Consider the following 57,671-nt stretch of genomic DNA (forward strand, 5'->3'; position numbering starts at 1 on the left):
TTGAAAGAAAAGCAATTTTGGAATCGTATTTTAGAATTTGCTCAAGAAAGATTGACACGATCTATGTATGATTTCTATGCTACACCTGCTGAACTCATCAAAGTAGAAGAAAATACAGCTACTATATTTCTACCGAGATCAGAGATGGAAATGGTGTGGGAAAAGCAATTAAAAGATATTATCATTGCTGCTGGTTTTGAAATTTATGATTCTGAAATCAAACCTCACTATATTTTCACTAAACCTCAGAGCACAGAATCTCCTCAGGTAAATGATACGAATAGTGTCTCTACTTACGATTACACACCTGCACTACCAACGATTCCCTATTCCGAAACAGGGTTAAAAGAAAAATATACCTTTGATAACTTTATTCAAGGTGATGGAAATGTTTGGGCGGTGTCTGCTGCACTAGCGGTATCTGAAGATTTAGCTCTGACCTATAATCCTCTTTTCATCTATGGAGGACCTGGTCTTGGAAAGACTCACTTACTCAATGCGATTGGAAATGAGATTTTGAAAAATATTCCTGATGCGCGTGTCAAGTACATTCCTGCCGAAAGCTTTATCAATGACTTTCTTGAACACTTGCGACTTGGAGAAATGGAAAAGTTCAAAAAGACTTACCGTAGTCTTGACCTCTTGTTGATCGATGATATCCAATCTCTCAGTGGCAAAAAAGTCGCGACCCAGGAAGAATTTTTCAATACCTTCAATGCTCTTCATGATAAGCAGAAACAGATTGTCCTAACCAGTGATCGAAGTCCTAAACACCTAGAAGGTCTTGAGGAAAGACTTGTCACGCGCTTTAGCTGGGGATTGACGCAAAATATCACTCCTCCTGACTTTGAGACACGTATCGCCATTCTTCAAAGTAAAACAGAGCATTTGGATTACCATTTCCAAAGTGATACTCTGGAATATTTGGCTGGTCAATTTGATTCAAATGTTCGAGAATTGGAAGGAGCAATCAACGATATCACTTTAATTGCCAGAGTGAAGAAGATTAAGGATATTACTATTGATATTGCTGCGGAAGCTATTAGAGCACGTAAGCAAGACGCCCGCCAGATACTTGTTATTCCAATTGAGAAAATCCAAACTGAAGTTGGTAATTTTTATGGAGTGAGTGTCAAAGAAATGAAGGGAACGAGACGAGTTCAAAACATCGTTTTAGCGCGTCAAGTTGCCATGTACCTAGCTAGAGAACTGACAGATAACAGTCTTCCAAAAATCGGAAAAGAATTCGGAGGAAAAGATCACACCACCGTTATTCATGCCCATGCTAAAATCAAATCCTTGATTGACGAAGACGATAATTTACGTTTAGAAATAGAAGCAATCAAAAAGAAAATTAAGTAGCTTGTGGATAACTTTTCCTTTCTTATCTTTTTTATCCACATTTTTTAAACAAGCTTAGAGGCTTAAGTTTACTAAATAGCACTCAGTTTTCCACAGAATTCACACACTCTATTATTACTATTAACTTTCTAATACTAAAAATAAATAAAGGAGAATCCATGATTCATTTTTCAATTAATAAAAATTTATTTCTACAAGCCTTAAATACCACAAAACGAGCAATAAGTTCTAAAAATGCTATTCCAATTTTATCAACAATCAAAATTGACGTTACCAATGAAGGAATTACTTTAATTGGCTCAAACGGTCAAATTTCTATTGAAAATTTCATTTCTCAAAAGAATGAAGATGCTGGTCTCTTGATCACTTCTCTGGGTTCGATTCTTCTAGAAGCTTCTTTCTTTATCAATGTTGTATCTAGTCTTCCAGATGTAACGCTTGATTTTAAAGAGATTGAACAAAAACAAATTGTCTTAACAAGTGGCAAATCAGAAATTACTCTAAAAGGAAAAGATAGCGAACAGTACCCACGAATCCAAGAAATTTCAGCTAGCACACCTTTGGTTCTTGAAACCAAACTACTCAAGAAAATTATCAATGAAACAGCATTTGCTGCAAGTACGCAAGAAAGTCGTCCAATTTTGACTGGTGTCCATTTTGTTTTGAGCCAACACAAGGAACTAAAAACAGTTGCGACAGACTCTCATCGCCTTAGCCAGAAGAAATTGACTCTTGAAAAAAATGGTGATGATTTCGATGTGGTGATTCCTAGCCGCTCTCTACGCGAATTTTCAGCGGTATTTACAGATGATATTGAAACTGTAGAGATTTTCTTTGCAAATAATCAAATCCTCTTTAGAAGCGAAAATATTAGCTTCTACACTCGTCTCCTAGAAGGGAACTATCCTGATACGGATCGTTTGATTCCAACAGACTTTAACACTACAATTACTTTTGATGTGGTTAATTTGCGTCAATCTATGGAGCGTGCACGTCTCTTATCAAGTGCGACTCAAAATGGTACTGTGAAGCTTGAAATTAAAGGTGGAGTTGTTAGCGCCCATGTTCACTCTCCAGAAGTTGGTAAAGTAAACGAAGAAATCGATACGGAACAGGTGACTGGTGATGATTTAACTATTAGTTTCAACCCAACTTACTTGATTGATTCTCTCAAGGCTTTAAATAGCGAAAAGGTAACTATTAGCTTTATCTCAGCTGTTCGTCCATTTACTCTTGTGCCAGCAGATACTGACGAAGACTTCATGCAGCTCATCACACCAGTTCGTACAAATTAAGTTAAAGAGGTTGAGCCTGGCTCGCCTCTTTTATGATATAATCAAAAAAGAAAAGGAGAGTAGTATGTATCAAGTTGGAAATTTTGTTGAGATGAAAAAACCACATGCTTGCACAATTAAATCAACAGGAAAAAAAGCTAATCGTTGGGAAATTACACGCGTAGGGGCAGATATCAAAATCAAATGTAGCAATTGTGACCACCTTGTCATGATGAGTCGCTATGATTTTGAACGAAAAATGAATAAGATTATTGACTAAGAACCCTTAGTTAGAGGGTTAGCAAGTTTTCCCTTTTTGTGTTATAATGTTAGGGATTGAAATGAGAACGGAGAATGAGAAACTATGGCTTTAACAGCAGGTATCGTTGGTTTGCCAAACGTTGGTAAATCAACCCTTTTTAATGCAATTACAAAAGCAGGAGCAGAGGCGGCAAACTACCCATTTGCGACTATTGATCCAAACGTTGGGATGGTGGAAGTTCCAGATGAACGCCTACAAAAACTAACGGAAATGATTACACCTAAAAAGACAGTCCCAACAACCTTTGAATTTACAGATATTGCAGGGATTGTAAAAGGAGCATCAAAAGGAGAAGGGCTAGGAAATAAATTCTTGGCTAACATCCGTGAAGTAGATGCGATTGTTCATGTTGTGCGTGCATTTGATGATGAAAATGTTATGCGTGAGCAAGGACGTGAAGACGCCTTTGTGGATCCACTTGCAGATATTGATACCATTAACTTGGAGTTGATTCTTGCTGACTTAGAATCAGTTAATAAACGCTACGCGCGTGTAGAAAAGATGGCACGTACGCAAAAAGATAAAGAATCAGTTGCAGAATTCAACGTTCTTCAAAAAATCAAACCTGTCCTTGAAGATGGAAAATCAGCACGTACTATTGAATTTACAGATGAAGAACAAAAGGTTGTCAAAGGTCTCTTCCTTTTGACCACTAAACCAGTTCTTTATGTTGCTAATGTGGATGAGGATGTTGTTGGAGACCCAGATTCTATCGAATATGTGAAGAAAATTCGTGAATTTGCAGCGACAGAAAATGCTGAAGTAGTCGTTATTTCCGCGCGTGCTGAGGAAGAAATTTCTGAGTTAGACGATGAGGATAAGCAAGAGTTTCTTGAAGCACTTGGCTTGACAGAATCAGGCGTTGACAAGTTGACTCGTGCAGCCTATCACTTGCTTGGGCTTGGAACTTACTTCACAGCTGGTGAAAAAGAAGTCCGTGCTTGGACCTTTAAGCGAGGGATGAAAGCTCCTCAAGCAGCTGGTATTATCCACTCAGACTTTGAAAAAGGGTTTATTCGTGCAGTAACAATGTCATATGAGGATCTAGTGAAATATGGATCTGAAAAGGCTGTAAAAGAAGCTGGGCGCTTGCGTGAAGAAGGAAAAGAATATATCGTTCAAGATGGCGATATCATGGAATTCCGCTTTAACGTTTAATAATATTTAATAAATAGTGTCAATTAGGTTGGAAAAAAATTCCAACCCTTTTGGCTTTTGAAAGGAAAAATAAATGACCAAATTACTTGTAGGATTGGGAAATCCAGGGGATAAATATTTTGAAACCAAGCACAACGTTGGATTTATGTTGATTGACCAATTGGCCAAAAAACAAAATGTCACCTTTACACATGACAAGATATTTCAAGCTGACCTAGCTTCTTTTTTCTTCAATGGAGAAAAAATTTATCTCGTCAAACCAACAACATTTATGAATGAAAGTGGAAAAGCGGTTCATGCTTTATTGACTTACTATGGTTTGGATATTGAAGATTTACTCGTTATTTACGACGATCTTGACATGGAAGTTGGGAAAATTCGTTTAAGAGCAAAGGGGTCAGCTGGTGGTCATAATGGTATCAAGTCTATTATTCAACATATAGGTACTCAGATATTTAACCGTGTTAAAATAGGTATTGGAAGACCTAAAAAAGGCATGTCCGTTGTTCATCATGTTTTAAGTAAGTTTGATCAGGATGACTATGTGGGTATTTTACAGTCCATTGACAAGGTTGACGATGCTGTAAACTACTATTTACAAGAGAAAAACTTTGAGAAAACAATGCAGAGGTATAACGGCTAAATGGTGACTTTATTAGATTTATTCTCAGAAAATGACCAGATAAAAAAATGGCATCAAAATCTGATAGATAAGAAAAGACAACTAATACTTGGTTTATCAACGTCTACCAAGGCTATTGCAATTGCAAGCAGTCTAGAAAAAGAAAATAAGATTGTGTTACTGACTTCAACTTATGGAGAAGCAGAACGAATTATCAGTGATCTTCTTTCTCTCTTAGGAGAGGAACTTGTCTATCCATTTTTGGTTGATGACTCTCCTATGGTAGAGTTTTTGATGTCTTCACAAGAAAAAATCATTTCGCGGGTTGAGGCCTTGCGTTTTTTGAGTGATCCGTCTAAGAAAGGGATTTTAGTTTGTAATATCGCAGCGAGTCGGTTAATTTTACCCTCTCCGACTAGATTTAAAGAAAGTACTATAAAAATTGCAGTTGGCGAAGAATATGACCAACACGAGCTACTTCACCAGTTAAAGGAAATTGGCTATCGAAAAGTTACTCAAGTACGGACACAAGGTGAGTTTAGTATTCGAGGAGATATTTTAGATATTTTTGAGATGTCTCAGTTAGAACCTTTCCGAATCGAGTTTTTTGGCGATGAAGTAGATGGTATTCGTACTTTTGAAGTCGAAACACAATTATCGAAAGAAAATCAGACAAACCTCACTATCTTTCCAGCTAGCGACATACTTTTGAGAGAAAAAGATTATCAACGAGGACAGTCAGCTTTAGAAAAGCAAATTTCAAAGACTCTATCACCAATTTTAAAATCATATTTGGAAGAGATTTTGTCAAGTTTTCATCAAAAACAAGTACATTCAGATAGTCGAAAGTTTTTGTCCTTATGTTACGATGAAACATGGACTGTATTTGATTATATTGAAAAAGATACACCAGTATTCTTTGATGACTATCAAAAATTGATGAATCAGTATGAATCCTTTGAAAGAGAATTAGCACAATACTTTACAGAAGATTTACAGAATGGTAAATCATTTTCTGGGATGCAGTATTTTGCAGATACAGAGCAAACCTATAAAAAACAAAGTCCAGTTACCTTTTTCTCCAATCTGCAAAAGGGCTTAGGAAATCTTAAGTTTGATCACATTTATCAATTTAATCAATACCCCATGCAAGAGTTTTTCAATCAATTTTCATTTTTAAAAGAAGAAATTGAGCGATACAAAAAAATGAACTACACTATTATTTTGCAGTCTAGCAATTCAATGGGAAGTAAGACGTTGGAAGATGTTTTAGAGGAATATCAGATCAAATTGGATTCCAGATATAAGTCAAGTATCTGTAAAGAATCTGTAAACTTGATTGAGGGTAATCTAAGACATGGTTTTCACTTTGTAGATGAAAAAATTCTCTTGATTACTGAACATGAGATTTTTCAAAAGAAATTAAAACGTCGTTTTAGAAGACAACATGTGTCAAATGCGGAGCGATTGAAAGATTATAATGAACTTGAAAAAGGGGACTACGTTGTTCACCATATCCATGGAATTGGTCAATATCTAGGAATTGAAACAATTGAAATCAAAGGGATTCACCGTGATTATGTCAGTGTTCAATATCAAAATGGGGATCAAATCTCCATCCCAGTAGAGCAGATTCAGTTACTGTCAAAATATGTTTCAAGTGATGGAAAAGCTCCAAAACTTAATAAATTAAATGATGGTCATTTCAAAAAGGCCAAGCAAAAAGTTAAGAACCAGGTAGAGGATATAGCTGACGATTTAATTAAGCTTTATTCTGAGCGTAGTCAGTTGAAGGGATTTGCTTTCTCGGCTGATGATGATGAGCAACATGCTTTTGATGATGCCTTCCCTTATGTTGAAACGGATGATCAACTTCGTAGTATTGAGGAAATTAAGAGGGATATGCAGGATTCTCATCCCATGGATCGACTTCTGGTTGGGGATGTTGGTTTTGGGAAAACTGAGGTTGCAATGCGTGCAGCATTTAAGGCTGTCAATGATCACAAACAGGTGGTTGTTCTAGTTCCGACGACGGTTTTAGCGCAACAGCACTATACGAATTTTAAGGAACGATTCCAAAATTTTGCTGTTAATATTGATGTGTTGAGTCGCTTTAGAAGTAAAAAAGAGCAGGCAGAAACACTTGAAAAACTAAAGAATGGTCAAGTCGATATTTTGATTGGAACGCATCGTGTTTTGTCAAAAGATGTTGTGTTTTCAGATTTGGGATTGATGATTATTGATGAGGAACAACGATTCGGTGTTAAGCATAAGGAAACTTTGAAAGAACTGAAAAAACAAGTAGATGTTCTAACCTTGACAGCAACGCCAATCCCTCGTACTCTCCACATGTCTATGCTGGGAATTCGAGATTTGTCTGTTATTGAAACTCCTCCAACCAATCGCTATCCTGTTCAAACCTATGTATTAGAGAAGAATGATAGTGTCATTCGTGATGCTGTCTTGCGTGAAATGGAGCGTGGAGGTCAAGTTTACTATCTTTACAATAAAGTTGACACGATTGACCAGAAGGTTTCAGAATTACAGGAGTTGATTCCAGAGGCTTCGATTGGGTATGTTCATGGACAAATGAGTGAAATTCAGTTAGAAAATACTCTACTTGACTTTATTGAAGGTCAGTATGATATTTTGGTGACGACTACTATTATTGAGACAGGGGTAGATATTCCAAATGCCAATACCTTATTTATTGAAAATGCAGACCACATGGGCTTGTCAACCTTGTATCAATTAAGAGGAAGAGTCGGTCGTAGCAATCGTATTGCTTATGCCTATCTCATGTATCGTCCAGAAAAATCAATCAGTGAAGTCTCTGAGAAGAGATTAGAAGCGATTAAGGGATTTACAGAATTAGGCTCAGGATTTAAGATTGCGATGCGAGATCTTTCGATTCGGGGAGCAGGAAATCTCCTAGGAAAGTCCCAGTCTGGTTTCATTGATTCTGTTGGTTTTGAATTGTATTCGCAGTTACTAGAGGAAGCTATTGCTAAACGGAACGGCAATGGGAATAAAAGAAGCAAAGGAAATGCTGAGTTGATTTTACAAATTGACGCCTATCTTCCTGACACTTATATTTCTGACCAACGACATAAGATTGAAATTTACAAGAAAATTCGTCAAATTGACAATCGTGTCAACTATGAAGAACTACAAGAAGAATTGATGGATCGCTTTGGAGAATACCCAGACGTAGTGGCCTATCTTTTAGAGATTGGTTTGGTCAAGTCATATTTTGACAAGGTATTTGTAGAACGTGTGGAAAGAAAAGAAAATAAGATTACAGTTCAATTTGAAAAAGTCACTCAACGACTATTCTTGGCTCAAGATTATTTTAAAGCCTTATCCGCAACGAACTTAAAAGCATCCATAGCTGAGAATAAAGGATTAATGGAAGTTATATTTGATGTCCGAAACAAGAAGGATTATGAAATTTTAGAAGGTTTGCTGATTTTTGGAGAAAGTTTATTAGAGATAAAAGAATCAAAGGAAGCAAATCCCATTTAACATTTTTCTTCTATAAAAAGGATAAAAATGGTACAATAATAATTTGAGGTAATAAAAATGAGATTAGACAAATATTTAAAAGTATCACGAATTGTTAAGCGCCGCACAGTCGCAAAAGAAGTAGCAGATAAAGGTAGAATCAAGGTGAACGGAATCTTGGCCAAAAGTTCAACGGATTTGAAAGTTGATGACCAAGTTGAAATTCGCTTTGGAAATAAGTTGTTGCTTGTTAAAGTACTAGATATGAAAGATAGTACAAAAAAAGAAGATGCAGCAGGTATGTATGAAATTCTCAGTGAAACACGGGTAGAAGAAAATGTCTAAAAATATTGTACAGATGAATAATTCTTTTATTCAAAATGAACATCAACGTCGTCGTTACCTGATGAAGGAGAGACAAAAACGAAATCGTTTTATGGGTTGGGTCCTTATTTTGATGATCTTGTTGTTTATTTTACCAACTTATAACTTGGCCCAAAGCTATGATCAGTTACTGCAACGCCGTCAGCAATTGACAGAGTTGAAAGAGCAGTACCAAACTCTTAGTGACGAAAAGGATAAGGAATCTGCTTTTGCTGCAAAGTTGAAAGATGAAGACTATGTAGCAAAATATGCGCGCGCCAAGTACTATTACTCAAAGAAACGAGAAGCAATTTACACAATTCCTGATTTGCTTCCGAGGTAATGTCATGGAAAATTTATTGGAAGTTGTTGAGCAATTTCTAAGTTTATCAGATGAAAAATTAGAGGAATTGGCAACTAAAAACCATTTATTACGATTACAAGAAGAAAGGGAAGAGAAGAATGCGTAAGTTCTTAGTAGTTTTATTGCTACCTGCTTTTATCATAACCTCAAGAGTAGTTAGCACAGAAAAACAGCTTCCTTACTCTTCACAAGAAATTTATTATCTAACTGAGTCTGATTATGGATTCTACTATAAAGAAACTCTGGAATCCCCAATGGTATATGGAGAAACAGCTATCTATGCTAATGAGGATCTTGTCAAGGAGTCTGGTAAATTGACTCCTGGAACCACCTTTAAAATCGTAGAATGGCGTTTGAATAGACAAGGTGTTCCTGTTTTTAAATTAGATAATCACCAGTTTATTCTTGCAGATAAGCGTTTGGTCTATGATCAAAGTCAAGTTCAAACTCAAAATAGACAAGTATGGTTGGAGCCAGGGTTTGTTATCTATAACAGCCCCTATGATGCTAAAGAAATTTCTTCATCTCTCTCTCCCTATCAACTTGTAACGGTGGATAGAACTCTCTTTGCTGAGGGACAAGAATTTCTTCATATTAATCAAGTTGGGTGGGTATCAAAAGAGTTCGTCTCAGAAGAAGACAATCGCATCCAGAAGGTTCAAGAAATCTTATCAAACAACTATCAGAATGAAAATTATTCTATTTATGTTAAACAACTGAGTACAGGTAAAGAGGCTGGGGTGAATGAAGACAGCAAACTCTATGCAGCTAGCATCTTGAAACTAGCCTACCTTTATTACGCTCAAGATAAGATAAATCAAGGGGAATATACGCTAGACAGTAGCTTCAAGTATGTCCCGGAAGTAAATAGTTTCCCTGGGTCCTATAAACCAGAAGGTAGTGGTAGCTTACCTAAAAAAGAAGATAACAAAGAATACAGTCTTCAACAGTTAATTACCAAGGTAACAAAAGAGTCTGATAATGTTGCTCATAATATTTTAGGTTATTATGTGACCAATCAATCTGACGGGGCTTTTAAAGAAAAAATGTACGCAATTATGGGTGAGGATTGGGATGTGAATGATAAATTGACTTCTTCAAAAATGGCTGGAAAAGTCATGGAAGCTATTTATAATCAGAATGGTTTTGTCTTAGAGTCTTTGAGCAAGACTGATTTTGACAACCAACGAATCGCAAAAGGTGTTTCGGTTAAGGTAGCTCATAAAATCGGAGATGCCGACGAGTTTAAACATGACACTGCCATTGTTTATACGGATTCTCCTTTCGTTCTTTCTATTTTTACCAAAAATTCTGATTATGATACTATTGCTAAGATAGCTAAGGATGTCTATGAGGTTCTAAAATGAGGGACCAGGATTTTTTAAATCATTTTCTCCGAAAAGAGTATTTCAAAAAACATTCGAAAGTCGTGTTAGCTTTGTCTGGCGGACTGGATTCAATGTTTTTATTCCAGCTATTGTCTACTTATCAAAATGAGTTGGGAATTGAGTTGATTTTAGCACATGTCAATCACAAGCAGAGAAGTGAGTCTGACTGGGAGGAAAATGAACTAAGGAAGTTAGCTGATGCAGCTGAACTTCCTATTTATATCACAAGCTTTTCAGGAGACTTTTCAGAAGCGCGTGCTCGAGAGTTTCGTTATGATTTTTTTAGGAAAATCATGAAAGAGGTTGGAGCGACTGCCTTGGTTACTGCCCATCATGCAGATGATCAAGTTGAAACGATTTTGATGCGCTTGATTCGAGGAAGTCGGCTACGTCATTTAACAGGAATAAAAGAAAGTCAAGTAGTTGATGATATTGAAATCATCCGTCCCTTGTTGCAATTTCATAAAAAGGATTTTTCACCAATTTTTCATTTCGAAGATCAAACAAACCAGGAAAATACCTATTTTCGTAATCGCGTTCGGAATAGGTATTTACCAGAACTTGAAAAAGAAAATCCTCGTCTTAAATCCGCCATTTTAGATTTAGGAAGGGAAATTTCAGATTACCAAGCAACAATAACGGAACTTTCTAAACAAATTGATGTGGAAGATTTGAATGAGTTATTTTCATACTCTCAACAAACTCAAGGAATCTTGCTACAGAACTATCTTAATCAATTTCCAGACTTAAATCTGACAAAGGCTCAGTTTGCCGAAGTTCGACAGATTTTAGCAACTAAAAGTCAGTATCATCATTCTCTTAAAAATGACTATGAATTGATAAAAGAGTATCAGAATTTTCGAGTTTGCAAAATCAGTCCACAGGCCGATGAAAAGGAAGATGAACTTGTGTTACACTATCAAAATCAAGTTCGATATATGGGCTATTTATTTTCCTTTGGCATTCCTATTGAAGGGGATTTTGTTCAAAAAGTAACGGTTTCACGGGAAACATCTGTATATATTAGATGTCGAAAACCTGGCGATATTATTAGGCTGAATGGTTATCGAAAGAAACTGAGACGCTTATTTATAGATTTAAAAATCCCTATTGAAAAACGAAAAACAACCCCTATTATTGAGCAATTTGGAGAAATTGTCTCAATTTCAGGAATTGCGACCAGTGATTTGAGTAAAAACACGAAAAATGATATAATGAACACTGTAATTTATATAGAAAAAATAGATAGGTAAAAAGATGTTAGAACACGATATTAAAAAAATCCTCGTTTCACATGATGAAATTACAGAAGCGGCTAAAAAGCTAGGTGAACAATTAACCAAAGACTATGAGGGGAAAAATCCAATTCTTATTGGAATTTTGAAAGGATCGATTCCTTTTATGGCTGAATTGGTTAAACATATTGATACGCATATTGAGATGGATTTCATGATGGTATCTAGTTACCATGGTGGAACAGCAAGTAGTGGTGTCATCAATATCAAGCAAGACGTGACTCAAGATATCAAAGGAAGACATGTTTTATTTGTAGAGGATATCATTGATACAGGTCAAACTTTGAAGAGTTTGAGAGATATGTTTATTGCAAGAGAAGCAGCTTCTGTTAAAATCGCGACTTTGTTGGACAAACCAGATGGACGCGTTGTTGAAATTGAAGCGGATTACACTTGCTTTACTATTCCAAATGAGTTTGTAGTAGGTTATGGTTTGGACTATAAAGAAAATTATCGTAACCTTCCTTATGTCGGAGTATTAAAAGAAGAAGTTTATTCAAATTAGAAAGATTTATCTTTAATGAAAAAACAAAATAATGGTTTAGTTAGAAATCCATTTCTATACTTGTTAATTATCTTCTTCCTAGTGACAGGATTCCAGTATTTTTACTCTGGAAATACTGCTGGACGAAGCGAAAAAATTAACTATACAGAACTGGTAAAAGAAATTACAGCAGACAATGTAAAAGAATTAACCTATCAGCCAAATGGCAGCGTCATTGAAGTGTCTGGTGTTTATAAAAATTCTAAGACTAGTAAAGAAGAAACGGGAATTCAATTTTTTCCTCCTACAGCTACAACAGTAGAAAGATTTTCAAGTACTATTCTTCCGTCTGATTCAACAGTTTCAGAATTGCAAAAACTTGCTTCTGAACATCAGGCAGAAGTAACAGTCAAACATGAGAGTTCAAGCGGTATGTGGATCAATATCCTTGTCTCTGTTGTGCCATTTGCTATTCTTTTCTTCTTCCTATTCTCTATGATGGGAAATATGGGAGGAAATAGTGGCCGAAATCCAATGAGTTTTGGACGTAGCAAGGCCAAAGCTGCAAATAAAGAAGATATCAAGGTACGATTCTCAGATGTTGCTGGTGCCGAGGAAGAAAAACAAGAATTAGTAGAAGTTGTTGAATTCCTAAAAGATCCAAAACGATTTACCAAACTTGGTGCACGTATTCCTGCAGGAGTTCTTTTGGAGGGACCTCCGGGAACAGGTAAAACTTTGCTTGCTAAGGCAGTAGCCGGAGAAGCTGGTGTTCCATTCTTTAGTATCTCAGGTTCTGACTTTGTAGAAATGTTTGTCGGAGTTGGAGCTAGTCGTGTTCGTTCTCTTTTTGAAGATGCCAAAAAAGCAGCACCAGCTATCATCTTTATCGATGAAATTGATGCTGTTGGTCGCCAACGTGGTGTCGGCCTCGGTGGAGGAAATGATGAACGTGAACAAACCTTGAACCAACTCTTGATTGAAATGGATGGTTTTGAAGGAAATGAAGGAATCATCGTTATCGCTGCGACGAACCGTTCAGATGTTCTAGATCCAGCTCTTCTCCGCCCAGGACGTTTCGATAGAAAAGTCTTGGTTGGTCGCCCTGATGTTAAAGGTCGTGAAGCAATCTTGAAAGTTCACGCTAAAAATAAACCTTTGGCAGACGATGTTGATTTGAAACTAGTTGCCCAACAAACTCCAGGTTTTGTGGGAGCTGACTTAGAAAATGTTCTAAATGAAGCGGCCCTAGTTGCAGCCCGTCGCAACAAATCAATCATTGATGCTTCAGATATTGATGAGGCAGAGGACAGAGTGATTGCTGGACCATCTAAGAAAGATAAAACAGTATCACAAAGAGAACGTGAATTGGTTGCTTATCATGAGGCTGGACATACCATTGTTGGTTTAGTCTTGTCAAATGCCCGTGTTGTTCATAAAGTTACCATTGTACCACGTGGACGTGCAGGTGGTTACATGATTGCACTTCCGAAAGAGGATCAAATGCTTCTATCTAAAGAAGACATGAAAGAGCAATTGGCAGGTTTGATGGGTGGTCGTGTAGCTGAAGAGATTATTTTTAATGTCCAAACTACAGGAGCTTCCAATGACTTTGAACAAGCTACACAGATGGCGCGTGCGATGGTCACTGAATATGGTATGAGTGAAAAACTTGGCCCAGTTCAATACGAAGGAAATCATGCTATGTTTGGTGCACAAAGTCCTCAAAAATCAATTTCAGAACAAACAGCCTATGAGATTGATGAGGAAGTTCGTTCATTATTGAATGAAGCACGAAACAAAGCTGCTGAAATTATCCAATCAAATCGTGAAACTCATAAGTTGATTGCAGAAGCATTGTTGAAATACGAAACATTAGATAGTACACAGATTAAATCTCTTTACGAAACAGGTAAAATGCCTGAGACCGTAGAAGAGGAATCACATGCACTATCTTATGATGAAGTAAAATCAAAAATGAGTGAAGAAAAATAAATTTAGAGAGGTTCAACCTCTCTTTTTATGTTCTAATGTGATGGCTACCGAGCGGATGCTTTGATAGTTGACCCTCCTCGTACAGGCTTAGATGATAAGCTGTTGGATACCATCCTGACCTATGTTCCAGATAAAATGGTCTATGTTTCTTGCAATGTTTCGACCTTGGCACGAGATTTGGTTAAACTAGTAAAAGTCTATGATCTCCAGTATATCCAGTCGGTCGATATGTTTCCCCACACTGCACGAACAGAAGCAGTGGTTAAGTTAGTGAAGAAAAGAAAAAATTAACTTCACTGAAAAAAGTCCTTGACAAAGGTAAAAAAGTAGGTATAATAGAAAGAGTTGAAAAACTCAGGTCCGTTGGTCAAGGGGTTAAGACACCGCCTTTTCACGGCGGTAACACGGGTTCGAATCCCGTACGGACTATGGTGTATTGCGGTTAAAAAAACTTGAAAAAAGTTTAAAAAATCTGTTGACAGAGACAGGTAGCTGTGATATACTAATATAGTTGTCGCTTGAGAGAGATTGAGTGACAAAGACCTTTGAAAACTGAACAAGACGAACCAATGTGCAGGGCACTATAACTGAAGTTATAGTACTGAACAATGAAAAAACAATAAATCTGTCAGTGACAGAAATGAGTGAGAACTCAAACTTTTAATGAGAGTTTGATCCTGGCTCAGGACGAACGCTGGCGGCGTGCCTAATACATGCAAGTAGAACGCTGAAGCTTGGTGCTTGCACCGAGCGGATGAGTTGCGAACGGGTGAGTAACGCGTAGGTAACCTGCCTGGTAGCGGGGGATAACTATTGGAAACGATAGCTAATACCGCATAAGAGTAGATGTTGCATGACATTTACTTAAAAGGTGCAATTGCATCACTACCAGATGGACCTGCGTTGTATTAGCTAGTTGGTGAGGTAACGGCTCACCAAGGCAACGATACATAGCCGACCTGAGAGGGTGATCGGCCACACTGGGACTGAGACACGGCCCAGACTCCTACGGGAGGCAGCAGTAGGGAATCTTCGGCAATGGACGGAAGTCTGACCGAGCAACGCCGCGTGAGTGAAGAAGGTTTTCGGATCGTAAAGCTCTGTTGTAAGAGAAGAACGAGTGTGAGAGTGGAAAGTTCACACTGTGACGGTATCTTACCAGAAAGGGACGGCTAACTACGTGCCAGCAGCCGCGGTAATACGTAGGTCCCGAGCGTTGTCCGGATTTATTGGGCGTAAAGCGAGCGCAGGCGGTTAGATAAGTCTGAAGTTAAAGGCTGTGGCTTAACCATAGTACGCTTTGGAAACTGTTTAACTTGAGTGCAAGAGGGGAGAGTGGAATTCCATGTGTAGCGGTGAAATGCGTAGATATATGGAGGAACACCGGTGGCGAAAGCGGCTCTCTGGCTTGTAACTGACGCTGAGGCTCGAAAGCGTGGGGAGCAAACAGGATTAGATACCCTGGTAGTCCACGCCGTAAACGATGAGTGCTAGGTGTTAGACCCTTTCCGGGGTTTAGTGCCGCAGCTAACGCATTAAGCACTCCGCCTGGGGAGTACGACCGCAAGGTTGAAACTCAAAGGAATTGACGGGGGCCCGCACAAGCGGTGGAGCATGTGGTTTAATTCGAAGCAACGCGAAGAACCTTACCAGGTCTTGACATCCCTCTGACCGCTCTAGAGATAGAGTTTTCCTTCGGGACAGAGGTGACAGGTGGTGCATGGTTGTCGTCAGCTCGTGTCGTGAGATGTTGGGTTAAGTCCCGCAACGAGCGCAACCCCTATTGTTAGTTGCCATCATTCAGTTGGGCACTCTAGCGAGACTGCCGGTAATAAACCGGAGGAAGGTGGGGATGACGTCAAATCATCATGCCCCTTATGACCTGGGCTACACACGTGCTACAATGGCTGGTACAACGAGTCGCAAGCCGGTGACGGCAAGCTAATCTCTTAAAGCCAGTCTCAGTTCGGATTGTAGGCTGCAACTCGCCTACATGAAGTCGGAATCGCTAGTAATCGCGGATCAGCACGCCGCGGTGAATACGTTCCCGGGCCTTGTACACACCGCCCGTCACACCACGAGAGTTTGTAACACCCGAAGTCGGTGAGGTAACCTTTTAGGAGCCAGCCGCCTAAGGTGGGATAGATGATTGGGGTGAAGTCGTAACAAGGTAGCCGTATCGGAAGGTGCGGCTGGATCACCTCCTTTCTAAGGATAAGGAACTGCACATTGGTCTTGTTTAGTCTTGAGAGGTCTTGTGGGGCCTTAGCTCAGCTGGGAGAGCGCCTGCTTTGCACGCAGGAGGTCAGCGGTTCGATCCCGCTAGGCTCCATTGGTGAGAGATCACCAAGTAATGCACATTGAAAATTGAATATCTATATCAAATAGTAACAAGAAAATAAACCGAAACGCTGTAGTATTAAAAGAGTTTATGACTGAAAGGTCAAAAAATAAGGTTAAGTTAATAAGGGCGCACGGTGGATGCCTTGGCACTAGGAGCCGAAGAAGGACGTGACAAACGACGATATGCCTTGGGTAGCTGTAAGTAAGCGATGATCCAGGGATTTCCGAATGGGGGAACCCAACAGGTACTACCTGTTACCCGCATCTGTTAAGGATGTGAGGAGGAAGACGCAGTGAACTGAAACATCTAAGTAGCTGCAGGAAGAGAAAGCAAAAGCGATTGCCTTAGTAGCGGCGAGCGAAACGGCAGGAGGGCAAACCGAAGAGTTTACTCTTCGGGGTTGTAGGACTGCAATGTGGACTCAAAGATTATAGAAGAATGATTTGGGAAGATCAGCCAAAGAGAGTAATAGCCTCGTATTTAAAATAGTCTTTGTACCTAGCAGTATCCTGAGTACGGCGGGACACGTGAAATCCCGTCGGAATCTGGGAGGACCATCTCCCAACCCTAAATACTCCCTAGTGACCGATAGTGAACCAGTACCGTGAGGGAAAGGTGAAAAGCACCCCGGGAGGGGAGTGAAATAGAACCTGAAACCGTGTGCCTACAACAAGTTCGAGCCCGTTAATGGGTGAGAGCGTGCCTTTTGTAGAATGAACCGGCGAGTTACGATATGATGCGAGGTTAAGTTGAAGAGACGGAGCCGCAGGGAAACCGAGTCTGAATAGGGCGAATTAGTATCATGTCGTAGACCCGAAACCATGTGACCTACCCATGAGCAGGTTGAAGGTGCGGTAAGACGCACTGGAGGACCGAACCAGGGCACGTTGAAAAGTGCTTGGATGACTTGTGGGTAGCGGAGAAATTCCAAACGAACTTGGAGATAGCTGGTTCTCTCCGAAATAGCTTTAGGGCTAGCGTCGACATCAAGATTCTTGGAGGTAGAGCACTGTTTGGGTGAGGGGTCCATCCCGGATTACCAATCTCAGATAAACTCCGAATGCCAATGAATTATGGTCGGCAGTCAGACTGCGAGTGCTAAGATCCGTAGTCGAAAGGGAAACAGCCCAGACCACCAGCTAAGGTCCCAAAATAATTGTTAAGTGGAAAAGGATGTGGGGTTGCACAGACAACTAGGATGTTAGCTTAGAAGCAGCTATTCATTCAAAGAGTGCGTAATAGCTCACTAGTCGAGTGACCCTGCGCCGAAAATGTACCGGGGCTAAAACAATTTACCGAAGCTGTGGATACCTTTATAGGTATGGTAGGAGAGCGTTCTATGTGTGAAGAAGGTATACCGTGAGGAGTGCTGGAACGCATAGAAGTGAGAATGCCGGTATGAGTAGCGAAAGACAGGTGAGAATCCTGTCCACCGTAAGACTAAGGTTTCCAGGGGAAGGCTCGTCCGCCCTGGGTTAGTCGGGACCTAAGGAGAGACCGAAAGGTGTATCCGATGGACAACAGGTTGATATTCCTGTACTAGAGTATGTAGTGATGGAGGGACGCAGTAGGCTAACTAAAGCAGACGAATGGAAGAGTCTGTCTAAGCAGTGAGGTGTGATATGAGTCAAATGCTTATATCTATAACATTGAGCTGTGATGGGGAGCGAAGTTTAGTAGCGAAGTTAGTGACGTCACACTGCCAAGAAAAGCTTCTAGCGTTTAAACATACTCTACCCGTACCGCAAACCGACACAGGTAGTCGAGGCGAGTAGCCTCAGGTGAGCGAGAGAACTCTCGTTAAGGAACTCGGCAAAATGACCCCGTAACTTCGGGAGAAGGGGTGCTGATTTTATGTCAGCCGCAGTGAATAGGCCCAAGCAACTGTTTATCAAAAACACAGCTCTCTGCTAAATCGTAAGATGATGTATAGGGGGTGACGCCTGCCCGGTGCTGGAAGGTTAAGAGGAGTGCTTAGGAGTAATCCGAAGGTATGAATTGAAGCCCCAGTAAACGGCGGCCGTAACTATAACGGTCCTAAGGTAGCGAAATTCCTTGTCGGGTAAGTTCCGACCCGCACGAAAGGCGTAATGATTTGGGCACTGTCTCAACGAGAGACTCGGTGAAATTTTAGTACCTGTGAAGATGCAGGTTACCCGCGACAGGACGGAAAGACCCCATGGAGCTTTACTGCAGTTTGATATTGAGTGTCTGTACCACATGTACAGGATAGGTAGGAGTCTATGAGATCGGGACGCCAGTTTCGAAGGAGACGTTGTTGGGATACTACCCTTGTGTTATGGCCACTCTAACCCGGATAGGTTATCCCTATCGGAGACAGTGTCTGACGGGCAGTTTGACTGGGGCGGTCGCCTCCTAAAAGGTAACGGAGGCGCCCAAAGGTTCCCTCAGAATGGTTGGAAATCATTCGCAGAGTGTAAAGGTATAAGGGAGCTTGACTGCGAGAGCTACAACTCGAGCAGGGACGAAAGTCGGGCTTAGTGATCCGGTGGTTCCGTATGGAAGGGCCATCGCTCAACGGATAAAAGCTACCCTGGGGATAACAGGCTTATCTCCCCCAAGAGTTCACATCGACGGGGAGGTTTGGCACCTCGATGTCGGCTCGTCGCATCCTGGGGCTGTAGTCGGTCCCAAGGGTTGGGCTGTTCGCCCATTAAAGCGGCACGCGAGCTGGGTTCAGAACGTCGTGAGACAGTTCGGTCCCTATCCGTCGCGGGCGTAGGAAATTTGAGAGGATCTGCTCCTAGTACGAGAGGACCAGAGTGGACTTACCGCTGGTGTACCAGTTGTCTTGCCAAAGGCATCGCTGGGTAGCTATGTAGGGAAGGGATAAACGCTGAAAGCATCTAAGTGTGAAACCCACCTCAAGATGAGATTTCCCATGATTTTATATCAGTAAGAGCCCTGAGAGATGATCAGGTAGATAGGTTAGAAGTGGAAGTGTGGCGACACATGTAGCGGACTAATACTAATAGCTCGAGGACTTATCCAAAGTAACTGAGAATATGAAAGTGGACGGTTTTCTTGGTATTTGATAGATATTCAATTTTGAGTAGGTATTACTCAGAGTTAAGTGACGATAGCCTAGGAGATACACCTGTACCCATGCCGAACACAGCAGTTAAGCCCTAGAACGCCGGAAGTAGTTGGGGGTTGCCCCCTGTGAGATATGGAAGTCGCTTAGCTTTTATCCGCCATAGCTCAGTTGGTAGTAGCGCATGACTGTTAATCATGATGTCGTAGGTTCGAGTCCTACTGGCGGAGTATAAATCGAAACGTTCAACTGAGCGTTTTTTTATTTATAAATATAGTGGACTGTTGAAATTTCAAATTTTAATTTTTAAATCTGTAATTACCTCTTTATTTTATTTTTAGTTCGTTTAGCTTTAAATTCTTCTTTTATAGAATTTGAAGCTTTTTTAGTTCCTTTTTTTGTTAGACTAGTGTTACTAATAAGAAAGGGAATTTTTATATGCTTCAGAAATTTTATGATCGAGCATTCGTCTTTTTGAAACTAGTTGAACAAGAATATGCCTCTTTAGGCCAGAGTTGTTCAGAGTGGGAATCACTTCATCTCCGTTTTTTACTATATTACTTAATCCGATTTAAAATTAAAAGTGATAGGGACTTTTCTCTATATCACTTTAGAACAGCTTATCGTCTATATCTAGATAAATTACTGCAAGGTGGTACAACTCTCATCCAATAGGAAGTATCTATATCATAATTACGAACGATTGTTGTAGATATATTTTAAAAAATATAGAATTAGCTTATAATCAAAGGTTTTTATATTTAGAAATGAAAGAATTTCCAAATCTTTTCTACTGTTTCTTCTTGATAAAATAGTGTTTTTTTCTTATAATAAATTGTAAGATATAATTGCGGGTGAAATTCCTGCCATGTATATGAGAAAGGACGAGCTACTAGTAGCTCAGACGAATTTTATTATGACTTCAGTTGTTGTTGTAGGTACCCAGTGGGGTGATGAAGGTAAAGGGAAAATTACAGATTTTCTTTCAGCTAATGCAGAGGTAATTGCTCGTTATCAAGGTGGTGATAATGCTGGTCACACGATTGTGATTGATGGTAAGAAATTTAAGTTGCACTTGATTCCATCTGGAATTTTCTTTCCTGAAAAAATCTCTGTTATTGGGAATGGGATGGTTGTAAACCCTAAATCTCTAGTAAAAGAGTTGACTTATCTTCATGAAGAAGGTGTGACAACAGATAATTTGCGCATTTCGGATCGTGCGCATGTCATTTTACCATATCACATTGAATTAGACCGTTTGCAAGAGGAAGCTAAGGGCGACAATAAAATTGGTACTACAATCAAGGGAATCGGTCCAGCCTATATGGATAAAGCTGCTCGTGTTGGAATTCGTATTGCAGATCTTTTGGATAAAGAAATTTTTCGTGAGCGTTTGGAACGCAATCTTACGGAGAAGAATCGTCTGTTTGAAAAATTATATGACAGTACTCCTATTTCAATTGATGATATTTTTGAAGAGTACTACGAGTATGGCCAACAAATCAAGCAGTATGTGACAGATACATCTGTTATCTTGAACGATGCGCTTGATAATGGCAAACGTGTACTGTTTGAAGGTGCGCAAGGTGTCATGTTGGACATTGATCAAGGGACTTATCCATTTGTTACTTCTTCAAACCCTGTCGCTGGTGGTGTGACGATTGGGTCTGGTGTTGGTCCAAGTAAGATTGACAAGGTTGTAGGTGTCTGTAAAGCCTACACAAGTCGTGTAGGAGATGGACCGTTCCCAACTGAATTATTTGATGAAGTGGGAGATCGCATCCGTGAAGTAGGTCATGAATATGGTACAACAACTGGTCGTCCACGTCGTGTGGGTTGGTTTGACTCAGTTGTGATGCGTCACAGCCGCCGTGTATCTGGGATTACCAATCTTTCATTGAACTCTATAGATGTTTTGAGTGGTTTGGATACTGTGAAAATCTGTGTCGCCTATGATCTTGATGGTCAACGTATTGATTACTATCCTGCTAGTCTTGAGCAGTTGAAACGTTGTAAGCCAATCTACGAGGAATTGCCAGGTTGGTCAGAAGACATCACTGGAGTCCGTAATTTGGAAGACCTTCCTGAGAATGCACGCAACTATGTTCGTCGTGTAAGCGAGTTGGTTGGTGTTCGTATCTCAACTTTCTCAGTAGGACCTGGTCGTGAACAAACTAATATTTTAGAAAGTGTTTGGTCATAGGAGATTTTTAAGATTAGTTTAAGACAGGTTGGGTATACTATAGACAGTTACAGGAAGACCTCCTAACTTGTTGTAACAAATATCCTAAACTTTTCTTTTTCATAATAATCTCCCTATTAAGTCACCGAATTCGGTGGCTTTTTTTGTGTTGAGAATCATGATATAATAATAAAATCGACAAGTAGGAAAAGAGAAGAACGATGAATTATACAGTTGAAGAAAAAGAAGCCTTTATGAGAGAGGCTTTGAGAGAGGCTGAGATTGCCTTAGAACACGATGAAATTCCAATTGGTTGTGTGATTGTCAAGGATGGAGAAATCATTGGTAGGGGGCATAATGCGCGCGAGGAGTTGCAACGGGCGGTCATGCATGCAGAAATCATGGCTATAGAGAATGCGAATGTGAGTGAAGAGAGTTGGCGACTGCTTGATTGTACGCTTTTTGTGACCATTGAGCCTTGTGTTATGTGTAGTGGTGCGATTGGGCTTGCCCGTATTCCAAACGTAGTTTACGGGGCTAAAAACCAGAAATTTGGTGCAGCTGGGAGCTTGTACGACATTTTGACAGATGAGCGTCTCAATCATCGTGTAGAGGTAGAAACGGGAATTTTGGAAGATGACTGTGCAGCGATTATGCAGGACTTTTTCCGAAATCGACGTAAAAAATAATTTCTCTTTAAAAATAGAGGGGAATGTGGTATAATAACTAGTGGAGCAACAGTTCTGCGTGAAGCGGGTCAGGGGAGGAATCCAGCAGCCCTAAGCGATGTGAATTGTGTGCTCTTTTTTCGTGCTTTTTTCGAATAAATAAGATAAAATAGCCTAGAATAAAAGATTAAATTAAAAAGAGGAATAATATGAAAATTCGTGGTTTTGAATTAGTTTCTAGTTTTACAGATGAAACTTTGTTACCTAAACGTGAGACAGCGCATGCAGCTGGCTACGACTTAAAGGTTGCGGTGCGTACGGTTATCGCTCCAGGAGAGATTGTTCTCGTCCCAACGGGTGTTAAGGCTTATATGCAGCCGACTGAGGTGCTCTATCTTTATGACCGTTCATCAAATCCTCGTAAAAAAGGTTTGGTCTTGATCAACTCTGTTGGCGTTATTGATGGAGACTATTATGGTAATCCTGGGAATGAGGGGCATATCTTTGCTCAGATGAAGAATATCACAGATCAAGAAGTTGTTCTTGAAGTTGGAGAACGTGTAGTTCAGGCTGTCTTTGCACCATTTTTAATCGCGGATGGAGATGAAGCAGCTGGCGTGCGGACTGGTGGATTTGGATCGACTGGACACTAAGATGAAGATTATCTTTGTACGTCACGGGGAACCAGATTATAGTATGCTTGATAAACTTGAAAATTCGCAACTATATAGTGGTTTTGGTCGTGATTTAGCACCATTGACAGGAAAAGGTCGCAGTCTGGCAAAAGAAGTTGCTAAAACTACATGTTTTGGAAAGGCAGAGATTATTATTTCATCGTCTGTGACGAGGGCTTTAGAAACAGCCCATTATATAGCAGTTGAAACAGGATTGGACTTATTTGTGGAGCCGTTTTTTCATGAGTGGCGTCCAGACTTAGATGGCACTAACTCTGATTTAACTAGTGTATTGGTAGCTCATGAATATTATCTAAAACATCAAGGAGGTTTATCTGAAGATTCTCCTTATCGCTATGAAACAGATCTAGAGATGCGTCATCGTTTTTTAAAAGCTTTGGAAAAATATAAAAATTATAAAACTATTATCATTGTAACTCACGGAATGCTCATGCGCCAATTTGTACCAGACGAGAAGATTGATTTTTGCCAAGTGATCGAGTGTGAGGTAGAGATTTAGAAAGAGGTTTATCATCGCAAAGAAAAAAGCGACATTTGTATGTCAAAATTGTGAGTACAACTCACCTAAGTATTTAGGACGCTGTCCAAACTGTGGGTCTTGGTCTTCTTTTGTAGAAGAGGTAGAGATTGCAGAGGTCAAGAATGCGCGTGTGTCCTTGGCAGGTGAGAAAACCAAGCCTATGAAACTGGCTGAGGTGACTTCCATCAATGTCAATCGAACCAAGACGGAGATGGAGGAATTCAACCGTGTACTTGGAGGCGGAGTGGTTCCAGGAAGTCTCGTCCTAATTGGGGGAGATCCTGGAATCGGAAAATCAACTCTTCTCCTACAAGTTTCAACCCAGTTATCTCAAGTTGGTACGGTTCTCTATGTCAGTGGGGAGGAATCTGCCCAGCAGATTAAACTCCGTGCAGAGCGCTTGGGGGATATTGATAGCGAGTTTTATCTCTATGCAGAGACCAATATGCAGAGTGTTCGTGCAGAGGTGGAGCGCATCCAACCAGACTTTCTCATTATTGACTCTATCCAGACGATTATGTCTCCTGAGCTTTCAGGGGTACAAGGGTCTGTTTCTCAGGTGCGTGAGGTGACAGCTGAGCTCATGCAGCTGGCCAAGACTAATAACATTGCCATCTTTATCGTAGGGCATGTGACCAAGGAAGGTACTCTGGCCGGCCCGCGTATGTTGGAGCATATGGTAGATACGGTGCTTTACTTTGAAGGGGAACGCCACCATACCTTCCGTATCTTGAGAGCAGTCAAAAACCGTTTTGGTTCCACTAATGAGATCGGCATCTTTGAGATGCAGTCAGGTGGATTGGTTGAGGTGCTCAATCCGAGTCAAGTTTTTCTAGAAGAGCGTTTGGATGGAGCAACTGGTTCGTCAATCGTGGTAACTATGGAAGGGACACGTCCGATTTTGGCGGAAGTGCAAGCCTTGGTGACACCGACTATGTTTGGGAATGCTAAGCGCACGACGACAGGACTTGATTTCAATCGTGCAAGTCTGATTATGGCTGTTTTGGAAAAACGAGCAGGGCTTCTTTTGCAAAACCAGGATGCCTATCTCAAATCTGCTGGTGGTGTAAAATTGGATGAGCCTGCCATTGACTTAGCCGTTGCAGTGGCTATTGCCTCTAGTTACAAGGACAAGCCTACCAATCCTCAGGAATGTTTTGTGGGTGAACTGGGCTTGACCGGAGAAATTCGACGCGTGAATCGTATCGAACAACGTATCAATGAAGCGGCAAAATTGGGCTTTACCAAGATTTATGTACCCAAGAATTCCTTGACAGGAATCACTCCACCCAAGGAAATTGAAGTCATTGGTGTGACAACGATTCAGGAAGTTTTGAAGAAGGTCTTTGCATAATCCGTGACAAATCCTCTTAAAAATGATAAGATAGGAGAAATATTTGATTGTCAAATTTTTGAGGAGGGAATCGTGTCGTATTTTGAACAGTTTATGCAAGCCAATCAGGCTTATGTTGCCCTACATGGGCAGTTAAATTTGCCACTTAAACCCAAAACCAGAGTAGCTATCGTGACCTGCATGGACTCGCGTCTACACGTTGCCCATGCTCTTGGTTTGGCCCTTGGGGATGCTCATATCTTGCGGAATGCGGGTGGTCGAGTAACTGAGGACATGATTCGTTCACTAGTGATTTCCCAGCAACAAATGGGGACAAGAGAAATCGTGGTGCTTCACCATACAGACTGTGGAGCTCAAACCTTTCAAAATGAAAGTTTTCATGAACATTTGAAAAACGAGCTCGGGGTTGATGTGTCTGATCAAGATTTTTTACCATTCCAGGATGTTGAAGAGAGTGTGAGAGAGGATATGCAATTGCTTCGAGAATCTCCACTGATTCCTGATGATGTGGTTATTTCAGGTGCTGTCTATGATGTGGATACAGGAAGTATGAGAGAAGTATACTAACTTTGTCTCGAAAAAATCTCATCCTAGCATAAAATCGATTGTTAAAATGTAGGATTTTTAGTTTTAATATGGCCAATATAAAATAGTATAAAACAAGGGTATAAATGTTTACTCTTGTTTTATTTTTGATTGAAAAATAAAGGAAAAAGCGCTACAATGGTAGATGGAAAATGTTGTGTAAAAACAAGTGATACATAAATACCGGAGGAAATCATGTCTTTTTCTGATTTAAAGCTGTTTGCCCTTTCTTCTAATAGAGAATTGGCAGAGCGTGTGGCGCAAGAAATTGGGATAGAGTTGGGGAAATCGACTGTTCGCCAATTTTCAGATGGGGAGATTCAGGTCAACATTGAGGAATCAATCCGTGGAAAACACGTCTTTATCCTACAATCAACTAGTTCACCTGTAAATGATAATTTACTTGAAATTTTGATTATGGTGGACGCATTGAAGCGTGCTAGTGCAGAATCTGTCAACGTTGTCATGCCTTACTATGGCTATGCACGTCAGGATAGAAAAGCTCGCGCGCGTGAGCCAATCACAGCAAAACTCGTTGCAAACATGCTAGAAGTTGCTGGGGTAGATCGTTTGTTGACGATTGATTTGCACGCTGCACAGATTCAGGGATTCTTTGATATTCCCGTAGATCACTTGATGGGTGCTCCATTGATTGCGGACTATTTTGAACGTCGTGGCATGGTTGGCTCTGACTACGTGGTTGTCAGCCCAGACCATGGTGGGGTGACTCGTGCTCGTAAATTGGCAGAGTTTTTGAAAACTCCGATTGCGATTATTGACAAACGCCGTAGTGTAGACAAGATGAATACCAGTGAAGTGATGAACATCATTGGTAAGGTAGAAGGTAAGACTTGTATCTTGATTGACGATATGATCGATACAGCTGGAACTATTTGTCATGCGGCAGATGCTCTTGCTGAAGCAGGTGCTGTTGAAGTTTACGCAAGCTGTACGCACCCAGTTCTTTCTGGGCCAGCTATGGACAATATCCAAAAATCAGCTATTAAGAAATTGGTTGTTTTGGATACTATCTACCTACCAGAAGAGCGTTTGATTGATAAGATTGAACAAATTTCGATTGCTCATCTTCTGGGCGATGCTATTGTCCGTATCCACGAAAAACGTCCTCTTTCTCCCCTATTTTGTATTGAGAAAAAGATTTAATCTTTCACTTGAAGTAGACAGAACTCCTAGCAGGTTTCTTTTCTTGCTAGGAGATTTTTGTAGTCAAAATCTGCAAGCCTTTTCAAAATGTGCTATACTGAGAAAAAAGGAGGAATTCTATGAGTCAAGAATTTATCAATCCAAGTGATGGTGTGATCCGTCAGTATCTGGCAACCAGTAAAACGTTAGCGGTAGTGGGTTTATCCGATCGTGAAGAAACAACTAGCAATCGAGTGACTAAGGAAATGCAGGCTCGGGGCTATAAAATCATTCCAGTTAATCCCAAGGCTGCAGGTGGGGAAATTTTGGGAGAGAAGGCTTATGCGAGTCTAGCTGAGATTCCTTTTCCTGTGGATATTGTCAATGTTTACAGACGTAGCGAGTTTTTACCTGATGTAGCACGAGACTTTCTCAAGGCGGATGCCAAGATTTTTTGGGCACAACTGGGACTTGAAAATCTAGAAGCGGAAGATATCTTGCGTGCTGGAGGATGCGATGACATCGTGATGAATCGCTGTATTAAGAGAGAACATACTCGCTTAATTCTTGAGCAATAAAAAGGTAGCCATGGGCTACCTTTTTGTATTATAAAGTACCAATCAATGCTTGCATGCCAAGACTGGTGAGGATGATGGCAATCCAGCAAAGGGCTCCAAGAAGAATGGATTTACCGCTGGATCTGACCATGGCTACTAGATTGGTTTTGAGACCGATAGCACTCATGGCCATGATAATGAGGAATTTGGAGAGTTGTTTGAGAGGGGTAAAGAAGCTACTAGACACACCGAGAGAGGTAAGGAGAGTCGTTAAGAGAGAGGCCAGGATAAAATAAAGGATAAAAAGTGGGAAAACTTTTTTCAGTTGTACGCCTTGTTTATTTTTTTGTTGGCGGCTTTGCCAATAGGAGAGAAAGAGCGTGATGGGAATAATCGCTAAGGTGCGCGTGAGTTTAACAATGGTTGCCGATTCGAGGGTATTGGTCTGGTAAAGACTGTCCCAGGAGCTGGCGGTAGCCGTTACAGAGGAAGTGTCATTGACCGCAGTTCCTGCAAAGAGGGCGAAGCCATCATTGGATAGGTGAAGCCAGGTTCCTAGGGTTGGAAAGATGAGCGCAGCCAAGACATTGAAGAAAAAGATAACGGAAATGGCTTGGGCAACTTCTTTTTCCTTGGCATGGATAACGGGTGCTGTCGCAGCAATGGCAGAGCCACCACAGATAGAAGATCCCACTCCAACCAAGATAGCCAGTTTTGTATCCAGTGCAAAGAAGCGCTGGAAGAGGTAGGCAATAATCAGGGCTATTGAAATGGTGGAGAGGATAACAGGGAGTGAAGATTGCCCAACTGCGAAGACTTGCGAGATATTGAGACCAAAACCAAGCAAGACAACGGCATATTGGAGTAATTTTTTAGAACTAAAGGTCAATCCAGCATCCAGTTGTTTATAGGATGAGAGAAAGGGATTTAGGAGCATTCCTATGAAAATGGCAAAAACGGGTGCGCCAATGACAGGAAAGAATCCTCCTAAGTACCAAGATACGATAGAAATGAGAAGGCAGGCAAAGATGCCTGCTCCATTTTTTGATAAAAATGACATATAAACCTCCGAAAATAAGCATTTATTATTATACTCCTGTCGAGAAGAAAAGTAAAACAGAAAGTGAAAAATGCGGGTTTCAGATGGATTTTGCGGTCAGGGAGCTTTTGTAGTATAATAGTACTATGTTCTGTAAGCAAGGGGGATATCTATGGACTTAACCAAGCGCTTTAATAAACAGTTAGACAAGATTCAAGTTTCGTTGATTCGCCAGTTTGACCAGGCTATTTCAGAGATTCCTGGGGTCTTGCGTTTGACCTTGGGGGAACCTGATTTTACAACACCAGATCATATCAAGGAGGCAGCCAAGCGAGCCATTGACCAGAACCAATCCTACTATACTGGGATGAGTGGTCTGCTGACTCTACGTCAGGCGGCTAGTGACTTTGTTAAGGAAAAATACCAACTGGACTATGCTCCTGAAAATGAAATCTTGGTTACAATTGGGGCGACAGAGGCCTTATCTGCTACTTTGACAGCTATCTTAGAAGAAGGAGACAAGGTTCTCTTGCCAGCTCCTGCCTATCCAGGATATGAGCCGATTGTCAATCTAGTTGGGGCAGAGATTGTCGAGATTGATACAACTGAAAATGGTTTTGTTTTGACCCCTGAGATGTTGGAAAAGGCCATTTTGGAGCAAGGGGACAAGCTCAAAGCAGTTATTCTCAACTATCCAGCCAATCCGACAGGAATTACCTATAGTCGGGAGCAGTTGGAAGCCTTGGCAGACGTTTTACGCAAGTATGAGATTTTTGTGATCTGTGATGAGGTCTACTCAGAATTAACCTATACAGGGGAAGCTCATGTGTCTCTGGGAACTATGCTGAGAGACCAGGCTATTATTATCAATGGCTTATCTAAGTCTCATGCCATGACAGGTTGGCGTTTAGGCTTCATCTTTGCTCCTGCAGCTTTCACAGCTCAGTTAATCAAGAGTCACCAGTATTTGGTTACTGCTGCAAATACGATGGCTCAGCATGCTGCGGTGGAGGCTTTGACCGCTGGTAAAAACGACGCAGAGCCTATGAAGAAGGAATACATCCAGCGTCGTGATTATATCATCGAAAAGATGACTGCTCTTGGTTTTGAAATTATCAAACCAGACGGTGCCTTCTATATCTTTGCTAAGATTCCAGCGGGCTACAATCAAGATTCCTTTGCTTTTCTGAAGGATTTTGCCTATAAGAAGGCCGTTGCCTTTATCCCTGGTGCAGCCTTTGGACGTTACGGAGAAGGCTATGTGCGTCTGTCTTATGCAGCCAGCATGGAAACGATCATAGAGGCCATGAAACGACTTGAGGAGTATATGAGAGAAGCATGATCCAGTCTATCACGAGTCAAGGCTTGGTGCTCTACAATCGTAACTTTCGTGAGGATGACAAGCTGGTCAAAATTTTTACCGAGCAGGCGGGCAAGCGCATGTTTTTCGTCAAACACGCTGGTCAATCCAAACTAGCTCCTGTTATTCAGCCCTTGGTGTTGGCACGGTTTCTCTTACGAATCAATGATGACGGCCTTAGCTACATCGAGGACTACCATGAGGTGATGACCTTTCCCAAGATTAATAGTGATCTTTTTGTCATGGCCTATGCTACCTATGTGGCTGCCCTTGCAGATGCTAGTTTGCAGGATAATCAGCAGGATGCTCCCTTGTTTGCTTTCTTGAGAAAGACTCTGGAGTTGATGGAAGCAGGCATAGATTATCAGGTTTTGACCAATATTTTTGAAATTCAAATCTTGACTCGATTTGGAATCAGCCTCAATTTTAATGAGTGTGTCTTTTGCCATCGGGTCGGTCAGGCCTTTGACTTTTCTTTCAAATATGGAGCCTGCCTATGTCCAGACCATTACCATGAGGACGAGAAACGTTGTCATCTAAATCCCAACATCCCTTATCTGCTCAATCAATTTCAAGCCATTGATTTTGAAACCTTGGAGACTATTTCGCTTAAGGCCGAAATCAAGAAAGAGCTACGCCAATTTATGGATCAACTCTACGAAGAGTACGTTGGGATTCACCTAAAATCAAAGAAATTTATTGATTCCCTAGCAGACTGGGGACAATTACTAAAAGAGGAAGACAAATGAAAAAAATCGCAGTAGATGCTATGGGAGGCGATTACGCACCTCAAGCCATCGTTGAGGGTGTCAATCAAGCCCTTGCTGACTTTTCAGATATTGAGGTTCAACTCTATGGAGATGAAAGCAAAATCAAGCAATATCTAACAGCCACAGAGCGTGTCAGCATTATCCATACGGATGAGAAAATTAACTCAGACGATGAGCCGACAAAAGCTATCCGTAAGAAGAAAAATGCCAGCATGGTATTAGCAGCCAAGGCAGTCAAGGAGGGAGAAGCAGACGCTGTCCTCTCAGCTGGGAACACAGGTGCCTTGTTGGCAGCAGGATTCTTCATTGTGGGTCGTATCAAGAATATCGATCGTCCAGGACTCATGTCTACCTTGCCGACCATCGATGGAAAAGGCTTTGATATGCTAGATCTCGGTGCCAATGCAGAAAATACAGCCCAGCACCTCCACCAATACGCTGTTCTAGGCTCCTTTTATGCTAAAAATGTTCGTGGGATTTCGAAACCACGTGTTGGTTTGCTCAACAATGGAACAGAAAGCAGCAAGGGAGATCCGCTTCGTAAGGAAACATACGACTTGCTAGTAGCTGATGAAAGTTTGAACTTTGTCGGAAACGTGGAAGCACGTGATCTGATGAATGGCGTTGCGGATGTTGTCGTAACAGATGGTTTCACGGGAAACGCTGTTCTCAAATCCATTGAAGGGACAGCCATGGGAATTATGGGTTTGCTCAAGACAGCTATTACAGGTGGTGGTCTTCGAGCGAAGCTAGGTGCTCTACTTCTCAAGGATAGTCTTAAGGGGTTGAAGACACAGCTCAACTATTCAGATGTTGGAGGAGCAGTTTTGTTTGGTGTTAAGGCGCCAGTTGTAAAAACTCATGGCTCAAGTGATGCCAAGGCTGTGTACAGTACGATTCGTCAGATTCGTACCATGCTAGAAACAGACGTAGTTGCTCAGACTGCGCGTGAATTTTCAGGAGAATAAAAAAGATGACAGAAAAAGAAATTTTTGACCGTATTGTAACCATTATCCAAGAGCGACAGGGAGAAGAATTTGCCGTAACAGAGGCCTTAAGTTTGAAAGACGATCTAGATGCGGACTCAGTGGATTTGATGGAGTTTGTCTTGACACTAGAAGATGAATTTGGTATCGAAATCACTGATGAGGAAATCGATCAACTTCAAAGTGTAGCGGATGTAGTAGCAATTATTAAAGATAAAAAATAGCCAAAAGCAACATGCAAGTCATGTTGTTTTTTATTTGCAGAAAAAGGGAAACTTTTAGTAGAAATTGCGAATAAAGAGATGAGAAAGAAAAAGGAGGAATATTTATGTATGTGACTGGCTTTTATCCGTGGTTCATTAAGTGGTTTTTAAAATAAAAATGAATGAATTGTTTATTTTCGAATTGTTTTTCGAATAAATAGGTAAGGAAAAAGGGAAGGAGATTACGCGATGTATTTACCAATCTTATTGCCATGGTTGATCAAATGGTATTTAAAATAAATGAAATTTACCTGTTCATTTTAAATTACTTCTCGAATAGATAAGTGAGAAGAAAAGAAAGGAGAGAAAAATGATTTCAGTTATTTTTCCAATCTGGTTTTTAAAATGGTTTAAAGCCTAGAAACCGTAAACTAAAAAAATAAAAATAAAGGAGAAAAAAGATGACAAACTTTGACAAAATGGAACAGAACTTTGTAGCTCTTACAGAAGAAGAGTTGCCGGATGTGAATGGGGGAGCTTGGCCGATTGTAGCTTGGGTGATTGCTAATCCTGTGACAGCAGCTAAAATTGCTGGTGGAATTACTGCAGCAGGAATTGCAGGTTATAATTATGTGACGGGTAGATGGTAATAGAAGGAGGAGATGATATGGAAAAATCTATTTTAAAATTTGAAACAATGACTGATACGGACTTGCAGGAAATTCAAGGGGGAGCCTTTCCCCTTCTTATCCCTGTGGCAGTTGGTTTTGTAAAAGGTTTTGTATATACAGGTGGAGCTATTTTAACAACTCGAGCACTCTTTTCAGGTAAATAGGAGTCTGCTATGAAAAAAATCTTATTAGGATTTGCTGAGGGGTATTTTGTCGTATCGATTATTCTTTATATCGCAACGTATTTGATTTTGAAAAATCCGATCAATACTCTGTTTTATCCAGAAACCTATCCCATTCTGCTTGGTTTGTTTTATGGAGGATACAAGTACAAAACAACAGATAGTAAGATTGGGAATTGATGGAACATCAGATTGGAGTTTGAGATGAAAGTCGTTCAATTACTACAAAAAGCTTGACCAGAGTTTATTGTATTGTTTAGCTCTATAGCTTATCTAATGATTAGAATTGTGGCTAATATAAAAAAAATAAATCTACCTACGTAGTTTGAATATTTTGATCTACCTAAGATTTCATCATTCTTGATGACATTTAGCTCACTTTATAGAAATATCATTTCAGAATAGTTTATTTCGAGGCATTCATTTTTTAACGGTTACTTTAAACAGGCAGAACTTTTGTTCTGCTTTTTTACATTTAAATTATAGTTTATGCTTTTTAAAGTGCGTTTTAGGTGCAAAAATAGTTTATTTAGGAATATTTTCCTGTTTTTATCCTTATTTGGTTAAAATAATCTTACAAATTTTTAAAGAGATTGTTAGAAAAAGGAGAAGATATGAAATTTAGGAAAAGGCACTATCGTCCCCAGGTGGATCAGATGGATTGTGGCGTGGCTTCTTTGGCTATGGTCTTTGGTTACTACGGTAGTTATTACTCCTTGGCTCATCTACGAGAGTTAGCCAAGACGACCATGGATGGGACGACCGCTTTGGGACTTGTAAAGGTGGCAGAGGAGATTGGATTTGAGACGCGGGCTATCAAGGCGGATATGACGCTCTTTGATTTGCCAGATTTGACCTTTCCTTTTGTGGCTCATGTGCTCAAGGAAGGGAAGTTGCTCCACTACTATGTGGTGATAGGTCAGGATAAAAAGCATATTCATATCGCTGATCCGGATCCTGGTGTCAAGCTGACCAAGATTTCCCGTGAGCGATTTGCGCAAGAATGGACAGGAGTCAGTCTCTTTATGGCTCCGTCTCCAGACTATAAACCCCATAAGGAGAAAAAACAGGGGCTCCTATCCTTCTTGCCAATTTTGCTCAAACAGCGGGGCTTGATTACCAATATCGTCCTAGCGACACTCTTGGTGACCTTGATCAATATCGTGGGTTCCTACTATCTTCAGTCCATCATTGATAGTTACGTACCAGACCAGATGCGCTCGACACTGGGCATCATCTCTATTGGGCTGGTCATCGTCTATATCCTCCAGCAGATTTTGTCTTATGCCCAGGAATATCTCCTACTGATACTTGGGCAACGCTTATCGATTGACGTGATTTTGTCCTACATCAAGCATGTTTTTCACCTGCCAATGTCCTTTTTTGCGACACGCAGGACAGGAGAAATCGTGTCTCGTTTTACAGATGCCAATAGTATCATCGATGCGCTGGCGTCGACCATTCTGTCGATTTTCCTAGATGTGTCGACGATTTTGATTATCTCGCTGGTCTTGTTTTCACAAAATATGACGCTCTTTTTCATTAGTCTACTTGCGCTTCCCATCTATACAGTGATTATCTTTGCCTTTATGAAGCCGTTTGAAAAGATGAATCGGGATACCATGGAAGCCAATGCGGTTCTGTCTTCCTCTATCATCGAGGACATCAACGGTATTGAGACCATTAAGTCTTTGACCAGTGAAAGTTCGCGCTATCAAAAGATTGACAAGGAATTTGTAGCTTATCTGAAAAAATCCTTTACCTATAGTCGGGCAGAAAGCCAGCAAAAGGCTCTGAAAAAAGTTGCCCAGCTCCTGCTCAATGTTGCCGTTCTCTGGCTAGGAGCCATTCTTGTTATGGACGGGAAAATGAGTTTGGGCCAGCTGATTACCTATAATACTTTGCTTGTTTACTTTACCAATCCTTTGGAAAATATCATTAACCTACAAACCAAACTTCAGACAGCGCAGGTTGCCAATAATCGCTTAAATGAGGTTTATCTAGTAGCTTCGGAGTTTGAGGAGCAGAAAACAGTCGAAGATTTGAGCATGATGAAAGGGGATATGATCTTTAAACAAGTTCACTATAAGTATGGCTATGGGCGTGATGTCTTATCGGATATCAATTTGACCATTCCACAAGGGTCTAAGATGGCTTTTGTGGGGATTTCAGGTTCGGGTAAGACCACCTTAGCCAAGATGATGGTTAATTTTTACGACCCAAGTCAGGGAGAGATTAGTCTGGGTGGTGTCAATCTTAATCAGATTGATAAAAAGGCCCTGCGCCAGTATATCAACTACCTGCCTCAACAGCCCTATGTCTTTAACGGAACGATTTTGGAGAATCTTCTCCTTGGAGCCAAGGAGGGGACGACTCAGGAAGATATCTTACGAGCAGTCGAGTTGGCAGAGATTCGGGAGGATATTGAGCGCATGCCTCTGAATTATCAGACAGAATTGACTTCGGATGGGGCTGGAATTTCTGGTGGGCAACGGCAGAGAATCGCTCTGGCGCGTGCTCTCTTGACGGATGCACCTGTCTTGATCTTGGACGAGGCGACTAGCAGTTTGGATATTTTGACAGAGAAGCGGATCGTGGATAATCTCATGGCTTTAGATAAGACCTTGATTTTCATCGCCCACCGCTTGACCATTGCTGAGCGAACAGAGAAGGTTGTTGTCTTGGATCAGGGCAAGATTGTCGAAGAAGGCAACCATGCAGACTTGCTTGCCCGAGGTGAATTTTACGCCCATTTGGTCAATAGCTAGAAAGAGGAGAAGATGAAACCAGAATTTTTAGAAAGTGCGGAGTTTTACCATCGTCGTTACCATAATTTTTCCAGTCGGGTGATTTTACCTATGTCGCTTATGCTCGTGTTTCTGTTTGGATTTGCAGTCTTTGCTGAGAAAGAGATTAGTTTGTCTACTAGAGCTACTGTCGAACCTAGTCGGATCATTGCCAACATCCAGTCGACTAGCAATCAACGGATTGTGGCAAATTATCTGGAAGAAAATAAACTGGTCAAGCAGGGGGATTTACTCGTTGAGTACCAGCAGGGGGCGGAAGCTGTTCAAGCTGAAGCATACGCCAGTCAATTGGAGATGTTAAAGGATCAAAAAAAGCAGTTGGGTTATTTGCAATCCAGTTTGAAAGAGGGGAGTGATCAATTTCCAGAGGCGGATAAGTTTGGATATCAGGAGATGTTTCGAGACTATCTCAGCCAAGCTAGTAGTCTTAGGAGCAATGTTTCTCAACAAAATGCCAGCATCTCTTCTCAAAATGCAGCCGCAAGTCAGAGTCAGGCTGAGATTGGCAACCTTATCAGCCAAACAGAGGATAAAATCCGAGATTACAAAACAGCTAAGTCGGCGATTGAAAAAGGAGATCAACTGGATAGTCAAAATGCAGCCTACTCATTTTATCAGACTTATAAAAACCAAGCTGGAGATGATTCGCAAGCTAAATCGCAAGTTATTGCACAGGTGGATGCACAAATTGCCCAGCTAGAGTCTAGTTTAGCTACTTATCGTGTGCAGTATGCGGGTTCTGGAGCTCAACAAGCCTACGCAACGGGACTGGATAGTCAACTGGAATCCCTCAAGTCTCAGCACCTAGTCAAAGTCGGCCAGGAATTAACCCTTTTGGATCAGAAAATTTTGGAGGCAGAGTCGGGTAAGAAAGTCCAAGGAGGTCTGCTGGACAAGGGGAAAATTATAGCAAGTGAGGATGGGGTGCTTCACCTTAATCCTGAGACCAGTGAATCTACGATGGTTGCAGAAGGAACTCTGCTAGCCCAGCTCTATCCATCCTTGGAAAAAGAAGGCAAAACCAAACTCACAGCCTATCTCAGTTCAAAAGATGTTGCTAGAGTTAAGATTGGGGACTCTGTCCGTTATACTACGACTAATGATGCGAAGAATCAAATCTTCCTGGATTCTACGATTACAAGTATTGATGCGACAGCTACCAAGACTGAAAAGGGCAATTTCTTTAAAATAGAGGCGGAGACCAGTCTGACTCCTGAACAGGCAGAAAGTCTTCGCTATGGTTCAGAAGGGCGTTTGACGCTAATCACAGGGAAGAAAAGCTATTTGCGCTATTATTGGGATCAATTTTTGAACAGAGAATAATGTTCGTCTTTTTTCGAGATAACTGATTGAAAAACTGTAAGAAGAGTTCATCTTGCAGTTTTTCTTTACGCTTAAAATAGGAAAACGTTATTTATTCGTAAAAACCTTGAATTTTTCATGCTTTTGTGGTAGAATGTGCTCAAGTAAAACGAAAGGCGAACTTTAAAATGTCAAAACAACTGATCTATTCGGGAAAAGCCAAGGATATCTATACAACTGAGGATGAAAATCTCATTATTTCAACTTACAAGGACCAGGCAACTGCCTTCAACGGTGTCAAGAAGGAGCAGATTGCGGGTAAGGGAGTGTTAAATAATCAGATTTCATCTTTTATTTTTGAGAAATTAAATGCGGCTGGTGTAGCGACTCACTTTGTGGAGAAGCTTTCGGATACGGAACAGCTCAATAAAAAAGTTGAGATTATTCCTTTGGAAGTTGTGCTCCGCAACTACACGGCTGGTTCCTTTTCAAAACGTTTTGGCGTAGAAGAAGGTATTGCATTTGAGACTCCAATTGTCGAATTTTACTATAAAAATGATGATTTGGATGATCCCTTTATTAATGATGAGCATGTGAAATTCCTAAAAATTGCGGATGACCAGCAGATTGCTTACTTGAAGGAAGAAACCCGTCGTATCAATGAGCTCTTGAAGGATTGGTTTGCTGAGATTGGTCTCAAATTGATTGACTTTAAGCTAGAGTTCGGTTTTGACAAGGATGGCAAGATTATCTTGGCAGACGAGTTTTCACCAGATAACTGCCGTTTGTGGGATGCGGATGGCAACCACATGGACAAGGATGTTTTCCGTAGAGGTCTCGGAGAATTAACAGACGTTTACGAGATTGTCTGGGAAAAGTTGCAAGGTTTAAAATAACACCTTCAAGGTCGTTTGGGAACATTGCAAGAGCTGAAATAAAGGAATAAGAATTGATGGATAAACGTATTTTTGTTGAGAAAAAGGCTGATTTTCAGGTCAAGTCAGAGAGTTTGGTAAGGGAGCTCCAGCACAACTTGGGACTGTCAACTTTGAAAAGTATTCGCATTGTGCAAGTTTATGATGTCTTTGACTTGGCAGAGGACTTATTTGCACCTGCAGAGAAGCACATCTTCTCTGAGCAGGTAACAGACCATGTCTTGGATGAAGCGGCTGTGCAGGCTGATCTTGCTAACTATGCTTTCTTTGCCATTGAAAGTTTGCCAGGACAGTTTGACCAGCGTGCAGCTTCTTCACAGGAAGCCTTGCTTTTACTGGGAAGTTCGAGTGATGTGACAGTCAACACAGCCCAGCTTTACTTGGTTAATAAAGATACTGATGCGACTGAGTTGGAAGCGGTCAAGAACTACTTGCTCAACCCAGTTGATTCTCGTTTCAAGGACATCACGACAGGAATTGCCAAGCAGGAATTTTCAGAGTCAGACAAGACTATTCCAGAATTGACTTTCTTTGAAAGCTATACGGCAGAAGACTTTGCCCGCTACAAGGCCGAGCAAGGGATGGCCATGGAAGTGGATGATTTGCTCTTTATCCAAGACTACTTCAAGTCAATCGGGCGCGTGCCGACTGAGACGGAGCTCAAGGTTTTGGACACTTACTGGTCTGACCACTGCCGTCACACGACTTTTGAGACGGAGTTGAAACAGATTGATTTCTCAGCTTCTAAATTCCAAAAGCAATTGCAAGCGACTTATGATAAATATATCGCTATGCGCGAGGAATTAGGTCGTTCTGAAAAGCCACAAACCTTGATGGATATGGCGACTATTTTCGGTCGTTATGAGCGTGCTAATGGTCGTTTGGACGATATGGAAGTGTCTGACGAAATCAATGCATGCTCGGTTGAAATCGAAGTGGACGTTGATGGTGTCAAGGAACCTTGGCTCCTTATGTTCAAAAACGAAACCCACAACCACCCAACGGAAATTGAGCCATTTGGTGGAGCGGCTACTTGTATCGGTGGCGCCATTCGTGACCCGTTGTCAGGACGTTCCTACGTTTACCAAGCTATGCGTATTTCAGGTGCTGGTGACATTACAGCGCCGATTTCAGAAACGCGCGCTGGGAAATTGCCACAACAAGTCATTTCGAAAACAGCGGCTCACGGTTATTCTTCGTATGGTAACCAAATTGGTCTGGCAACGACTTACGTTCGTGAATACTTCCACCCAGGTTTTGTAGCTAAACGCATGGAGCTAGGTGCCGTTGTTGGTGCTGCTCCTAAGGAAAATGTAGTCCGTGAAAAACCTGAAGCGGATGATGTGATTATCTTGCTAGGTGGCAAGACTGGGCGTGATGGTGTTGGTGGTGCGACAGGGTCTTCTAAGGTTCAAACAGTTGAGTCTGTAGAGACTGCCGGTGCTGAGGTTCAAAAAGGGAATGCCATCGAAGAGCGCAAGATCCAACGCCTTTTCCGTAATGGCGATGTCACTCGTCTCATCAAGAAGTCCAATGACTTTGGAGCAGGTGGTGTCTGTGTGGCTATCGGTGAATTGGCAGATGGTCTTGAAATCGACCTCAACAAGGTTCCTCTTAAATACCAAGGTTTGAACGGTACAGAAATTGCCATTTCTGAATCACAAGAACGGATGGCAGTTGTGGTGCGTCCTGAGGACGTAGATGCCTTCGTTGCTGAATGTAATAAAGAAAATATTGACGCTGTTGTTGTGGCAACAGTGACTGAAAAACCAAATCTTGTTATGCACTGGAATGGTGAAACAATTGTCGACTTGGAACGCCGTTTCCTTGATACAAACGGTGTGCGTGTGGTCGTAGATGCTAAGGTTGTGGACAAGGATATCGAACTTCCAGAAGAACGTCAAACATCTGCTGACACACTAGAAGCTAATACCCTTGCGGTTCTATCTGATCTCAACCATGCGAGTCAAAAAGGTTTGCAGACCATCTTTGATTGCTCGGTTGGTCGTTCAACGGTCAATCACCCACTTGGTGGTCGTTACCAACTCACTCCAACTGAGGCATCTGTGCAGAAATTGCCAGTTCAACACGGAGTGACTCATACTGCGTCTGTTATGGCGCAAGGATTCAACCCTTATCTAGCAGAATGGTCTCCATACCACGGTGCTGCTTATGCGGTTATCGAAGCGACAGCTCGTTTGGTGGCTGCTGGTGCCAACTGGTCTAAGGCTCGTTTCTCTTACCAAGAGTACTTCGAGCGGATGGACAAGCAAGCAGAGCGTTTCGGTCAGCCAGTAGCAGCTCTTCTAGGCTCTATCGAAGCACAAATCCAACTTGGCTTGCCATCTATCGGTGGTAAGGACTCTATGTCTGGTACTTTTGAAGAATTGACGGTACCACCAACATTGGTTGCCTTTGGGGTGACGACGGCAGATAGCCGTAAGGTGCTCTCTCCTGAGTTCAAGACTGCTGGTGAAAATATCTACTACATCCCAGGTCAAGCTCTTGCTGCAGAGATTGATTTTGACTTGATTAAGTCTAACTTTGCTCAATTTGAAGCCATCCAAGCTGATCACAAAGTAACATCTGCATCAGCTGTTAAATATGGCGGTGTCCTTGAAAGCTTGGCTCTTGCTACTTTTGGGAACCATATTGGTGCAGAGGTGACCTTGCCTGAACTTGAAAGTTCTTTAACAGCTCAATTGGGTGGATTTGTCTTCACATCTCCTGAAGAAATCGCTGGAGTAGAGAAGATTGGACAAACGAAAGCAGACTTTACACTCCTTGTCAACAGTGTGAAGCTAGATGGACAGAAACTTGACAGTGCCTTTCAAGGAAAATTGGAAGAAGTTTACCCTACTGAATTTGCTCAAGCTAAAGAACTGGCAGAAGTGCCAGCTGTCGCTTCTGACGCAGTCATCAAAGCCAAGGAAACCATTGAAAAACCAGTGGTTTACATCCCAGTCTTCCCAGGAACAAACTCAGAATATGATTCAGCAAAAGCTTTTGAAAAAGAAGGTGCAGAAGTCAACTTGGTGCCATTCGTGACCTTGAATGGAGAAGCCATTGTCAAGTCAGTTGAAACCATGGTTGACAATATCGGCAAGGCAAACATTCTCTTCTTTGCAGGTGGATTCTCAGCTGCGGATGAACCGGATGGATCAGCTAAGTTTATTGTCAATATCTTGCTCAATGAAAAAGTGCGTGCAGCCATTGATGGCTTTATCGCTCGTGGTGGCTTGATTATCGGTATCTGTAATGGGTTCCAGGCCTTGGTCAAATCAGGTCTTCTTCCATACGGAAACTTCGAGGATGCAAGCAGCACTAGTCCAACCCTCTTCTACAATGATGCCAACCAGCACGTAGCTAAGATGGTGGAAACGCGAATTGCCAATACCAACTCACCATGGTTGGCTGGAGTACAAGTGGGCGATATCCATGCCATCCCAGTATCGCACGGTGAAGGAAAGTTTGTCGTGACAGCTGAGGAATTCGCAGAGCTTCGTGACAATGGTCAAATCTTTACCCAATATGTTGATTTCGAGGGTAAACCAAGCATGGACTCTAAGTACAATCCAAATGGTTCTGTAAATGCCATCGAAGGAATTACTAGCAAGAATGGTCAAATCATCGGTAAGATGGGACACTCAGAACGTTATGAAGACGGTCTCTTCCAAAACATCCCAGGGAATAAAGACCAGCACCTGTTTGCGTCGGCTGTACGTTATTTCACAGGGAAATAAAAGGTATATAAAATGACATACGAAGTAAAATCTCTTAATGAAGAATGTGGTGTTTTCGGTATCTGGGGACATCCAGAGGCTGCTAAATTGACCTATTTTGGTCTCCACAGTCTTCAGCACCGTGGTCAGGAGGGGGCAGGAATCCTCTCCAATGATCAAGGGAAACTAAAGCGTCATCGTGACATGGGGCTTTTATCAGAAGTGTTCAGAAACCCAGCTAATTTGGATAAACTAACTGGAACGAGCGCGATTGGGCATGTTCGTTACGCGACTGCTGGCGAAGCTTCTGTGGACAACATCCAGCCCTTCCTCTTTCGCTTTCATGATATGCAGTTTGGCCTTGCTCACAACGGAAACTTGACCAATGCCGAATCGCTCAAGAAAGAATTGGAACAAAGAGGAGCTATTTTCAGTTCAACTTCGGACTCGGAAATTTTGGCTCACCTCATTCGTCGGAGTCACAATCCTAGTCTGATGGGAAAAATAAAGGAAGCACTCAGTCTAGTTAAAGGTGGCTTTGCTTATATCCTGTTGTTTGAAGACAAGTTGATTGCGGCTCTTGATCCTAATGGTTTTCGTCCCCTTTCTATTGGGAAAATGGCAAACGGAGCGGTGGTGGTTTCGTCAGAAACCTGTGCTTTTGAAGTCATTGGTGCCGAGTGGATTCGCGATGTGAAACCAGGAGAGATTGTAATCGTGGATGACAATGGCATCCAGTACGATAGCTATACGAATGATACCCAGCTGGCGATTTGTTCTATGGAGTATATCTACTTTGCTCGTCCTGATTCTAATATCCACGGTGTCAATGTCCATACAGCTCGCAAACGTATGGGGGCTCAATTAGCGCGTGAATTTAAGCATGAAGCGGATATTGTGGTTGGTGTACCAAATTCCTCGCTGAGCGCAGCTATGGGATTTGCAGAAGAATCTGGTCTGCCAAATGAAATGGGTCTCATCAAAAACCAATACACCCAACGCACCTTTATTCAACCGACTCAAGAATTGCGGGAGCAAGGGGTGCGGATGAAACTGTCTGCTGTTTCGGGCGTTGTCAAAGGCAAACGTGTGGTGATGATTGATGATTCCATTGTTCGTGGGACAACCTCTCGCCGTATCGTTCAGCTTTTGAAAGAAGCAGGTGCGTCTGAGGTTCACGTTGCCATTGGTAGTCCAGCGCTGGCTTATCCATGTTTCTACGGGATTGATATCCAGACGCGTCAGGAGTTGATTGCGGCTAATCATACAGTCGAAGAAACCTGCCAAATCATTGGCGCAGATAGCCTGACCTATCTTTCGATTGATGGCTTGATTAACTCCATCGGCATCGAAACAGATGCGCCAAATGGTGGTCTCTGTGTCGCTTACTTTGACGGGGACTACCCAACACCTCTCTACGATTATGAAGAAGACTATCGTAGAAGTTTGGAAGAAAAGACTAGTTTTTACAAATAAGCGGATGAAGGCTCTCCATTAAAGGAAAGGAAGAGGAAAAAAGATGACGAATAAAAATGCTTATGCGCAATCTGGTGTAGATGTTGAAGCGGGTTATGAAGTTGTTGAGCGGATCAAAAAGCACGTGGCTCGCACGGAGCGTGCGGGTGTCATGGGAGCTCTTGGTGGCTTTGGTGGCATGTTTGATCTTTCAAAAACAGGTGTCAAAGAGCCCGTCTTGATTTCAGGGACTGACGGTGTCGGGACCAAGCTCATGTTGGCCATCAAGTATGATAAGCATGATACGATTGGGCAAGACTGTGTGGCCATGTGTGTCAACGATATCATCGCTGCAGGTGCGGAACCTCTTTACTTCCTTGACTACGTCGCGACAGGGAAGAATGAACCAGCTAAACTAGAACAAGTCGTTGCTGGTGTGGCAGAAGGTTGTGTGCAGGCAGGCGCTGCTCTCATCGGTGGGGAAACGGCTGAAATGCCTGGTATGTATGGCGAAGATGACTACGACTTGGCTGGTTTTGCAGTCGGTGTGGCTGAAAAATCTCAAATCATAGACGGCTCAAAAGTAGCTGAAGGTGATGTTCTTCTCGGACTTGCCTCAAGTGGGATTCACTCAAATGGTTACTCCCTCGTTCGTCGTGTTTTTGCGGACTACACAGGTGAGGAAGTCTTGCCGGAATTGGAAGGCAAGAAACTCAAGGAAGTCCTTCTTGAGCCGACTCGTATCTATGTCAAGGCTGTCTTGCCACTCATCAAGGAAGAGTTAGTCAACGGCATTGCCCACATCACAGGTGGCGGCTTTATCGAGAATGTTCCTCGTATGTTTGCGGCTGACCTAGCTGCGGAAATTGAAGAAGACAAGGTTCCAGTCCTTCCTATTTTCAAAGCTCTTGAAAAATACGGTGAAATCAAGCATGAAGAAATGTTTGAAATCTTCAACATGGGTGTGGGACTTATGCTGGCAGTTAGCCCTGAAAATGTAGGTCGCGTCAAGGAATTGTTGGATGAACCAGTCTATGAAATTGGTCGCATCGTCAAGAAAGAAAACGAAAGTGTCATCATCAAATGAAAAAAATAGCGGTTTTTGCCTCTGGTAATGGCTCAAATTTTCAGGTGATTGCTGAAGAGTTTCCGGTGGAGTTTGTCTTTTCAGACCATCGTGACGCCTATGTGCTGGAGCGTGCAGACAAGCTCGGCGTCCTGTCCTATGCTTTTGGACTCAAGGAGTTTGAGAACAAGGCGGACTACGAAGCAGCCCTTGTCGAACTCTTGGAAGAACACCAGATTGACTTGGTTTGCCTCGCCGGCTACATGAAAATCGTCGGCCCAACCTTATTGGCGGCTTATGAAGGTCGAATCATCAATATCCATCCAGCCTACTTACCCGAATTTCCAGGAGCTCATGGGATTGAGGACGCTTGGAAAGCTGGTGTTGCTGAGAGCGGCGTGACCATTCACTGGGTGGACTCTGGTGTGGATACAGGCAAGGTCATCAAACAAGTCCGTGTGCCACGGCTAGCTGATGATACCATCGAAACTTTTGAAGCTCGCATTCATGAGGCAGAGTACAAGTTGTATCCAGAAGTTATTAGAGAATTGTTGGATAAGTAAATGAAAGGAAATAACATGACTAAACGCGCCTTAATCAGCGTCTCAGACAAAGCGGGCATTGTTGAATTTGCCCAAGAACTTAAAAAACTTGGTTGGGATATCATCTCGACAGGTGGGACCAAGGTTGCACTTGACAATGCTGGTGTTGATACCATCGCTATCGATGATGTGACTGGTTTCCCAGAAATGATGGATGGTCGTGTCAAGACTCTCCACCCAAATATCCACGGTGGTCTTCTCGCTCGTCGTGACTTGGATAGTCACCTTCAAGCGGCTAAGGACAATAAGATCGAATTGATTGACCTTGTAGTGGTCAATCTTTATCCTTTCAAGGAAACGATTCTCAAACCAGATGTGACCTACGCTGATGCAGTGGAGAATATTGATATCGGTGGGCCATCCATGCTTCGTTCAGCAGCGAAAAATCATGCCAGCGTAACGGTTGTGGTAGACCCTGCTGACTATGCAGTGGTTTTGGACGAATTGGCAGCCAATGGTGAAACGACTTACGAAACTCGTCAGCGTTTGGCAGCAAAAGTATTCCGTCACACAGCGGCTTATGATGCCTTGATTGCAGAATACTTCACAGCTCAAGTAGGTGAAGCAAAACCAGAAAAACTCACTTTGACCTATGACCTCAAGCAAGCCATGCGCTATGGGGAAAACCCTCAACAAGATGCAGACTTTTACCAAAAAGCCTTGCCAACGGATTACTCGATTGCATCAGCCGAACAACTGAACGGAAAAGAATTGTCCTTCAATAACATTCGTGACGCGGATGCGGCCATTCGTATTATTCGTGATTTCAAAGACCGTCCAACCGTTGTGGCTCTCAAACACATGAATCCATGTGGGATTGGTCAAGCTGATGACATCGAAACTGCTTGGGATTATGCTTATGAGTCTGACCCAGTGTCTATCTTTGGTGGAATTGTCGTCCTTAACCGTGAGGTGGATTCTGCGACTGCTGAGAAGATGCACGGCGTTTTCCTTGAGATCATTATCGCACCGAGCTATACGGATGAAGCGCTAGCCATATTGACCAACAAAAAGAAAAACTTGCGTATCCTTGCCTTGCCATTTGACGCTCAAGAGGCTAGTGAAGTGGAAGCAGAATACACAGGCGTGGTCGGTGGACTTCTGGTGCAAAACCAAGACGTGGTCAAGGAAAGCCCAGTTGACTGGCAAGTGGTGACCAAACGCCAGCCAACCGAGACAGAAGCGACTGCTCTTGAGTTCGCTTGGAAGGCTATCAAGTACGTCAAATCGAACGGTATCATCATCACCAACGACCACATGACACTTGGTGTTGGGCCAGGTCAAACCAATCGTGTGGCTTCAGTCCGCATCGCTATTGATCAAGCTAAAGATCGTCTTGATGGCGCTGTGCTTGCTTCGGATGCCTTCTTCCCATTCGCGGATAACGTGGAAGAAATCGCTAAAGCAGGTATTAAGGCCATCATCCAGCCAGGTGGTTCAGTCCGTGACCAAGAATCCATCGAAGCAGCGGATAAATACGGCTTGACCATGGTCTTCACAGGAGTGAGACATTTTAGACATTAAAAAACGAAAGGGAAGAAAACAGTTTCTTTCCTTTTTTGGTTTAAAATACTAAGTGAAACAAGATTAAAACGAACATTTGTGGTATAATTTTAATAAATAATTCGCAAAAGAGGTTGAGAGATGAAGCTGTTAGTTGTCGGTTCGGGTGGTCGTGAACATGCGATTGCTAAGAAGTTGCTTGAATCAAAAGACGTTGAAAAAGTCTTTGTAGCTCCTGGAAATGATGGGATGACTCTGGATGGTCTGGAATTAGTGAATATCTCTATTTCCGAACATTCTAAGTTGATTGACTTTGCAAAAGCCAACGATATTGCTTGGGCATTTATCGGTCCTGATGATGCTTTGGCTGCAGGTATCGTGGATGACTTTAATCAAGCTGGGCTCAAGGCATTTGGTCCGACCAAGGCTGCCGCTGAGCTTGAGTGGTCCAAGGATTTTGCTAAGGAAATCATGGTCAAATACGGCGTTCCGACAGCAGCCTATGGTACATTTTCAGATTTCGAGGAAGCTAAGGCTTATATCGAGGAGAAAGGCGCTCCAATCGTAGTTAAAGCGGATGGCTTGGCGCTTGGGAAGGGTGTCGTTGTTGCGGAGACGGTTGAGCAAGCAGTCGAAGCTGCTCATGAGATGCTTTTGGACAATAAATTTGGTGACTCAGGTGCGCGTGTGGTCATCGAGGAATTCCTTGATGGAGAAGAGTTCTCTCTCTTTGCCTTTGTCAATGGGGACAAGTTCTACATTATGCCAACGGCTCAGGACCATAAACGTGCCTATGACGGCGACAAGGGTCCTAATACTGGTGGGATGGGTGCCTATGCGCCAGTTCCTCACTTGCCACAGAGCGTGGTTGCCACAGCGGTTGACACTATTGTCAAGCCAGTCCTTGAAGGGATGATCAAAGAAGGTCGTTCGTATCTTGGTGTTCTTTACGCAGGGCTTATTTTGACTGCTGACGGTCCTAAAGTCATCGAGTTTAACGCTCGCTTCGGAGATCCAGAAACACAAATTATCTTGCCTCGTCTGACCTCCGATTTTGCACAAAATATCACGGATATTCTTGATGGCAAGGAGCCAGCCATCACTTGGACGGACGAGGGTGTGACACTGGGTGTTGTTGTAGCATCAAACGGCTATCCACTCGCTTATGAGAAAGGTGTCAAGCTTCCTACCAAGACAGAAGGCGGCATCATCACTTACTATGCCGGTGCTAAGTTTGCGGAAAATAGCAGAGCACTGCTGTCAAATGGCGGACGTGTCTATATGCTCGTCACCACAGCAGACACCGTCAAAGAAGCCCAAGATACGATCTACCAAGAACTCGCTCAACAAAAAACAGAAGGTCTCTTCTACCGAACAGATATCGGAAGCAAGGCTATAAAAGATTAACAGATACTAAATTTGTCAATGGCGAGCCAAAGCGAGCCAAAGTAAGATAATGGTCGCAGTGGTGAAAAGACCAGAACTATTACTGTTCTGGTCGGGGGGAGATTTGAGACTTAGGCTCAAATTTTAGGAATGAAACCGAAGGTTTGCTTCCGTCCCCACCACCTAAGACCATTATCAAAAAGAAGAAAAAAGGAAAAATTATGACTAAACCAATTATTTCCATCATCATGGGCTCAAAATCCGACTGGGCAACCATGCAAAAAACAGCAGAAGTTCTAGATCGCTTCGGCGTAGCCTACGAAAAGAAAGTTGTTTCTGCCCACCGCACACCAGACCTCATGTTCAGACATGCGGAGGAAGCTCGTAGTCGCGGTATCAAGGTCATTATCGCAGGTGCAGGTGGCGCAGCCCATTTGCCAGGAATGGTCGCAGCCAAAACAACCCTTCCTGTCATCGGTGTACCGGTCAAATCGCGCGCTCTTAGTGGCGTGGATTCGCTCTACTCTATCGTACAGATGCCAGGTGGCGTGCCTGTTGCGACAATGGCTATCGGTGAGGCAGGTGCGACCAATGCTGCCCTCTTTGCCCTCCGTCTTCTCTCAGTAGAAGATCAGGCTATCGCGACAGCATTGGCAGATTTCGCAGAAGAGCAAGGAAAAATCGCAGAGGAGTCAACAAATGAGCTCATCTAAAACAATCGGAATTATCGGTGGTGGTCAGCTGGGTCAGATGATGGCCATTTCTGCTATCTACATGGGGCACAAGGTTATCGCGCTGGATCCTGCGGAGGATTGCCCAGCCTCTCGCGTGGCGGAGATCGTCGTGGCTCCTTATAACGATGTGGCTGCCCTCCATCAGTTGGCTGAGCGTTGCGATGTCCTCACCTATGAATTTGAAAATGTCGATGCTGACGGCTTGGATGCTGTCATCAAGGATGGACAACTCCCTCAAGGAACAGATCTCCTTCGCATTTCTCAAAATCGCATTTTTGAAAAGGACTTTCTTTCAAATAAGGCTCAAGTCACTGTGGCACCCTACAAGGTTGTGACTTCAAATCAAGATTTGGCAGATATTGACCTTTCTAAAAACTATGTCCTCAAGACTGCGACAGGTGGCTACGATGGGCATGGGCAAAAGGTCATTCGCTCAGCAGAAGATTTGGAAGAAGCCTATGCGCTGGCTGATTCTGCAGACTGTGTCTTGGAAGAATTTGTCAACTTTGACCTTGAGATTTCAGTCATCGTGTCTGGTAATGGCAAGGACGTGACAGTTTTTCCGGTTCAGGAAAATATCCACCGCAACAATATCCTGTCTAAGACCATTGTCCCAGCTCGCATTTCAGAAAGTCTAGCTGAAAAAGCAAAAGCTATGGCCGTGAGAATCGCTGAGCAACTCAACTTGTCTGGAACGCTGTGCGTGGAAATGTTTGCGACTGCTGACGACATCATTGTCAATGAAATTGCGCCACGTCCACACAACTCTGGGCACTACTCTATCGAAGCCTGCGACTTCTCACAATTTGACACCCATATCTTGGGTGTTCTTGGAGCACCATTGCCAGCTATCAAACTACATGCGCCTGCTGTGATGCTCAATGTTCTCGGTCAGCATGTCGAGGCCGCTGAGAAATATGTCGCAGAAAATCCAAGTGCCCACCTCCACATGTATGGTAAAATAGAAGCGAAGCACAACCGCAAGATGGGGCATGTGACTTTGTTTAGTGATGTGCCAGATGAGGTAGAGGAGTTTGGGAAAGGGATTGATTTTTAATTTATGAATCTTACCCACTCTGTGTAGGAAGTTATACATTTTTCAGTTTGTGTCGAAAAGTAGAATTTTTTAAAATATTAATGAATTGAGGTAAAGTACTATGAAATGTGCAAACTGTGGTAATACTGATAGTAATCGATTATGGGATGAAGGTGATACATTCTATTGCTCAAAGTGTGCGCACCGAACACTTTATGCAACCGGTGAGGATGACTTAGTGAAATGTCCATGTTGTCATAAGATGAGAGATAGGAAGGCCTTTTATTGTAGAAATTGTAATGATACTTGGTAGGGAGATTTTTTCAGGCATTTCAATAGACTATTTGCATATGTATTATTAACGAGAAAAAGTACAATCGTAAAATGGGCTATGTGACTTTGTTTAGTGATGTGCCGGATAAGATTGAGGAATTTGGGGAAGAGATTGATTTTTAGATCATGAACAGAGGGCATTATGGTAAATAATAGTTTAGTTTTACTGGATTCTGTGTTGGCAAAAAGAGGGATTACAAGTGGTGATGACTCTGAAAAATTTGAGGTAGAAATGATTTCGGAGATTTTGAAATACTATGCAATATCTCAAGATGAAATTAAAAGTGGTATAGTTGACGGGTCAGATGATGGCGGGATAGATGCCCTATATACATTTGTAAATGGAAATCTAGTAACTGAAGTAAATCAAAAATTGGTAAAGTCTAGTGCGAAGATAGATTTACATATTTTTACGGTAAAATATGAAGATACATATCAGTTACACCCATTAGAAAGTATTGATTCATCGATTTCGGAATTATTTGATTTAGCACTTAACAAAGATGAGTTAAAGAGTAAATTTAACGAAAGATTGTTAAAACAAAGAGATATTTTCAATTATGTATATCGAGAATTAATAACGGAGTGTAGTTTAGATATAAAGTATCATTATATTAGTCGAGGTGATAAACAAAAGGTTTCTTCTCTTGAACACAATATAAAGATGAAAGCAGATAAAATTGTTTCTCAAACAAACAACCTACTAATGGATGTAAAAAAATCTGAGTTTATTTTTTGGGGAGCAGAGGAACTTCTAAGGATTTGTTCTGTTAAGTTGAATGAAGCTGCTGTTTTGAGAGTGGAGCACTCTTTTCAAGATGATAGTCATTTTGTTGCTACGGTAAAATTGAAAGAGTTTTATAAATTTATTTCAGATGAAAATGATAATATAAAACAATATTATTTCGATAGTAACGTAAGAAATTTTTTAGGTAGTAGTACGACTAATAAAGATATACTAGATTCATTGAACGATAGTGATAGTTCTGTGGATTTCTGGTTATTGAATAATGGAATTACTATTATTGTTGAAGATGCAACAAAAATAACGGGAAATGAGATTAAATTAAAAGATATCCAAATTGTGAATGGTTTACAAACTTCTTATAATATTCATCGTTATGTGACAGATAGTGGCGGTGTTCGAAACTTAGATTCAGATAATAGAAATGTTTTAGTGAAAATAATAAAGACACGGAGTTTAGATACAAAAAAACGAATTACTAAGTCAACAAATAATCAAACCGCAATTTCCTTATATTCATTAGTACATTCAAATGACCAAATTCAAAGAGATATTGAATTAAGTTTATTCGAACATGGAATAAACTATGATAGAAAATCAAATCAGATTTTGGATGGCACAGTAGTAAATCCATTGTTTTTAGCTAAGGCTTATTGTGCTTTGGTGATGAAATTACCATATAGAGCTTATGAAATTAATGAAGATTTCTTGGCCGAGAGTGGAAATTATCGAAAATTTTATAATGATTCAATCAATATAAAATTATGGCCTAAAATTGTAGTAATTCATTGTGCAACTTACAGATATTTAAAAGAATGTGATCGTGAATTCAGTGGGAAACAAATTGATTTGTTAGCTCCTATTTTCTCTGTTTGTGTTTTTGCTCTTTATCACGCAAAATTTGGTTTTGGAATTGGAGAGTTAGTATCGTTCAATGTTGAAGATATTAATCAATTTAATTTTGAAATAGTTCTAGAATTGTTGGAAGAATTTCTGGATGAAACAAAGTATTCCTTACGAGAATTGGATCGTTCTAAAGTGGAGAAATATTTATATTTCTTTGCAACCAAACAAAATATTTCGTCAGTTGAAGCCTTTATTCGTAAAAAAGATCCATTTATTTTTAATAATATAAAGCCGGACATTTATAGAAAAATAAAACAAGAATATGAATTATTAGAGGAGCCTTATCCAGGTATAAATAGGAGCATTGCTAAAAAATTGAGGGTTAATCCTTATACAGTTTACAAAGCTATTGAAATTATAAGAAATGATGCAAAGAAATAAAGGAGAAAAACAAACAATGATCAACCGTTACTCTCGCCCTGAGATGGCGAACATTTGGAGTGAAGAAAATAAATACCGTGCTTGGCTTGAGGTGGAAATCTTAGCTGATGAGGCATGGGCTGAGTTGGGGGAAATCCCTAAGGAAGATGTGGCTTTGATTCGCGAGAAAGCGGACTTTGACATCGACCGTATTTTAGAGATTGAGCAAGAGACGCGTCACGATGTGGTTGCCTTCACACGTGCGGTTTCTGAGACTCTTGGCGAAGAGCGCAAGTGGGTCCACTATGGATTGACTTCTACCGACGTGGTCGATACTGCCTATGGTTACCTCTACAAACAAGCCAACGACATCATCCGTCGTGATCTTGAAAACTTCACCAACATCATTGCTGACAAGGCTAAGGAGCACAAGTTCACCATCATGATGGGTCGTACCCACGGTGTGCACGCTGAGCCAACGACTTTTGGTCTGAAATTGGCAACTTGGTATAGCGAAATGAAGCGCAACATCGAGCGTTTCGAGCATGCAGCTGCTGGTGTGGAAGCTGGTAAGATTTCTGGTGCGGTTGGGAACTTTGCCAACATCCCACCATTTGTAGAGGAATATGTCTGCGACAAATTGGGTATCCGTGCTCAAGAAATCTCTACACAGGTCCTTCCTCGTGACCTCCACGCTGAGTATTTTGCAGTTCTTGCCAGCATCGCGACTTCCATCGAGCGCATGGCAACTGAGATCCGTGGTCTTCAAAAATCTGAGCAACGCGAAGTGGAAGAGTTCTTTGCTAAAGGGCAAAAAGGTTCATCCGCTATGCCTCACAAACGCAACCCAATCGGTTCTGAGAACATGACAGGTTTGGCGCGTGTTATCCGTGGTCATATGGTGACGGCCTATGAAAACGTCGCTCTCTGGCACGAACGTGATATTTCTCACTCATCAGCTGAGCGTATCATCACACCGGACACGACCATTTTGATTGACTACATGCTCAACCGTTTTGGAAACATCGTCAAGAACTTGACAGTCTTCCCAGAAAACATGATCCGCAACATGAACTCTACGTTTGGTCTTATCTTTAGCCAACGTGCTATGTTGACCTTGATTGAGAAAGGCATGACCCGTGAGCAAGCCTATGACTTGGTACAACCAAAAACAGCTCAATCATGGGATAACCAAGTAGACTTCAAACCACTCCTTGAAGCAGATCCAGAAGTGACTTCACGCCTCACTCAAGAAGAAATCGATGAAATCTTCAACCCTGCATACTACACCAAACGGGTGGATGAGATCTTTGAACGTATCGGACTTGGTAATTAATCATAAAACAAAAAAGCGAGATTCAATCTCGCTTTTTTCTATTCTCTTAGAAGAATCTTAGTCTTCTTTTCTCTTAGTCAGTCCGTAGGCTGCTAGTGTGGCCATAAGTCCTGCTGCGACCAAGCCTGCAGAGTCTTGACTTCCTGTTGCAGGGAGTTGTTTTTCATCTGCTTTGGCAGTAGTTGGTGCAGTTTGCTCAGCTTTCTCAACGGCAGTGCCGACTTCAACAACTTGAGTGACCGCTTCCTGTGTTACCACGCTATTGACAAGCGTTCTTTCTTCTTTTCCATCAGCACTAGTGCTCACAGAGTAGAAGGCAGTACGGTGGCCGTTGGCTCCTTTAGTAACAACTTGCGTTTGTCCTTTTGGTAATTGAGGATTTTCACGTGTCACAGTAGTGAATGGAATTTCTTCCTCTTGGATATCCAGTCTTGGTTTTGTTTCTGCGGCTGGAGCAAGACCGTGTTCGTCCCCTTTGTGCGTAATAGGGGTGCCGATTTCAACCACTTGGGTCACAGGTTCTTTGGTTACTTGGCTATCTAGTACCGTTTCTGTTTGTTTCCCATTTTCAGTAAGGACAGAGATGTAATGAGTGCGTTCGCCCTCTACACCTGGTGTGATGATCTTTTCCTGACCGGCTGGGAGGTTCGGATTTTCCTTCTTGATGACCTCAAATGGAATCTTTTCTGCTCTTGTGATGAGTTCCGGTTTGGTTTCAACATTGGCAGCTAGTTCGTTTTCATCGAGGCTTCCTGAGTGGGTTGCCGCTGGTTTAAGGCTTAGGCGGGCTGCTTTGAGCTTGGCTACGAGAGCGTCTAACTCGGCTTGTTTGTTACGGTTGAGGTTGTAGTTGAGAGCTTCTTTCGCTGCATTTAGGGCCTCCAAGCTTTCCTTGCTGTATCCATCCAAGTTTGCAGGGATTTGAGCAAGTTCCTCACGGAGGGCATTGTAGTTAGCGCGGAAGTAGTCTTTATTATTGTCTGCAAAGGCAGTCATGAGTTCAAAGATTTCTTCTTCCTTGTACTCAGCACTTGGTCTGTCTGCCCAGATAGCAAGCATGCTTCCGACGGTTGGAAGGTCTACCTCAGGATATTTGGTAGATGCAAGCTGGTTAAATGGTGTTTTTTTAGTATTTTCAATTGCTTTTTTGAGGAAACCACCACCATCTTCAGGTTTCTGGCCGAGAATGTAGTACCAGTCTCCGTTGGTGTTAAGGAATTTGTAGCCTTTGCTTGCCAGGTACTGAGGAGATGCAAGGTTGTAACCCCACCATCCCTTAGACCAGTAAGAGATGATGACATCCTTGTCAAACTCAACATCATCCTTGTCTTCGTAGTAGAAACCATCGTTGAAGGCCATTGGTTGAAGGCCTCTTTCTTTGGCCATAGCAGCAAGAGTGTTAGAGTACTCAGCAAACTTGCCATAGAGTCCATACCATTTGAGGTAGTACCAGCCTTGCGCGTTGGTAGCATCATTGGCATATTCGTCTGTACCGTAGTTGAAGATCTTAGTTTTGCCTGCAAAGAAGTCCATGTACTTGCCGATGAGGGCTTTGACAAAGTTAATCGCCTCTTCGTTTTCAAGGTCCATGGTTGTTTTGGATACCTTGTCAAAGTTGGCTTGAGGATTCTTGATTCCAAGTTTTTCCATAGCGACGAGCATGGCATCCATGTGACCTGGGCTGTTGATCGCTGGGATGAGTCCGAGGCCTTTTGATTTTGCGTACTCGATCAATTCAGTGATTTCAGCTTGACTAAGAGTGGTTCCGTTTGGATCATCGTAGTAAGCTTTTGTTCCTTCGATGATGGCCTTTTTGACGTCGTCACTTGCATAAGTTTTTCCGTTAGCAGCGATAGTCATATCATCAAGTAGGAAGCGAAGTCCATCATTTCCTAGGAGAAGATGCACATCAGAGTAGCCGAGTTCGCTCGCCTTGTCTACGATGCGTTTGAGTTGATCGAGCGTGAAGTACTTACGCCCAGCATCGATAGAGATTACCTTGTTCTTGGCAAGTTTTTCAACTTCGCGTTTCGCGTCTTCTTCTTTTTGAGCTTCTGGTGTGAAGGTCAAATTGCTGACAGCTTCTTGGAGTTTCGCGATTGCTTGGTCAATGGTGTCTTGTTGGGCACGGCTGAGGTTGCTATCAAGTGAGCGAATGGCTTTTTCAGCTTCTTTTACAGCTGCGACACTTTCTGCAGTATAGCGATTAAGGTCTGTTGGTACTTCTTTCAGAGCTTGCTCAGCAGACTCATAATCAGCTGCGAAGTATTCAGCATTGGCATTTGCGAAGCTACGCATGAGTTTGAAGAGGCGTGATGGTGAATAGCGTGCAGATGGGGTGTCCGCCCAAGCAGCTACCATACCCCCGATGAACGGGATAGTAGCCCCATCAGATTTTGGTACAGAAGTGATTGGAGTGTTCTTGATACCATTGAGTCCTTGGTCGAGGTTATACCATCCTTGGCCATCGGCATTTCGTCCGAGGACGTAGTACCAAGCATCGTTGGTATTAAGGATTTGGTGGCCTTTTTCAACTAGAAGTTTAGAAGAAGCGACGTCGTATCCGCCCCATCCACCAGTCCACATAGAAACGATGATGTCTTTGTCAAAGGTTCCAAAGCTAGTGTCGCTATTATAGTAGATACCATCGTTAAAGGCCATTGGTTTGAGGCCGTGAGATTTGACGATGCGAGCAAGGTCGTTGGCGTAGGCGATAAATTTATCATAACCCTTGTCAGGGAATCCATCTTCTGGATACCATTTATAGGCTTGAAGAACGCTCCAGCCTTTAGCGTCTGTAGCATCATTGGCGTACTCGTCCAGTCCGATATTAAAGATGTCAGTTTTGCCAGCGAAGTAAGTAGCATACTTGTCGATTAGAGCTTTGGTAAATGCAACCGCTTCTTTGTTATCAAGGTCAACGGTACGAGCAGATTCCTTGCCAAAGTAGTTGAAGTTCGGTTTTTGGATACCTAGTTCTTTCATGGCATGCAAAATCGCATCCATGTGGCCAGGGCTATTTACAGTTGGGATGAGACCAATGCCTTTGTTTTTAGCATAGTTGATCAAGTCCGTCATCTGACTTTCTGTCAAATGGTTGCCGTTTGGATCCTTGTAGTAGGCATCGGTTCCGTTTTCGAGTGCACGTTTGACATCGTCACTTGCATAGGTTTTGCCATTGGCTGTGATCGTCATGTCGTCTAACATAAAACGCATGCCGTCATTTCCAACTAGTAGATGAAGATCAGTATAACCGTAGTGTTTGGCTTTGTCGATGATTTCTTTGAGTTGGTCTGGAGAGAAGTACTTGCGTCCAGCGTCGATTGAGATCATTTTTCGTTTTGCCAGTTTTTCATTTACCTGAGCTGCTCGTTCCGTGCTAGGAGTGGCTACTGCAGGTGTGACGGCTTCATTTTTCTTTTCTGAAGAAGTGCTTTCAGCAGGAGTTTCAGCTGGGGCAGGGCTTTCTTTCTCGGCAGTAGGAGTTGGAGTAGCATTTTCTGTCACAACTGGTGCGCTTGACTCTTCTGTTGTTGGAGCAACTGTTCGAGGAGCCTCCTGGTCTTCTTTGACCTCCTCTTTTACAGGTTTGTCAGCCTTTTCTTCCAGTTTTTCTGGGACCTTGGAGTCTACAGTTTCTTTGACTGCTTGTGGACTCTCCTGAATCGTTTGAACAGTTTCTTCAGCTGTTGGAGCTGGAGTAATCCCGTCGGCAGATACGACTTGAGCGCTAAAAGCAAATCCTATAAGTACAGAAGCTGCCCCAACCGCGTATTTACGGATGGAGAAGCGCTGTTTCTTTTCTAGTTTCATGACAAAACCTCCTTGTTATTATCATATATGATAGCGTTTACATAAAACCAATTTTATTTTATTATCTAAGGAGTAAAATGTCAAGTGGGTTTATATAAGAACTATAATAAATAGAGGAAATCATAAGATTTAGGAGAAATTTGCTAATGAGGGATAAAACAGAGGAAAAACCAAATGAAAATTTACCTTGTTTTTAGTAAAAATGCTACTAATTAAATAAGAGCCCTTCATAGCGTTTTCCCAACTTCTTTCTCGTGCTATAATGAATAGAGAAAAAGCCTAAGCTAGGCTCAGGCTTTTTCTTAATGACCTCGGTTACATGAGATGAATTTGATTTTGTAGTAGTCTGCTCGCTTATAAGTTTCACTATAGGCAAGGACTTGGCCAGTGGCCTCAAGTTTTGTAGTCTTCGTTTGGAAGACAGTTGGGAATTGTGTATCGATTCCGAGTACAGAAGCAGCATGCTCTGGAGTTGGGAATGCGATTTCGTTGATTTCCTCAAAATGTTCATCACTCATGTGAATGCGGTAATCCAATTTGAAACGTGTATAGATAGAGCTATAATAGTCAAGATTTGGATAGTTGGCATTGATGTATTGCTCAGGAATATAAGATGTGTGGTAGATGTATGTCACGTCGTTTGTCTGACGAATACGTTCAATCTTATAGTAGAATTGATCTCCACGTAGTCCAAGTTTATCTAAATATTCAAGTTTGTTTCCGCGCTCGATAGAAAGGACAGTAACTTTATCGTCTTTTGTTTCAAAGATTTCGACATCTGAAAACTCAACGAGTTTGTGCTTGCGGGCACGTGAAACGAAAGTACCTTTACCTTGTTGGCGGACAATGTAGCCGTCTTTAGCAAGGTCGTTCAAGGCACGAACAACTGTGATTGAACTCACATCGTACATCGCGATCAATTCGGCTTCTGTATAAAATTTATCTCCACTTGCAAATTGACCAGAGATGATTTTATTTTTTAATTCATCTTTAATATATTGGTATTTAGGAATAGCCATAAATTTCACCTCGATTCTCTTTCTCCAATTTTGATTTTACCACAAATATAGAGAAAAGAGTAGTATTAAGGTCAAAAAATTAAAATAATAGACTAAAAATGTTATTTTACATGTAAAAAAATTCATTTGATGTTCTTGTGAATTATCATACATAAAAAGATCGTTT

At 41.8% G+C, this 57,671-nt stretch carries 45 protein-coding genes, 3 tRNA genes, 3 rRNA genes, 1 other RNA gene and 1 pseudogene; 50 read left to right on the forward strand and 3 right to left on the reverse strand.

Annotated elements, in window-relative coordinates:
- The 30 genes and pseudogenes from dnaA (at position 1) to EL140_RS00150 (ending at position 27,255) form a co-directional block, all read left to right on the forward strand.
- Complete coding sequence (gene dnaA / locus EL140_RS00005; protein ID WP_000660625.1) at positions 1-1,362, forward strand: chromosomal replication initiator protein DnaA; 1,362 nt, start codon at positions 1-3, stop codon at positions 1,360-1,362.
- A 158-nt stretch (positions 1,363-1,520) separates the two neighbouring features.
- Positions 1,521-2,657, forward strand: coding sequence for a DNA polymerase III subunit beta (gene dnaN / locus EL140_RS00010; protein WP_000581146.1), 1,137 nt, complete (start codon positions 1,521-1,523; stop codon positions 2,655-2,657).
- Positions 2,658-2,721: 64 nt separating this feature from the next.
- The gene (locus EL140_RS00015; protein WP_000285184.1) at positions 2,722-2,916 is read left to right on the forward strand and encodes a DUF951 domain-containing protein; all 195 of its coding nucleotides are present in this window, start codon (positions 2,722-2,724) and stop codon (positions 2,914-2,916) included.
- A gap of 84 nt (positions 2,917-3,000) precedes the next feature.
- Complete coding sequence (gene ychF / locus EL140_RS00020; RefSeq protein WP_001218695.1) at positions 3,001-4,116, forward strand: redox-regulated ATPase YchF; 1,116 nt, start codon at positions 3,001-3,003, stop codon at positions 4,114-4,116.
- A 73-nt stretch (positions 4,117-4,189) separates the two neighbouring features.
- On the forward strand, positions 4,190-4,759 hold the full coding sequence (pth, locus tag EL140_RS00025; protein ID WP_000163918.1) for an aminoacyl-tRNA hydrolase: 570 nt from the start codon (positions 4,190-4,192) through the stop codon (positions 4,757-4,759).
- Complete coding sequence (gene mfd, locus EL140_RS00030; protein ID WP_000258062.1) at positions 4,760-8,263, forward strand: transcription-repair coupling factor; 3,504 nt, start codon at positions 4,760-4,762, stop codon at positions 8,261-8,263.
- Between the two features lie 57 nt (positions 8,264-8,320).
- Entirely contained in the window at positions 8,321-8,587 is a 267-nt protein-coding gene (locus tag EL140_RS00035; protein ID WP_001234983.1) for an RNA-binding S4 domain-containing protein, read from the forward strand.
- Entirely contained in the window at positions 8,580-8,948 is a 369-nt protein-coding gene (locus EL140_RS00040) for a septum formation initiator family protein (protein ID WP_000041922.1), read from the forward strand. Before EL140_RS00035 ends, EL140_RS00040 begins: the two co-directional genes overlap by 8 nt.
- 4 nt (positions 8,949-8,952) lie before the next feature.
- Positions 8,953-9,075, forward strand: a complete 123-nt coding sequence (locus EL140_RS09760) for an SP_0009 family protein (protein ID WP_000429344.1) — start codon at positions 8,953-8,955, stop codon at positions 9,073-9,075.
- Positions 9,068-10,336, forward strand: coding sequence for a serine hydrolase (locus EL140_RS00045; protein WP_001224808.1), 1,269 nt, complete (start codon positions 9,068-9,070; stop codon positions 10,334-10,336). Before EL140_RS09760 ends, EL140_RS00045 begins: the two co-directional genes overlap by 8 nt.
- Positions 10,333-11,610: a tRNA lysidine(34) synthetase TilS gene (gene tilS / locus EL140_RS00050; protein WP_001205571.1), complete on the forward strand. Its 1,278-nt coding sequence runs from the start codon at positions 10,333-10,335 to the stop codon at positions 11,608-11,610. Before EL140_RS00045 ends, tilS begins: the two co-directional genes overlap by 4 nt.
- Positions 11,611-11,614: 4 nt before the next feature.
- Complete coding sequence (gene hpt / locus EL140_RS00055) at positions 11,615-12,157, forward strand: hypoxanthine phosphoribosyltransferase (protein WP_000889410.1); 543 nt, start codon at positions 11,615-11,617, stop codon at positions 12,155-12,157.
- 15 nt (positions 12,158-12,172) lie between these two features.
- Positions 12,173-14,131 (forward strand): ATP-dependent zinc metalloprotease FtsH, encoded by a 1,959-nt coding sequence (gene ftsH / locus EL140_RS00060; RefSeq protein WP_000744591.1) that lies wholly within the window; start codon positions 12,173-12,175, stop codon positions 14,129-14,131.
- 39 nt (positions 14,132-14,170) lie between these two features.
- Positions 14,171-14,422 (forward strand): annotated as a pseudogene (locus EL140_RS00065) (23S rRNA (uracil(1939)-C(5))-methyltransferase RlmD); the annotation flags it as partial.
- Positions 14,423-14,488: 66 nt separating this feature from the next.
- A tRNA-Glu gene (locus tag EL140_RS00070) sits at positions 14,489-14,560 on the forward strand.
- Between the two features lie 230 nt (positions 14,561-14,790).
- A 16S ribosomal RNA gene (locus EL140_RS00080) occupies positions 14,791-16,339 on the forward strand.
- Between the two features lie 51 nt (positions 16,340-16,390).
- Positions 16,391-16,463 (forward strand) — tRNA-Ala (locus EL140_RS00085).
- A 122-nt stretch (positions 16,464-16,585) separates the two neighbouring features.
- A 23S ribosomal RNA gene (locus EL140_RS00090) occupies positions 16,586-19,488 on the forward strand.
- Between the two features lie 77 nt (positions 19,489-19,565).
- Positions 19,566-19,681: ribosomal RNA gene (rrf, locus tag EL140_RS00095) — 5S ribosomal RNA — on the forward strand.
- The 16S, 23S and 5S rRNA genes sit together here with 3 tRNA genes alongside, the layout of an rRNA operon.
- Before the next feature lie 5 nt (positions 19,682-19,686).
- Positions 19,687-19,760, forward strand: a tRNA-Asn gene (locus EL140_RS00100).
- 208 nt (positions 19,761-19,968) lie between these two features.
- Positions 19,969-20,205 (forward strand): sigma(X)-activator ComW, encoded by a 237-nt coding sequence (gene comW, locus EL140_RS09680; RefSeq protein WP_000939512.1) that lies wholly within the window; start codon positions 19,969-19,971, stop codon positions 20,203-20,205.
- A gap of 241 nt (positions 20,206-20,446) precedes the next feature.
- Positions 20,447-21,733: an adenylosuccinate synthase gene (locus EL140_RS00110; RefSeq protein ID WP_000205048.1), complete on the forward strand. Its 1,287-nt coding sequence runs from the start codon at positions 20,447-20,449 to the stop codon at positions 21,731-21,733.
- A gap of 200 nt (positions 21,734-21,933) precedes the next feature.
- The gene (gene tadA, locus EL140_RS00115) at positions 21,934-22,401 is read left to right on the forward strand and encodes a tRNA adenosine(34) deaminase TadA (protein ID WP_001110101.1); all 468 of its coding nucleotides are present in this window, start codon (positions 21,934-21,936) and stop codon (positions 22,399-22,401) included.
- A gap of 32 nt (positions 22,402-22,433) precedes the next feature.
- Positions 22,434-22,531, forward strand: an RNA gene (gene ffs, locus EL140_RS00120) — signal recognition particle sRNA small type.
- Positions 22,532-22,589: 58 nt separating this feature from the next.
- A complete protein-coding gene (locus EL140_RS00125) occupies positions 22,590-23,033 on the forward strand; it encodes a dUTP diphosphatase (RefSeq protein WP_000701998.1) in 444 nt (147 codons plus the stop codon).
- 1 nt (position 23,034) lies between these two features.
- Complete coding sequence (locus EL140_RS00130) at positions 23,035-23,574, forward strand: histidine phosphatase family protein (protein ID WP_002874984.1); 540 nt, start codon at positions 23,035-23,037, stop codon at positions 23,572-23,574.
- A gap of 13 nt (positions 23,575-23,587) precedes the next feature.
- Entirely contained in the window at positions 23,588-24,949 is a 1,362-nt protein-coding gene (gene radA, locus EL140_RS00135) for a DNA repair protein RadA (RefSeq protein ID WP_078232941.1), read from the forward strand.
- 72 nt (positions 24,950-25,021) lie between these two features.
- Positions 25,022-25,516 carry a beta-class carbonic anhydrase gene (locus EL140_RS00140; RefSeq protein ID WP_002875379.1) on the forward strand — a complete coding sequence of 165 codons (495 nt, stop codon included), beginning with the start codon at positions 25,022-25,024 and terminating at the stop codon, positions 25,514-25,516.
- Positions 25,517-25,729: 213 nt separating this feature from the next.
- Positions 25,730-26,698: a ribose-phosphate diphosphokinase gene (locus tag EL140_RS00145; RefSeq protein ID WP_000010177.1), complete on the forward strand. Its 969-nt coding sequence runs from the start codon at positions 25,730-25,732 to the stop codon at positions 26,696-26,698.
- A 119-nt stretch (positions 26,699-26,817) separates the two neighbouring features.
- Positions 26,818-27,255, forward strand: coding sequence for a CoA-binding protein (locus tag EL140_RS00150; protein ID WP_000076475.1), 438 nt, complete (start codon positions 26,818-26,820; stop codon positions 27,253-27,255).
- Positions 27,256-27,283: 28 nt separating this feature from the next.
- Here EL140_RS00150 and EL140_RS00155 read toward each other — a convergent pair whose 3' ends face one another.
- Positions 27,284-28,294 carry a YeiH family protein gene (locus EL140_RS00155; protein ID WP_000009125.1) on the reverse strand — a complete coding sequence of 337 codons (1,011 nt, stop codon included), beginning with the start codon at positions 28,292-28,294 and terminating at the stop codon, positions 27,284-27,286.
- 151 nt (positions 28,295-28,445) lie between these two features.
- On the opposite strand from EL140_RS00155, the gene EL140_RS00160 reads away from it, so the two are divergent.
- The 20 genes from EL140_RS00160 (at position 28,446) to purB (ending at position 52,673) form a co-directional block, all read left to right on the forward strand.
- Complete coding sequence (locus EL140_RS00160) at positions 28,446-29,615, forward strand: pyridoxal phosphate-dependent aminotransferase (RefSeq protein ID WP_000366327.1); 1,170 nt, start codon at positions 28,446-28,448, stop codon at positions 29,613-29,615.
- The gene (gene recO, locus EL140_RS00165; protein ID WP_000616141.1) at positions 29,612-30,382 is read left to right on the forward strand and encodes a DNA repair protein RecO; all 771 of its coding nucleotides are present in this window, start codon (positions 29,612-29,614) and stop codon (positions 30,380-30,382) included. The genes EL140_RS00160 and recO overlap by 4 nt, the downstream gene beginning before the upstream one ends.
- Complete coding sequence (gene plsX, locus EL140_RS00170; RefSeq protein WP_000717449.1) at positions 30,379-31,371, forward strand: phosphate acyltransferase PlsX; 993 nt, start codon at positions 30,379-30,381, stop codon at positions 31,369-31,371. The genes recO and plsX overlap by 4 nt, the downstream gene beginning before the upstream one ends.
- A 5-nt stretch (positions 31,372-31,376) precedes the next feature.
- Positions 31,377-31,613: an acyl carrier protein gene (locus EL140_RS00175; RefSeq protein WP_000136451.1), complete on the forward strand. Its 237-nt coding sequence runs from the start codon at positions 31,377-31,379 to the stop codon at positions 31,611-31,613.
- 440 nt (positions 31,614-32,053) lie between these two features.
- Positions 32,054-32,242 (forward strand): class IIb bacteriocin, lactobin A/cerein 7B family, encoded by a 189-nt coding sequence (locus tag EL140_RS00180; RefSeq protein ID WP_000180830.1) that lies wholly within the window; start codon positions 32,054-32,056, stop codon positions 32,240-32,242.
- 17 nt (positions 32,243-32,259) lie between these two features.
- On the forward strand, positions 32,260-32,427 hold the full coding sequence (locus EL140_RS00185; RefSeq protein WP_000415691.1) for a bacteriocin: 168 nt from the start codon (positions 32,260-32,262) through the stop codon (positions 32,425-32,427).
- A gap of 9 nt (positions 32,428-32,436) precedes the next feature.
- Positions 32,437-32,625 (forward strand): hypothetical protein, encoded by a 189-nt coding sequence (locus EL140_RS00190; protein WP_000722235.1) that lies wholly within the window; start codon positions 32,437-32,439, stop codon positions 32,623-32,625.
- 434 nt (positions 32,626-33,059) lie between these two features.
- Positions 33,060-35,213 carry a peptide cleavage/export ABC transporter ComA gene (comA, locus tag EL140_RS00200; RefSeq protein WP_000672141.1) on the forward strand — a complete coding sequence of 718 codons (2,154 nt, stop codon included), beginning with the start codon at positions 33,060-33,062 and terminating at the stop codon, positions 35,211-35,213.
- 12 nt (positions 35,214-35,225) lie between these two features.
- Positions 35,226-36,575 carry a competence pheromone export protein ComB gene (gene comB, locus EL140_RS00205; RefSeq protein WP_000801576.1) on the forward strand — a complete coding sequence of 450 codons (1,350 nt, stop codon included), beginning with the start codon at positions 35,226-35,228 and terminating at the stop codon, positions 36,573-36,575.
- A gap of 167 nt (positions 36,576-36,742) precedes the next feature.
- The gene (gene purC, locus EL140_RS00210) at positions 36,743-37,450 is read left to right on the forward strand and encodes a phosphoribosylaminoimidazolesuccinocarboxamide synthase (RefSeq protein WP_000043288.1); all 708 of its coding nucleotides are present in this window, start codon (positions 36,743-36,745) and stop codon (positions 37,448-37,450) included.
- A gap of 56 nt (positions 37,451-37,506) precedes the next feature.
- A complete protein-coding gene (locus EL140_RS00215) occupies positions 37,507-41,232 on the forward strand; it encodes a phosphoribosylformylglycinamidine synthase (RefSeq protein WP_000361223.1) in 3,726 nt (1,241 codons plus the stop codon).
- A gap of 12 nt (positions 41,233-41,244) precedes the next feature.
- Positions 41,245-42,687: an amidophosphoribosyltransferase gene (purF, locus tag EL140_RS00220; protein ID WP_000220669.1), complete on the forward strand. Its 1,443-nt coding sequence runs from the start codon at positions 41,245-41,247 to the stop codon at positions 42,685-42,687.
- A 43-nt stretch (positions 42,688-42,730) separates the two neighbouring features.
- Complete coding sequence (gene purM, locus EL140_RS00225; RefSeq protein WP_000182571.1) at positions 42,731-43,753, forward strand: phosphoribosylformylglycinamidine cyclo-ligase; 1,023 nt, start codon at positions 42,731-42,733, stop codon at positions 43,751-43,753.
- Positions 43,750-44,295: a phosphoribosylglycinamide formyltransferase gene (gene purN / locus EL140_RS00230; RefSeq protein WP_000717490.1), complete on the forward strand. Its 546-nt coding sequence runs from the start codon at positions 43,750-43,752 to the stop codon at positions 44,293-44,295. Before purM ends, purN begins: the two co-directional genes overlap by 4 nt.
- Before the next feature lie 15 nt (positions 44,296-44,310).
- Complete coding sequence (purH, locus tag EL140_RS00235) at positions 44,311-45,858, forward strand: bifunctional phosphoribosylaminoimidazolecarboxamide formyltransferase/IMP cyclohydrolase (protein ID WP_000166536.1); 1,548 nt, start codon at positions 44,311-44,313, stop codon at positions 45,856-45,858.
- 120 nt (positions 45,859-45,978) lie between these two features.
- Positions 45,979-47,244 carry a phosphoribosylamine--glycine ligase gene (gene purD, locus EL140_RS00240; RefSeq protein WP_000772180.1) on the forward strand — a complete coding sequence of 422 codons (1,266 nt, stop codon included), beginning with the start codon at positions 45,979-45,981 and terminating at the stop codon, positions 47,242-47,244.
- A 200-nt stretch (positions 47,245-47,444) separates the two neighbouring features.
- Positions 47,445-47,936, forward strand: coding sequence for a 5-(carboxyamino)imidazole ribonucleotide mutase (gene purE, locus EL140_RS00245; protein WP_000165491.1), 492 nt, complete (start codon positions 47,445-47,447; stop codon positions 47,934-47,936).
- Positions 47,923-49,014 carry a 5-(carboxyamino)imidazole ribonucleotide synthase gene (purK, locus tag EL140_RS00250; RefSeq protein WP_000099064.1) on the forward strand — a complete coding sequence of 364 codons (1,092 nt, stop codon included), beginning with the start codon at positions 47,923-47,925 and terminating at the stop codon, positions 49,012-49,014. Before purE ends, purK begins: the two co-directional genes overlap by 14 nt.
- A gap of 454 nt (positions 49,015-49,468) precedes the next feature.
- The gene (locus EL140_RS00260) at positions 49,469-51,358 is read left to right on the forward strand and encodes an AIPR family protein (RefSeq protein ID WP_000247914.1); all 1,890 of its coding nucleotides are present in this window, start codon (positions 49,469-49,471) and stop codon (positions 51,356-51,358) included.
- Between the two features lie 16 nt (positions 51,359-51,374).
- A complete protein-coding gene (gene purB, locus EL140_RS00265) occupies positions 51,375-52,673 on the forward strand; it encodes an adenylosuccinate lyase (protein ID WP_000610721.1) in 1,299 nt (432 codons plus the stop codon).
- A gap of 57 nt (positions 52,674-52,730) precedes the next feature.
- Here purB and strH read toward each other — a convergent pair whose 3' ends face one another.
- Together strH and EL140_RS00275 are read right to left on the reverse strand one after the other, a co-directional pair.
- Positions 52,731-56,486 (reverse strand): LPXTG-anchored beta-N-acetylhexosaminidase StrH, encoded by a 3,756-nt coding sequence (strH, locus tag EL140_RS00270; protein ID WP_000764180.1) that lies wholly within the window; start codon positions 56,484-56,486, stop codon positions 52,731-52,733.
- 302 nt (positions 56,487-56,788) lie between these two features.
- The gene (locus tag EL140_RS00275; protein WP_001007181.1) at positions 56,789-57,505 is read right to left on the reverse strand and encodes a GntR family transcriptional regulator; all 717 of its coding nucleotides are present in this window, start codon (positions 57,503-57,505) and stop codon (positions 56,789-56,791) included.
- Positions 57,506-57,671 lie beyond the last annotated feature (166 nt).

Origin of the sequence: Streptococcus oralis ATCC 35037 (assembly GCF_900637025.1) — a bacterium.
Classification (GTDB): domain Bacteria; phylum Bacillota; class Bacilli; order Lactobacillales; family Streptococcaceae; genus Streptococcus; species Streptococcus oralis.

Coding starts and splice junctions, on each gene's coding strand:
- dnaN (WP_000581146.1), top strand. CDS start 1,521: ATGATTCATTTTTCAATTAATAAAAATTTATTTCTACAAGCCTTAAAT.
- EL140_RS00015 (WP_000285184.1), top strand. CDS start 2,722: ATGTATCAAGTTGGAAATTTTGTTGAGATGAAAAAACCACATGCTTGC.
- ychF (WP_001218695.1), top strand. CDS start 3,001: ATGGCTTTAACAGCAGGTATCGTTGGTTTGCCAAACGTTGGTAAATCA.
- pth (WP_000163918.1), top strand. CDS start 4,190: ATGACCAAATTACTTGTAGGATTGGGAAATCCAGGGGATAAATATTTT.
- mfd (WP_000258062.1), top strand. CDS start 4,760: ATGGTGACTTTATTAGATTTATTCTCAGAAAATGACCAGATAAAAAAA.
- EL140_RS00035 (WP_001234983.1), top strand. CDS start 8,321: ATGAGATTAGACAAATATTTAAAAGTATCACGAATTGTTAAGCGCCGC.
- EL140_RS00040 (WP_000041922.1), top strand. CDS start 8,580: ATGTCTAAAAATATTGTACAGATGAATAATTCTTTTATTCAAAATGAA.
- EL140_RS09760 (WP_000429344.1), top strand. CDS start 8,953: ATGGAAAATTTATTGGAAGTTGTTGAGCAATTTCTAAGTTTATCAGAT.
- EL140_RS00045 (WP_001224808.1), top strand. CDS start 9,068: ATGCGTAAGTTCTTAGTAGTTTTATTGCTACCTGCTTTTATCATAACC.
- tilS (WP_001205571.1), top strand. CDS start 10,333: ATGAGGGACCAGGATTTTTTAAATCATTTTCTCCGAAAAGAGTATTTC.
- hpt (WP_000889410.1), top strand. CDS start 11,615: ATGTTAGAACACGATATTAAAAAAATCCTCGTTTCACATGATGAAATT.
- ftsH (WP_000744591.1), top strand. CDS start 12,173: ATGAAAAAACAAAATAATGGTTTAGTTAGAAATCCATTTCTATACTTG.
- comW (WP_000939512.1), top strand. CDS start 19,969: ATGCTTCAGAAATTTTATGATCGAGCATTCGTCTTTTTGAAACTAGTT.
- EL140_RS00110 (WP_000205048.1), top strand. CDS start 20,447: ATGACTTCAGTTGTTGTTGTAGGTACCCAGTGGGGTGATGAAGGTAAA.
- tadA (WP_001110101.1), top strand. CDS start 21,934: ATGAATTATACAGTTGAAGAAAAAGAAGCCTTTATGAGAGAGGCTTTG.
- EL140_RS00125 (WP_000701998.1), top strand. CDS start 22,590: ATGAAAATTCGTGGTTTTGAATTAGTTTCTAGTTTTACAGATGAAACT.
- EL140_RS00130 (WP_002874984.1), top strand. CDS start 23,035: ATGAAGATTATCTTTGTACGTCACGGGGAACCAGATTATAGTATGCTT.
- EL140_RS00145 (WP_000010177.1), top strand. CDS start 25,730: ATGTCTTTTTCTGATTTAAAGCTGTTTGCCCTTTCTTCTAATAGAGAA.
- EL140_RS00150 (WP_000076475.1), top strand. CDS start 26,818: ATGAGTCAAGAATTTATCAATCCAAGTGATGGTGTGATCCGTCAGTAT.
- EL140_RS00155 (WP_000009125.1), bottom strand. CDS start 28,294: ATGTCATTTTTATCAAAAAATGGAGCAGGCATCTTTGCCTGCCTTCTC.
- EL140_RS00160 (WP_000366327.1), top strand. CDS start 28,446: ATGGACTTAACCAAGCGCTTTAATAAACAGTTAGACAAGATTCAAGTT.
- recO (WP_000616141.1), top strand. CDS start 29,612: ATGATCCAGTCTATCACGAGTCAAGGCTTGGTGCTCTACAATCGTAAC.
- plsX (WP_000717449.1), top strand. CDS start 30,379: ATGAAAAAAATCGCAGTAGATGCTATGGGAGGCGATTACGCACCTCAA.
- EL140_RS00175 (WP_000136451.1), top strand. CDS start 31,377: ATGACAGAAAAAGAAATTTTTGACCGTATTGTAACCATTATCCAAGAG.
- EL140_RS00180 (WP_000180830.1), top strand. CDS start 32,054: ATGACAAACTTTGACAAAATGGAACAGAACTTTGTAGCTCTTACAGAA.
- EL140_RS00185 (WP_000415691.1), top strand. CDS start 32,260: ATGGAAAAATCTATTTTAAAATTTGAAACAATGACTGATACGGACTTG.
- EL140_RS00190 (WP_000722235.1), top strand. CDS start 32,437: ATGAAAAAAATCTTATTAGGATTTGCTGAGGGGTATTTTGTCGTATCG.
- comA (WP_000672141.1), top strand. CDS start 33,060: ATGAAATTTAGGAAAAGGCACTATCGTCCCCAGGTGGATCAGATGGAT.
- comB (WP_000801576.1), top strand. CDS start 35,226: ATGAAACCAGAATTTTTAGAAAGTGCGGAGTTTTACCATCGTCGTTAC.
- purC (WP_000043288.1), top strand. CDS start 36,743: ATGTCAAAACAACTGATCTATTCGGGAAAAGCCAAGGATATCTATACA.
- EL140_RS00215 (WP_000361223.1), top strand. CDS start 37,507: ATGGATAAACGTATTTTTGTTGAGAAAAAGGCTGATTTTCAGGTCAAG.
- purF (WP_000220669.1), top strand. CDS start 41,245: ATGACATACGAAGTAAAATCTCTTAATGAAGAATGTGGTGTTTTCGGT.
- purM (WP_000182571.1), top strand. CDS start 42,731: ATGACGAATAAAAATGCTTATGCGCAATCTGGTGTAGATGTTGAAGCG.
- purN (WP_000717490.1), top strand. CDS start 43,750: ATGAAAAAAATAGCGGTTTTTGCCTCTGGTAATGGCTCAAATTTTCAG.
- purH (WP_000166536.1), top strand. CDS start 44,311: ATGACTAAACGCGCCTTAATCAGCGTCTCAGACAAAGCGGGCATTGTT.
- purD (WP_000772180.1), top strand. CDS start 45,979: ATGAAGCTGTTAGTTGTCGGTTCGGGTGGTCGTGAACATGCGATTGCT.
- purE (WP_000165491.1), top strand. CDS start 47,445: ATGACTAAACCAATTATTTCCATCATCATGGGCTCAAAATCCGACTGG.
- purK (WP_000099064.1), top strand. CDS start 47,923: ATGAGCTCATCTAAAACAATCGGAATTATCGGTGGTGGTCAGCTGGGT.
- EL140_RS00260 (WP_000247914.1), top strand. CDS start 49,469: ATGGTAAATAATAGTTTAGTTTTACTGGATTCTGTGTTGGCAAAAAGA.
- purB (WP_000610721.1), top strand. CDS start 51,375: ATGATCAACCGTTACTCTCGCCCTGAGATGGCGAACATTTGGAGTGAA.
- strH (WP_000764180.1), bottom strand. CDS start 56,486: ATGAAACTAGAAAAGAAACAGCGCTTCTCCATCCGTAAATACGCGGTT.
- EL140_RS00275 (WP_001007181.1), bottom strand. CDS start 57,505: ATGGCTATTCCTAAATACCAATATATTAAAGATGAATTAAAAAATAAA.